At 35.2% G+C, this 57,671-nt stretch carries 54 protein-coding genes and 1 riboswitch (2 of these 55 cut by a window edge); of the genes, 21 read left to right on the top strand and 33 right to left on the bottom strand.

Annotation, left to right across the window (positions count from 1 at the left end):
* From MHH69_RS00515 to MHH69_RS00505, 3 genes are all read right to left on the bottom strand, one after another.
* A protein-coding gene (locus tag MHH69_RS00515; RefSeq protein WP_341361470.1) for a CoA transferase subunit A crosses the window boundary here: on the bottom strand, positions 1-113 show its start. It extends 574 nt beyond the left edge of the window; only the first 113 of its 687 coding nucleotides appear in the window; its start codon is at positions 111-113; its stop codon lies beyond the left edge, outside the window.
* Between the two features lie 16 nt (positions 114-129).
* Positions 130-846 carry a carboxymuconolactone decarboxylase family protein gene (locus MHH69_RS00510; protein WP_341361469.1) on the bottom strand — a complete coding sequence of 239 codons (717 nt, stop codon included), beginning with the start codon at positions 844-846 and terminating at the stop codon, positions 130-132.
* Between the two features lie 195 nt (positions 847-1,041).
* Positions 1,042-1,875: an alpha/beta hydrolase gene (locus tag MHH69_RS00505; RefSeq protein ID WP_341361468.1), complete on the bottom strand. Its 834-nt coding sequence runs from the start codon at positions 1,873-1,875 to the stop codon at positions 1,042-1,044.
* 327 nt (positions 1,876-2,202) lie between these two features.
* Between MHH69_RS00505 and istA the strand changes: the two genes are divergently transcribed.
* Positions 2,203-3,747: an IS21 family transposase gene (gene istA, locus MHH69_RS00500; RefSeq protein WP_341361467.1), complete on the top strand. Its 1,545-nt coding sequence runs from the start codon at positions 2,203-2,205 to the stop codon at positions 3,745-3,747.
* Entirely contained in the window at positions 3,747-4,499 is a 753-nt protein-coding gene (istB, locus tag MHH69_RS00495; protein WP_341361466.1) for an IS21-like element helper ATPase IstB, read from the top strand. Before istA ends, istB begins: the two co-directional genes overlap by 1 nt.
* 66 nt (positions 4,500-4,565) lie before the next feature.
* On the opposite strand, the gene MHH69_RS00490 is transcribed toward istB, so the two are convergent.
* Together MHH69_RS00490 and MHH69_RS00485 are read right to left on the bottom strand one after the other, a co-directional pair.
* On the bottom strand, positions 4,566-5,057 hold the full coding sequence (locus MHH69_RS00490; protein ID WP_158599697.1) for a DinB family protein: 492 nt from the start codon (positions 5,055-5,057) through the stop codon (positions 4,566-4,568).
* A 159-nt stretch (positions 5,058-5,216) separates the two neighbouring features.
* Positions 5,217-5,651 carry a hypothetical protein gene (locus MHH69_RS00485; RefSeq protein ID WP_338322897.1) on the bottom strand — a complete coding sequence of 145 codons (435 nt, stop codon included), beginning with the start codon at positions 5,649-5,651 and terminating at the stop codon, positions 5,217-5,219.
* Positions 5,652-5,970: 319 nt separating this feature from the next.
* Here MHH69_RS00485 and MHH69_RS00480 point away from each other — a divergent pair, with 319 nt between their 5' ends.
* The 5 genes from MHH69_RS00480 (at position 5,971) to MHH69_RS00460 (ending at position 10,938) form a co-directional block, all read left to right on the top strand.
* Positions 5,971-6,633 carry a hypothetical protein gene (locus tag MHH69_RS00480; RefSeq protein WP_341361465.1) on the top strand — a complete coding sequence of 221 codons (663 nt, stop codon included), beginning with the start codon at positions 5,971-5,973 and terminating at the stop codon, positions 6,631-6,633.
* A gap of 627 nt (positions 6,634-7,260) precedes the next feature.
* Positions 7,261-7,563, top strand: a complete 303-nt coding sequence (locus MHH69_RS00475) for a DUF4212 domain-containing protein (RefSeq protein WP_341361464.1) — start codon at positions 7,261-7,263, stop codon at positions 7,561-7,563.
* A gap of 31 nt (positions 7,564-7,594) precedes the next feature.
* Positions 7,595-9,247, top strand: a complete 1,653-nt coding sequence (locus MHH69_RS00470; RefSeq protein ID WP_341361463.1) for a sodium:solute symporter family protein — start codon at positions 7,595-7,597, stop codon at positions 9,245-9,247.
* Positions 9,248-9,623: 376 nt separating this feature from the next.
* Entirely contained in the window at positions 9,624-10,409 is a 786-nt protein-coding gene (locus tag MHH69_RS00465; protein ID WP_341361462.1) for a serine/threonine protein kinase, read from the top strand.
* A gap of 118 nt (positions 10,410-10,527) precedes the next feature.
* Entirely contained in the window at positions 10,528-10,938 is a 411-nt protein-coding gene (locus MHH69_RS00460) for a YugN family protein (protein WP_122971999.1), read from the top strand.
* Between the two features lie 57 nt (positions 10,939-10,995).
* Here the strand turns inward: MHH69_RS00460 and MHH69_RS00455 are convergent, their stop codons facing one another.
* The 8 genes from MHH69_RS00455 to MHH69_RS00420 form a co-directional block, all read right to left on the bottom strand.
* The gene (locus MHH69_RS00455; protein WP_341361461.1) at positions 10,996-11,751 is read right to left on the bottom strand and encodes an alpha/beta hydrolase; all 756 of its coding nucleotides are present in this window, start codon (positions 11,749-11,751) and stop codon (positions 10,996-10,998) included.
* A 33-nt stretch (positions 11,752-11,784) separates the two neighbouring features.
* Positions 11,785-12,570 carry an ABC transporter ATP-binding protein gene (locus MHH69_RS00450; protein ID WP_341361460.1) on the bottom strand — a complete coding sequence of 262 codons (786 nt, stop codon included), beginning with the start codon at positions 12,568-12,570 and terminating at the stop codon, positions 11,785-11,787.
* Between the two features lie 11 nt (positions 12,571-12,581).
* On the bottom strand, positions 12,582-13,613 hold the full coding sequence (locus MHH69_RS00445) for a FecCD family ABC transporter permease (protein WP_341361459.1): 1,032 nt from the start codon (positions 13,611-13,613) through the stop codon (positions 12,582-12,584).
* Positions 13,606-14,613: a FecCD family ABC transporter permease gene (locus MHH69_RS00440; RefSeq protein ID WP_341361458.1), complete on the bottom strand. Its 1,008-nt coding sequence runs from the start codon at positions 14,611-14,613 to the stop codon at positions 13,606-13,608. The genes MHH69_RS00445 and MHH69_RS00440 overlap by 8 nt, the downstream gene beginning before the upstream one ends.
* Before the next feature lie 77 nt (positions 14,614-14,690).
* A complete protein-coding gene (locus MHH69_RS00435; RefSeq protein WP_341361457.1) occupies positions 14,691-15,671 on the bottom strand; it encodes an iron-hydroxamate ABC transporter substrate-binding protein in 981 nt (326 codons plus the stop codon).
* A gap of 219 nt (positions 15,672-15,890) precedes the next feature.
* A complete protein-coding gene (locus tag MHH69_RS00430; protein ID WP_341361456.1) occupies positions 15,891-16,700 on the bottom strand; it encodes a helix-turn-helix transcriptional regulator in 810 nt (269 codons plus the stop codon).
* Positions 16,701-16,799: 99 nt separating this feature from the next.
* The gene (locus MHH69_RS00425; protein WP_341361455.1) at positions 16,800-18,512 is read right to left on the bottom strand and encodes an ABC transporter ATP-binding protein; all 1,713 of its coding nucleotides are present in this window, start codon (positions 18,510-18,512) and stop codon (positions 16,800-16,802) included.
* Between the two features lie 84 nt (positions 18,513-18,596).
* A complete protein-coding gene (locus MHH69_RS00420) occupies positions 18,597-19,160 on the bottom strand; it encodes a TetR-like C-terminal domain-containing protein (RefSeq protein ID WP_341361454.1) in 564 nt (187 codons plus the stop codon).
* A gap of 144 nt (positions 19,161-19,304) precedes the next feature.
* Between MHH69_RS00420 and MHH69_RS00415 the strand changes: the two genes are divergently transcribed.
* On the top strand, positions 19,305-20,063 hold the full coding sequence (locus MHH69_RS00415) for an SDR family oxidoreductase (protein WP_341361453.1): 759 nt from the start codon (positions 19,305-19,307) through the stop codon (positions 20,061-20,063).
* A gap of 66 nt (positions 20,064-20,129) precedes the next feature.
* On the opposite strand, the gene MHH69_RS00410 is transcribed toward MHH69_RS00415, so the two are convergent.
* Complete coding sequence (locus MHH69_RS00410; RefSeq protein ID WP_341361452.1) at positions 20,130-20,678, bottom strand: recombinase family protein; 549 nt, start codon at positions 20,676-20,678, stop codon at positions 20,130-20,132.
* A gap of 120 nt (positions 20,679-20,798) precedes the next feature.
* Here MHH69_RS00410 and MHH69_RS00405 point away from each other — a divergent pair, with 120 nt between their 5' ends.
* Together MHH69_RS00405 and MHH69_RS00400 are read left to right on the top strand one after the other, a co-directional pair.
* Positions 20,799-22,232: a SulP family inorganic anion transporter gene (locus MHH69_RS00405; protein ID WP_341361451.1), complete on the top strand. Its 1,434-nt coding sequence runs from the start codon at positions 20,799-20,801 to the stop codon at positions 22,230-22,232.
* A 12-nt stretch (positions 22,233-22,244) separates the two neighbouring features.
* Entirely contained in the window at positions 22,245-22,664 is a 420-nt protein-coding gene (locus MHH69_RS00400) for a universal stress protein (protein ID WP_122971992.1), read from the top strand.
* Positions 22,665-22,705: 41 nt separating this feature from the next.
* Here the strand turns inward: MHH69_RS00400 and MHH69_RS00395 are convergent, their stop codons facing one another.
* From MHH69_RS00395 to MHH69_RS00355, 9 genes are all read right to left on the bottom strand, one after another.
* The gene (locus MHH69_RS00395; protein ID WP_341361450.1) at positions 22,706-23,719 is read right to left on the bottom strand and encodes a S66 family peptidase; all 1,014 of its coding nucleotides are present in this window, start codon (positions 23,717-23,719) and stop codon (positions 22,706-22,708) included.
* Positions 23,720-23,858: 139 nt separating this feature from the next.
* Positions 23,859-24,224 carry a hypothetical protein gene (locus MHH69_RS00390; protein ID WP_122971990.1) on the bottom strand — a complete coding sequence of 122 codons (366 nt, stop codon included), beginning with the start codon at positions 24,222-24,224 and terminating at the stop codon, positions 23,859-23,861.
* Between the two features lie 73 nt (positions 24,225-24,297).
* Positions 24,298-25,044 carry a hypothetical protein gene (locus tag MHH69_RS00385; RefSeq protein ID WP_122971989.1) on the bottom strand — a complete coding sequence of 249 codons (747 nt, stop codon included), beginning with the start codon at positions 25,042-25,044 and terminating at the stop codon, positions 24,298-24,300.
* Positions 25,045-25,195: 151 nt separating this feature from the next.
* Complete coding sequence (locus tag MHH69_RS00380; protein WP_122971988.1) at positions 25,196-26,236, bottom strand: YkvI family membrane protein; 1,041 nt, start codon at positions 26,234-26,236, stop codon at positions 25,196-25,198.
* 187 nt (positions 26,237-26,423) lie between these two features.
* Positions 26,424-27,530 carry an o-succinylbenzoate synthase gene (gene menC / locus MHH69_RS00375; protein ID WP_122971987.1) on the bottom strand — a complete coding sequence of 369 codons (1,107 nt, stop codon included), beginning with the start codon at positions 27,528-27,530 and terminating at the stop codon, positions 26,424-26,426.
* Between the two features lie 201 nt (positions 27,531-27,731).
* On the bottom strand, positions 27,732-28,514 hold the full coding sequence (locus MHH69_RS00370; protein WP_122971986.1) for an SDR family oxidoreductase: 783 nt from the start codon (positions 28,512-28,514) through the stop codon (positions 27,732-27,734).
* Between the two features lie 303 nt (positions 28,515-28,817).
* Positions 28,818-29,489, bottom strand: a complete 672-nt coding sequence (locus MHH69_RS00365) for a hypothetical protein (RefSeq protein WP_122971985.1) — start codon at positions 29,487-29,489, stop codon at positions 28,818-28,820.
* The gene (locus tag MHH69_RS00360) at positions 29,482-30,357 is read right to left on the bottom strand and encodes an ABC transporter ATP-binding protein (RefSeq protein ID WP_122971984.1); all 876 of its coding nucleotides are present in this window, start codon (positions 30,355-30,357) and stop codon (positions 29,482-29,484) included. The genes MHH69_RS00365 and MHH69_RS00360 overlap by 8 nt, the downstream gene beginning before the upstream one ends.
* A 4-nt stretch (positions 30,358-30,361) precedes the next feature.
* The gene (locus MHH69_RS00355; protein WP_122971983.1) at positions 30,362-32,389 is read right to left on the bottom strand and encodes a hypothetical protein; all 2,028 of its coding nucleotides are present in this window, start codon (positions 32,387-32,389) and stop codon (positions 30,362-30,364) included.
* Positions 32,390-32,539: 150 nt separating this feature from the next.
* Between MHH69_RS00355 and MHH69_RS00350 the strand changes: the two genes are divergently transcribed.
* The gene (locus MHH69_RS00350) at positions 32,540-32,941 is read left to right on the top strand and encodes a hypothetical protein (RefSeq protein ID WP_341361449.1); all 402 of its coding nucleotides are present in this window, start codon (positions 32,540-32,542) and stop codon (positions 32,939-32,941) included.
* 1,786 nt (positions 32,942-34,727) lie between these two features.
* The gene (locus MHH69_RS00345; RefSeq protein WP_341361448.1) at positions 34,728-35,897 is read left to right on the top strand and encodes an MFS transporter; all 1,170 of its coding nucleotides are present in this window, start codon (positions 34,728-34,730) and stop codon (positions 35,895-35,897) included.
* Between the two features lie 44 nt (positions 35,898-35,941).
* On the opposite strand, the gene MHH69_RS00340 is transcribed toward MHH69_RS00345, so the two are convergent.
* Positions 35,942-39,052 carry an MMPL family transporter gene (locus MHH69_RS00340; protein WP_341361447.1) on the bottom strand — a complete coding sequence of 1,037 codons (3,111 nt, stop codon included), beginning with the start codon at positions 39,050-39,052 and terminating at the stop codon, positions 35,942-35,944.
* Positions 39,053-39,191: 139 nt separating this feature from the next.
* Here MHH69_RS00340 and MHH69_RS00335 point away from each other — a divergent pair, with 139 nt between their 5' ends.
* From MHH69_RS00335 to MHH69_RS00320, 4 genes are all read left to right on the top strand, one after another.
* Positions 39,192-39,767, top strand: a complete 576-nt coding sequence (locus tag MHH69_RS00335) for a TetR/AcrR family transcriptional regulator (RefSeq protein WP_122971980.1) — start codon at positions 39,192-39,194, stop codon at positions 39,765-39,767.
* Positions 39,768-39,952: 185 nt separating this feature from the next.
* Positions 39,953-41,146, top strand: a complete 1,194-nt coding sequence (locus MHH69_RS00330; RefSeq protein WP_122971979.1) for an ornithine--oxo-acid transaminase — start codon at positions 39,953-39,955, stop codon at positions 41,144-41,146.
* 96 nt (positions 41,147-41,242) lie between these two features.
* Positions 41,243-41,797: a DUF1273 domain-containing protein gene (locus tag MHH69_RS00325; RefSeq protein ID WP_341361446.1), complete on the top strand. Its 555-nt coding sequence runs from the start codon at positions 41,243-41,245 to the stop codon at positions 41,795-41,797.
* Positions 41,798-41,875: 78 nt separating this feature from the next.
* The gene (locus MHH69_RS00320; protein WP_122971977.1) at positions 41,876-42,187 is read left to right on the top strand and encodes a hypothetical protein; all 312 of its coding nucleotides are present in this window, start codon (positions 41,876-41,878) and stop codon (positions 42,185-42,187) included.
* A gap of 95 nt (positions 42,188-42,282) precedes the next feature.
* On the opposite strand, the gene MHH69_RS00315 is transcribed toward MHH69_RS00320, so the two are convergent.
* Positions 42,283-42,507, bottom strand: a complete 225-nt coding sequence (locus tag MHH69_RS00315) for a sulfurtransferase TusA family protein (RefSeq protein ID WP_122971976.1) — start codon at positions 42,505-42,507, stop codon at positions 42,283-42,285.
* 24 nt (positions 42,508-42,531) lie between these two features.
* The gene (locus tag MHH69_RS00310; protein ID WP_341361445.1) at positions 42,532-43,605 is read right to left on the bottom strand and encodes a YeeE/YedE family protein; all 1,074 of its coding nucleotides are present in this window, start codon (positions 43,603-43,605) and stop codon (positions 42,532-42,534) included.
* 350 nt (positions 43,606-43,955) lie between these two features.
* Here MHH69_RS00310 and fumC point away from each other — a divergent pair, with 350 nt between their 5' ends.
* Complete coding sequence (fumC, locus tag MHH69_RS00305; protein ID WP_122971974.1) at positions 43,956-45,347, top strand: class II fumarate hydratase; 1,392 nt, start codon at positions 43,956-43,958, stop codon at positions 45,345-45,347.
* 129 nt (positions 45,348-45,476) lie between these two features.
* Entirely contained in the window at positions 45,477-46,427 is a 951-nt protein-coding gene (locus tag MHH69_RS00300; protein WP_341361444.1) for a carbohydrate kinase family protein, read from the top strand.
* A gap of 45 nt (positions 46,428-46,472) precedes the next feature.
* On the opposite strand, the gene MHH69_RS00295 is transcribed toward MHH69_RS00300, so the two are convergent.
* From MHH69_RS00295 to MHH69_RS00280, 4 genes are all read right to left on the bottom strand, one after another.
* Positions 46,473-47,774, bottom strand: a complete 1,302-nt coding sequence (locus MHH69_RS00295) for a nucleobase:cation symporter-2 family protein (protein WP_341361443.1) — start codon at positions 47,772-47,774, stop codon at positions 46,473-46,475.
* A gap of 35 nt (positions 47,775-47,809) precedes the next feature.
* Positions 47,810-48,382 (bottom strand): xanthine phosphoribosyltransferase, encoded by a 573-nt coding sequence (locus tag MHH69_RS00290; protein ID WP_341361442.1) that lies wholly within the window; start codon positions 48,380-48,382, stop codon positions 47,810-47,812.
* A gap of 136 nt (positions 48,383-48,518) precedes the next feature.
* Positions 48,519-48,620: riboswitch (purine riboswitch) on the bottom strand.
* 180 nt (positions 48,621-48,800) lie between these two features.
* Positions 48,801-49,481: a hypothetical protein gene (locus tag MHH69_RS00285; RefSeq protein WP_341361441.1), complete on the bottom strand. Its 681-nt coding sequence runs from the start codon at positions 49,479-49,481 to the stop codon at positions 48,801-48,803.
* A gap of 131 nt (positions 49,482-49,612) precedes the next feature.
* Positions 49,613-51,061 (bottom strand): amino acid permease, encoded by a 1,449-nt coding sequence (locus MHH69_RS00280; RefSeq protein WP_122973699.1) that lies wholly within the window; start codon positions 51,059-51,061, stop codon positions 49,613-49,615.
* A gap of 235 nt (positions 51,062-51,296) precedes the next feature.
* On the opposite strand from MHH69_RS00280, the gene MHH69_RS00275 reads away from it, so the two are divergent.
* Both MHH69_RS00275 and MHH69_RS00270 read left to right on the top strand, forming a co-directional pair.
* Positions 51,297-52,508, top strand: a complete 1,212-nt coding sequence (locus MHH69_RS00275; protein ID WP_341361440.1) for a CynX/NimT family MFS transporter — start codon at positions 51,297-51,299, stop codon at positions 52,506-52,508.
* Positions 52,509-52,581: 73 nt separating this feature from the next.
* The gene (locus tag MHH69_RS00270) at positions 52,582-53,136 is read left to right on the top strand and encodes a restriction endonuclease (RefSeq protein WP_341361439.1); all 555 of its coding nucleotides are present in this window, start codon (positions 52,582-52,584) and stop codon (positions 53,134-53,136) included.
* A 95-nt stretch (positions 53,137-53,231) separates the two neighbouring features.
* Here the strand turns inward: MHH69_RS00270 and MHH69_RS00265 are convergent, their stop codons facing one another.
* Together MHH69_RS00265 and MHH69_RS00260 are read right to left on the bottom strand one after the other, a co-directional pair.
* The gene (locus tag MHH69_RS00265; protein WP_122973393.1) at positions 53,232-53,954 is read right to left on the bottom strand and encodes a cytochrome c biogenesis CcdA family protein; all 723 of its coding nucleotides are present in this window, start codon (positions 53,952-53,954) and stop codon (positions 53,232-53,234) included.
* 218 nt (positions 53,955-54,172) lie between these two features.
* On the bottom strand, positions 54,173-55,246 hold the full coding sequence (locus MHH69_RS00260) for a nitric oxide synthase oxygenase (RefSeq protein WP_341361438.1): 1,074 nt from the start codon (positions 55,244-55,246) through the stop codon (positions 54,173-54,175).
* A 586-nt stretch (positions 55,247-55,832) separates the two neighbouring features.
* Between MHH69_RS00260 and MHH69_RS00255 the strand changes: the two genes are divergently transcribed.
* Positions 55,833-57,329 carry a catalase gene (locus tag MHH69_RS00255; protein ID WP_341361437.1) on the top strand — a complete coding sequence of 499 codons (1,497 nt, stop codon included), beginning with the start codon at positions 55,833-55,835 and terminating at the stop codon, positions 57,327-57,329.
* 90 nt (positions 57,330-57,419) lie between these two features.
* Here MHH69_RS00255 and MHH69_RS00250 read toward each other — a convergent pair whose 3' ends face one another.
* On the bottom strand, positions 57,420-57,671 hold the final stretch of the coding sequence (locus MHH69_RS00250) for an AEC family transporter (RefSeq protein WP_341361436.1). It continues 678 nt past the right edge of the window; 252 of the gene's 930 nt are visible here — the last part of the coding sequence; its start codon lies off the right edge, out of view — the gene reads right to left on this strand; its stop codon occupies positions 57,420-57,422.

The raw sequence follows: 57,671 nt of genomic DNA, 5'->3' as shown, positions 1-57,671 counted from the left end.
AATGCATCGATTAACGTAAGGGGCGCCCCAACAAGTCCAAAACCGCCAACCATGATCGTCTGGTTGCTTTGAACAGTAGCCAACGCCTCTTTTTCTGTCTTGAAAATTTTCATTGTTGTCATCACCCCGTTATTTCTCTATTAACGCATCACTAATTTCAAACCAAGATGGTATTCCTGCAGTTAATAAGCAGGCATATCCTAATTCAGCTAATTGGGCTTCTTGTACTCCTACCTTTCTTGCCTTTTTAGCCCAAACATCTGTTTCTTCGTTATTTAAAGTAGTTGTATATATCCCTGTCATTAAAATATGTTTCATCTGTGTTGTAACAGAATTTGTTTCGAGCAACTTTGCTTTTAAAGCGTTTACATCTCCACGGTCAAATAGAATTGCCAACTGTTCAAAATAGCTTCTACTTTGGTCTGAAGTTGCAAACTGTCCATAAAAACGAATAATCTCTGAACCATTACTTTCATGGGATATTTTGATAGATTTCGCTCCCGTTAACTCTAGGGCATATTCAAAGGATTGCAATCCGATTTGCAACGCTTTTTCACCTCCGTAGTGATATGCCACTACTAAATATTCCGCAAGCTCTTCTAACGTAGCTCCTCCGTCTATCGAACCTTTTGTATGATAAACCATACTTCGTGCATATAATCTTGCGGCATTCATTCCAACTAATAAAATATCTTTCTCTTTAACTGATAAAGCCCCCGCAGACATTGCAGCACCCCGTAAAGCAGTATAATGTTGTAACATTTCCGGATTGTAGTCGTACATTTTTTGAACCCATCCAGGAATTACACCATAAACTTTTTTAAAGTAATCAAGTCCTAGTGACACGTATATTCCCCCTTAGAAAATAAAAAATGGCTACACTCCTCCCGACATCATAAAACCTTTGTCGTTTTGAGGAATGCAGCCAACTATTCGAATCGGTTATGAAAGGAAAGTTCGTTTCCTTACGCCTCTTCGATAGGCCATTCAATATGATTTGATATAATGTTTGCATAATTTTCGCTAAATTTCAACTCTTTTTTACAAATTTTTTAAAAATTGAACAATCGCTTTATTAACTTCAGGTCGATTAGAAAATACTAATGTATAATGGTTACTCGGAGATGTGAACTTATGAATATTTTTAGCAAATTGTAAAGTTTTACTGTAATGCTCTGCTAAAAATAAGGCAGGATTTGTTCCGATATTACCTTCCGAGTGAATTAATAAAATCGGACAATATATGTTCGAAAAGACTTGGGATGGTTCATAGTCAAAGAAACTTTCTAAGTCTTGACGAATTTTTGCTTCATCAGATTTATTTTTCCAGTATCCATCTACCTTTCCAATTTCATAATGACCAACACTTTCAAGATGATCTGTCCATTCCACACCGAGACGACCATATATCCCTTTAATCTCATCTATGTAACTTTGCGCACTTTCATATAACTTACTAATGCGTCCTAATGAAGGTTCAATAATGTTTCGTTGATGGTCAGTAGCAGTTGCTGCACCATCCAATAAGATTACACCTTTTACGTCTGAGCGTTTACTTGCAACGTTTGCCATTATAAAAGCCCCCATTGAATAACCCATCAAAATTGGATTTTCAATTTCCAACTGTTCTAAAAGAACAAGAATATCCTTTGTATGTTGTTCAATACTTGTATTTTCGGGAGCTTGCCCACTATTTCCGCGCCCTTTTAAATCGACCGAAATAAAACGATAATCCCCTTTTAACAATTGTGCATAATAATGCATTTGTTTGTGATTACCCGTTAAACCATGTACGGCTACAATTGTTCCTTGAGTTCCAGGATAATCTGCATAAAATAATTCTCCCCCGTTCACATTCACTACATTTGTTTCCACATCTACCCCTCCTCAACATTTAGAATCATTTTTACACCCAATGTTTTTAATTGTCAAATTTCATATTTATCAACTTTTTGTTATATTGATATAATTATAAACCGGATTATAAATCGTTCACATTCACCCTTCAGCAGAAAATGTCATATATCAAAAAAATACTATTTTAAGTTATTTCGAAAAAAGTAGGAATCCAGACGATGTCGAATTCCTACCTATGTATTTGATAAGCTAAAACTGAGCCACCATCGCAGTTGAAAAGTGAGCCACTTTTATATGAAAATAATCCTAACTTCATAGAGTTAGGAGCGTATAGAGGTGATTTCTTTGGAGAAGAAACAAAAAGTTTTATTAGCCTTTCATAAAGAAAATAAGAGTCAACGTCAAATTGCGAAGGAGCTTGGGATTTCTCGGAATACTGTAAAAAAGTATATCGAAGAGGATCTTGAAAAAAGAAAGCAAGATATTCGAGAACTACCTATTACAGATAACTATGTAACGCCTCCGTCGTATAAAAAGCGAAAAGGCAATAAACGTGCATTAACACCTACGGTGATGAAACGTATTCGAAAAATGTTAAAAGATAATGAATTTAAACGGCAACATCAGATGCACAAGCAACAACTAAAAATGATTGATATTCATGAAAAGTTATTAGATGAAGGTTTTGAAATTAGTTATACCACTGTTAGAAATTTTGTAAATAGTGAGGAGAAACGTCAAAAAGAAGTGTTTATTCGTCAAAAGGCAACTGCTGGTCATGAGATTGAATTTGACTGGGGTGAAGTAAAATTAATCATTGATCAAACGTTACGTTCTCTTTCGATGGCGGTCTTTACCCTACCATATAGTAATGATCGATTTGCCTATTTGTATGAATCAGAAACAATGGTTTGTGTACAAGATGCACATGTAAAGTGTATTAACTATTTAGGCTTTGTACCAGAGGTATTTACATACGATAATATGCGAACTGTTGTAAAAAACTTTATTGGAACTGAGCGTGAGATTACCGATGGTATGAAAAATCTATCGATGCATTATCATTTTAAAATACGACTATGTGAACCGAGAAAAGGAAATCAGAAGGGGCATGTGGAGCGGAGTGTAGAATACATCCGTCGGAAAGCATTTGCCCATCGAGATACGTTTACAAGTTTAGAAGAAGCTCAGGCCTATCTAACAGAAATCATCATGAGATTAAACTCTCGTAAACATTATAAGAAAAATCAAACCCACCATGAATTAATGCTAGAAGAACGTGCAGCTCGGCAAGTAAGTGCAGATATTATTCCATTTGATGCCTCTGAGTTGTTTGAATTTAGAGTGGACAAATATAGCACGATTACTTATAGACAAAATCGTTATTCTGTTCCAGAAGGACATGTAGGAGAATGGGTGAAAGTAAAAGCGAGTGCGGAAAAAATTCTTATTTTTAGTGATAATGCCTGTATCGCAACACATAAGCGAAGTTGGCAGATCCATCAGTGGATTATGGATATCTATCATTACTTACGTACATTTGAAAAGAAAAAAGGTGCATTGGCTCAAAGTGAATGTTTGAGTCAAGCACCAACAAAAATAAAAAAATTATACAAAGATTATTATATTGGAAATGAGCGAGATTTTCTAGAGTTACTTATCTATCTAAAAGAACATAACAATCTAGAAAAAATCATAGTGGCAGTTGAACAACTTGAGAAGAACCCTATGGTTCAAATATCAACAGATAAGATTATTTTCTTAGCTAATCAATGCGAACACATTCATAAAACTGTACATTCCAAAAATGAGGTCACCACCCAATCTCTCGAAAATCTTTCAGCCATTACGGCATTATTCGAAACTAAAAAGACAGGGGTGCTTCATTAATGGATAAGCGACAAGAAATGATTGAAATGTGTAAAGAACTTCGACTACCAAGCATTCGAGGATTTATACAAGATGATGATATGTGGAAACAATATCAGACAGCAGAAGATTTCTTATATCACGCACTGGTCCAAGAGATGCAAGATCGAGAAGTGCGAGCAAAAGCGAATCGGATTCGTTCAGCGAATTTTCCAGAAAAGAAACTATTAACTGAATTAGAGACTGAGAGATTACCGCAAAATGCGGCCTCTCGTCTCTCTCATTTAAAGAAATTAGATTTTATTCAAGAAAAACAAAACGTTTTATTAATCGGATCACCAGGTACAGGTAAAACACATATAGCAATTGGTTTAGGAATTGAAGCTTGTTTAGCAGGTTATAAGGTGTATTTTACAACGGTGTCATCCCTTGTAAATCAGTTAAAAGAAAGCCGTTCTGAAAGAACGTTACGTTCATTTGAATTGAGGTTTGAAAAGTATGATTTAGTGATTATCGATGAGCTAGGTTACATTTCTTTTGATAAAGAAGGCGCAGAATTATTATTTACTCATCTTTCCCTACGGGCAGGACGAGCGTCAACGATAGTTACAAGTAATTTATCATTTGATCGCTGGGAAGAAGTTTTTCATGATCCAGTTTTAACAGCTGCTTTAACAGACCGATTAACACATAGAGCCTATATGATAGACATGGTTGGACCATCTTATCGAATATTAGATACAAAAGAATGGCTAGAAAATAGTTCGGTTTAAGTGGATCAGTTTTTAATTAATAAATGGCTCAATTTTTACTTGCGAAATACATACCTATTCAAACAATTAAACAGTCTCTACTAACTCTTTTTTTATTTCTTCTATTTGACCAATATGGCGTAGCTCATGGTAACCGACAAGAGATATCCATTGTTTTATAGATAATACTCCAAATCGACGATGTTCCATTGTCCTTTCGTTTAAATCATCTTCACTTAAATTTTGAATCACTTTTTCCAATGAATCTCTAGATTGCGATAGTTTCGTTTTTAATCCCTCTAATGTTTGAAACTTATTCGATGGATTTAAAATTTCCGGAGCAGTTACTTTTTTAGTCCGATCGGCAACCATTTGAACGGGAAATGATCCTGGTTCTTCGAATTCACTTTGGTTCAAAGCATGATGAATTAATCTAATGACATTTTCCTCCATCAAATGTAAATGTTCTAGTACTTGTGCAATACTCCATTTTCCTTCTTCCACTACTTCGTTTAATTGTGCATCTGTTAAACCTACTACACTATTCCAAACTTCTTCTCGAGCTTTTTTTATTTCCATTTCCATCCTCCTCAAGTACAAACGGTCTCTTATTCACTTATTCTATTTATCTCTCATTTAGAACCTTATAGTCAAATTAAAAAGTGAGACGTGTGAACATCTCACTTTTGAAATGGGGTATTCTGTTCTTTTAGGAGGTGGGTGAATAGAGAATGTTAATTAAAAGCATTGGAAGAATAATATTCGATTTCGGTTGATAGAATCATACACCCAACCTCTCGTTCCTCTCCATCGGAATCCAATTATTTGGTTTCCAAAGGCAATCATAGGGAAGAACCAAAAACTATTACCGTTTCTTAGCCAAATAAAAGTATTTCGGAAGAAACACCGTCTAATTCCACCTATTCCACCTCTGCTAGCGAATTCTTGTTGTTGGAATGAAGTCATTTGTGGTGTAAAACTTGGTGGTGGTGCCGTTGGAGCTTGAAGTTGGCCTGGACCTCCTCCTGGGAATCCACCTCCCGGGAACCCTGGAAATTCTCCTGGGCCACCGCCACCTGGGAATCCCGGAAATCCTCCTCCCGGAATTCCTGGGAAACCTCCTGGAAATGATTGACGTTGTGGGGACTCATCATTAAAATCAATAGGACGCACTGCAAAATCCTCCCTTCTTTTATGAGCTAACATTAATTTATGTAGGAATAAAAGGTAGGCTTAGGTTGAGTATCATGAGTCAACAATTTTCTTTGAAAACTTTTTCCAATTAGCTTGTCTAATTTCTATATAGTCAATCACCTATCCTTTAAAAAATCCCCTTTTGTATACTTACGAATATTATCCATTTTCTTGAATATGTTTTAACGACATGCTTTTTCTTTCCCTTACGCTAAACTATTTTGGCTGAACAACTTAGAAGGAGCTGAATTTTATTCTTCAATTTGTCATTCCAAAAGAAAAATATAGCCTATGTCTCGTGAATCCAAGTAAAAAGGATGTTCATGACGTCTATTTAAAGTATTTTGGGCATGTAGTAAAGGGGTCTATTTACTATGACTTTCAACCAACCTATATGCAAACGGAAATTCTTTTTGGAGAAAGTTACGCAATTCTCGAAAAATATAACCAACGGGATTTGGATTTAGATACTACCTTTCACTACGAGGTGCTCTATGTATCCGATGAAGGCCTTATTCTAAAGAAGTTTTATCGAAAAAAATTAGAAAATATAAAATCCCTCGAATCTCATCCATTATTCCAATCTGCTATTTGGATGATAGAGGAGAGAACAAGTGAGTATATTAATACGGAGAATATAATCCAGATTGTTTCAAAAGATGTTTATGCAGCAAAAGTACCTACCAACAACAGTACTTATCACTATTTAATGAAAAAAAGCGAGCTATTTGAACCGTTTTTTAAAGACTTATATAACGAAATGGAAAGCTATTATAATGGAGATAAACGTCACTCTATCGAAAAATGGGATTTCGCAGAATTTTTACAAACAGAACATGGTGTTCAATTTGAACACTCTGAAGGGGTTGACATCATTCTATCCAACTGTTTAGGAATGATGCGTAAATTGAATATAACGAAAGAAGCAATGGCTGAGTATTTTTGTAAATATATTTTGTAACCTACCAACAATGCTAAAGTAGTATTAGAAAGGTGTTCTAATACTACTTTTTTGATATCCTTTTTTAATCCCTCTAGCTTTTTACTCCTGAAAAATCGGAACTCTTTTTTTATTTCCCACTACTTTTTATTTGAAATTGAATAATAATGTGACCTTTTTCCTCATAAATTAAATAAGAAAAAGAAACTATGATAAAAAAGGAGGATATAGAAATTTTTTACATCTTACTATTCATAACAGGAATTTGTTTAATACTGGCATTAAAAAAGAAGCAATTTAAGCTATTAACCATTCCTTTTATTGCAATTGCTCTCTACATAGTAGCGGAAATTATTATGATCCCCCTCCCACTTTTAGACACTGTTAAATTTATATTCAGCCTTCAATAACTATGCAAATTTGACTATTCCTCTTTAAAATTTACCTACAACAAATCATCCCTTATTTTTAAAAATACCCTTTCTAAACGAATAAAGTTTAATTATTTTTCCTTTGTCTTTTACGGCGAAGTGAAAATAAAATTCTCCAATAAAAAGGAAGTGGGAACGTAATTATATAGAAACTTTTAAATCCGTAAATTATCCTTGCAACAATTATTTGGGGAATTTAATCCACAGGGGTGAAAAGGTGAAAAAAATTGATAAAAACATTGCAGATGCCTATTTTCGTGAAAAAAATATTTATATGGTGATCTATTTCTTCATTTGGGCTTTTGTTTCTTATGGCATCGTGTTAATAGCAGAGCCATTAAGTAATATTTACTTTAACGGTTTTCCATTTCACTATTTTATGGGGGCACAAGGAGCTCTAGCAGTATTTATTATTTTATTGTTTGTGAATGCCATCGTTGGGGATAAAATTGACAAAAAATATGGAATAGATCATAGGAAAAACGAAGAGATTGGGAGCAATAGTACAGTAAATCATTAATGAAAGTAGTTCATTTAAAGGGGGATAGTTATTGGATACACAATTTATTGTATCGCTTGCGATTATTTTAGCAACCTTTGCCTTGTATATATACATTGCTGTTTATAACAAAGCAAAAGCAACATCAGATTTCTATGTGGCGAGCCGCGGTGTGCCTCCCATTTGGAATGGGATGGCAATTGGTGCCGATTGGATGAGTGCAGCTTCTTTCATTGGTATGGCTGGTACGATTATGGTACTTGGCTATGATGGTTTAGCTTATATTATGGGGTGGACTGGTGGCTACTTATTATTAACCTTCTTACTCGCTCCCCAATTACGAAAGTCTGGTAGTTACACCGTTCCTGAATTTATTGGAGATCGATTTAAAAGTAATATAGCCCTTGTAATAGCAGCAATTTGTACGATGATTATCAGTTTTACTTATTCTATCGGTCAACTTTCAGGTTCAGGTGTGGTCATTGGAAGGCTTTTTGAAATTGATGCGAAGCTTGGTACTATGATTGGCGTTGTTTTAATTGCAGTTTATGCAGCCTTCGGGGGTATGAAAGGGATTACATGGACTCAAGTAGCTCAATATCTTGTATTAATTATTGCCTATTTAGTACCTGTTATCTTTATGTCCCTACAAATTACTGGCAATCCACTCCCTTGGTTATCGTACGGTGAAATTGTTGGAAAGTTAGGCGAATTGGATCGGGAACTCGGTCTTTCCGAATATTTTGCCCCCTTTGAAAAAGGAACGAAATGGCAATTTCTTGCTCTAATGTTTACATTAATGGCTGGTACAGCTGGTCTTCCACACGTTATCGCTCGTTTCTACACTGTATCAACGATGAAAGCGGCACGATGGTCAGGAGCTTGGGCGCTATTATTTATCGGATTATTATACTTCTCTGCACCTGCCTATGCTGCATTTTCTCGTTTTATTCTTATGACACAGGTCGCTGGAAGTAAAATTTCAGAACTTCCTGCTTGGACAAAAACATGGGTGGATACGGGTTTATTAAAAGTAGCTGATACTAGCGGCAACGGTATACTTGAATGGACCGAATTAGTGATTGCAAACGATATCGTCGTAATGGCAACACCCGAAATTGCAAATCTAGGTGCTTTTGTTATTGGTTTAGTAGCCGCTGGTGCAATGGCTGCAGCATTATCTACAGCTGGTGGATTATTAATTGCTATTTCATCTGCCTTTGCCCACGATATTTATTATCGGATTTTAAAACCGACGGCAACAGATCAACAACGTTTAAAAGTCGGACGTATTACAATTGTTGTGGCTACTCTTTTGGCTGGCTTAATCGCCTTAAATCCACCAGGGGCTATAACTCAAATTGTGGCTTGGGCATTTGCACTCGCTACAGGAACATTCTTCCCAGCATTAGTACTAGGCGTTTGGTGGAAACGTTCAAATGCTCAAGGTTTAATAGCCGGATTACTTGTCGGACTTGGTGTTACACTAGCTTACATCTTCGCTGCCAAGTATGGTGGATTTACAATTCTAGGCATTATTGATACTGGTGCCGGTATTTTCGGAGCCATTGCTGCCTTTGCTACGAACATCATCGTTTCCCTTGCTACAAAGCCACCTTCCCAAGAAATACAAGATTCAGTTATTAACCTTCGCTATCCAGAGCAAATGACTTATAAAGACGGTGAAGTATTCATGGAAGAATAAACTATAATAGCCAAGTATCACACCATTTTGTGAATGCTTGGCTATTTTTTAATTGTCCAGTTTGTGTCTAATCTTTTTTTAATTATTTTTTTCTTCTTATAAAAACGAAACTTACGAATATGGAATTCGTATAATAAATATCAGTACATTTTTCTAGCTTAAATTTCTATTTAGAAAGGAATGATTCGATGTTAGATAAAATTTTAAAAGGTTTATTAGGCGGAAATCATGGCCACGGTCATCGTCGTCGTTATTCAAGTAGTAGTCGCAAACATTATTCTCATAAACATAATTATTATGGTCATAAACACTATAAAAAAGGTTACAAACGTAGTTCAAGAAGTTTCTTCAGTTCCCGTAGCTTTTTCAGTAGCTAATGTTCGATTACTTTTCTGAAAAGAAATATGACCAAATTGTAAAAGACTATATCAATCAACAAACAGCATACCATTTTATCGAAATGATTGGCTTAGGTTCTTATGGTGTTGCCTATTTAATTGAAGACGCTGTTACAAGGGAGAAATTTGTTCTAAAAAGAATGAAGGCAAAGCATATTCGTAAGGAAAAACTACGAAATAAGTTTTTCCAAGAAATTAATATGTTAAAAGATATCGATTTCTTTAACGTCCCTTCCGTTTTATTTCACGGAGAAATTCAAAAGTTACCTTACTATATAATGGAGTATGTAGATGGGCAAACCTTTGAACAAGCAATTTTTAAAAATGGTATGCGCTTTTCTATAGAACAATCACTTCAAATAACAAAGAAACTTCTTGAAATTGTTATTAAATTTCATAAAAAAGGAATCGTTCATCGAGATTTACGTATTCCTAATATTTTGTTAAAAGATAATCAAATATATATTATTGATTTCGGCTTGGCTACTTACGTGAAAGAAGATGTAAATCTAAAGGAAATTAATAATCCTAAGCGTGCCGAAAATTATATTAGTGATCTTTACTTTATTGGTCATTTTCTTCTGTTCTTACTATATTCAACCTATACTCCGATGAAAAAAAAGGAACGTAGTTGGCAAGAAGAATTAGAGCTACCCCCACAAGTAACAGAATATATTGAACGATTGCTTTTAATTCGTTCACCATTTAGTAGTACCGAAGATGCATTAGTATCCATTCCTTTAATAGCCCAACTACAAAGCTAACTAAGTTTTGAAAAGTACTACCTTTTTATTTCAAAAATTTTCAAAAACTTGTATTCATAAGTATTTGCTCCTCATTTTTTGTCTATCCTTTTAGGAGAAACAAAGGAGGAAACCACAAATGCTAAAATTTGAATCCGAACTTGAAGGGAAACAAGTAGAATTTGGCTCTTTGCGGGATAATATTAAACGCTACGGATTTTGTTTAGGTAGCTATTGGGATTATGATCAAGGTTTTTTTGATACAATTTTATACAAAAAAGATGAAGAAACAATATACTTGCGTCTTCCCTTTGTAGTAACAAGCGGGATGCTTGATTCAAGTAAGGCACGTATTCAATTTCAAACTCCCTATGTTATTAAACACGTTGTAAACCTTGGTTTAGATTTTGATGAAAGTTCTTTACTGGAGGCAACTGGTTTTAGTCAATTCCAAGATCCAGTAGATAAAGATGCTGAAATTCAACATAAACATAAATGGGTTGAAGCTGGAGAACAGGTTGTTAACAAAGTCCTTCAATATATTAATTAAAAAACACTCTATAAGAAAAATGAGCAATCATTTTTCCTATAGAGTGTTTTGGGTTTCTTATCCATTATTCACTTCAAAACAAAACCTAAAGGCTCTACTCATTGTAGTAGGAACGACAGACGCATGATTTTCATCCATTGCGATAAATAACTGTTGATATATACTAGTGGGTAGCTCCTTATAAAAACGTACAGCATCCTCCACCATAAATCCTTCCCTCTCCCCTACTATCATGTAAAGAGAACCTAGTTTATTGACATCACAATTTTGAAGATAACAGAATAACTCTCGATTATTCCACCAAATCGATGGGCTAACGGCTATAGAAGTTTGGAACTCGTTTGGTTTCGTTAAATAACTCCAAAGGACATAATATCCCGATAGAGAATGTCCATAGATGGATTGTTTTGACTTATTAATTTTAAATTGGGATTCAATAATTGGTTTTAATTCTTTTGTTATAAAGGAACTGAAGTTTTCTGCTCCACCGACTTCCTTAATATGATTTAGCTTTCCTTTCGTATGGGCTGGAAAGTGGACTTTTTCTGCAGGTGCTGTAAAGTCATAAAATCGGCGGCTATGCATCGTTTCTTCCCGATGACATATTCCAACAACAATAGCATTTTCTATTTTTGTTTTTGCTGAATTGCGAGATTGTAAATGGATAATCTGCTTTGCCAACGGAAAGTAGCTCAGTCCGTCTAACACATAAATAATAGGAAAACCTTCAGTCGGTACTTCAATAGATGGTACATATACAGAGATATCATATTTATAATTTGTATAGTTTGAATCAATGGAGAAATGAGTCAACTTTAAACCTCCTAACAGATGATGACACCATTCCTATAAAATATCATACGAAAAACATACAGGTCTGTTTGTCTCATCATCCCGCAAAATTTTAGCTTGAATTTGGAACACTTCTTTTAACACTTCTGCATTGATAATCTCTTCAGGCGTCCCACATTTTATGATTTCACCTTGCTTCATCGCAATTAGTTCATCTGAATAACGGGCAGCATGGTTAATATCATGTAACACCATAACGATTGTGCAGCCATGCTTTTCATTTAAATCTTTAATAATATTTAATACTTCCAATTGATGGGACATATCTAAATATGTAGTTGGTTCATCCAATAATAAAATATTCGTTTCTTGAGCTAAAGCCATCGCTAGCCAAACTCGTTGCCTTTGCCCTCCGGATAATTGAGCTAACTCCCGCTGTCTATACTCAACTGTATTGGTAACCTCCATCGCCCACTCAATAATCTCCATATCCTTTTTTGATAGGCGATTAATATTTTTTCGATGAGGATAACGACCATAGGAGACCAATTCTTCTACTTTTAATTGAATTGGCGCACTAGGTGATTGGGGTAGTATCGCTAACTGTTTCGCAATTTCCTTTGTAGATAAGTCATCCATATTTTGATTGTGTAAATAAATTTCCCCATGCTCTTTTTTTAAAATTCGACCGATTGTTTTTAGTAAGGTCGATTTGCCACACCCATTTGGTCCTATGATTGTTGTAATCTTCCCCTTTGGAATGACCACATTAAGTCTATTAAAGATTAACGATTTTTCATATCCCGAACTTAAATTGTCAATTTGAAATGCAGTAACCATCCTTGAACCTCCTAATCTTTCGCCTTTACAAGTAAATATAAAAAGTAAGGAATCCCTATTATGGAAACGACTATACCAACGGCTAGTTCTGCCGGTGCAAAAACTGTCTTACCAATAAAATCAGCTAAAATAAGCAGAGCTGCACCGATTAGGGCACTTGCTGGAATGATATACCGATGATGAATGCCCAAAAGTTGTTTAGCAATATGGGGTGCCATTAATCCAATAAATCCGATGCTTCCTGAAACCGAAACACAAGCACTTACTAAAGCAACACTTGCTAGAAGCAATTTTACTTTCTCTTTTTCTAGTTCAATCCCTAAACTTATAATCTGGCTTTCTTCCAATTGAAAATAATCAAGTAAGTGGGCTTTCTTATAAACATAAAGGCCGAATAGTAGGAGCCATGGGAGCATTGAAAGAACAAAAATCCAATTCCCGTTATAAATTGATCCTGTCATCCAAAGGGCTGCCGATTCATAATCAGATGCATTCATTTTTAATGAAATATACATTGTTAGAGCACCAAATCCACTATTGATGGCAATTCCTGTTAATATAAGTCGCTGCATATCAAGTTGTCGCTTTTTCGCTGCAAATAGAAAAATTAGGGCTGCTGCAATGACGCCACCTACAAATCCAAATATCGGCATCATTAAAATAGAGACCCAGCTACTCAAGCTAGCATCCATTAATCTTACTTGCAAGAAGAACATAAAAATAACAACTGCCGCACTTGCACCAGCATTAATTCCTATAATCCCCGGGTCAGCTAGACTATTTCTTGTGATCCCTTGCAATACGACTCCCGCTAATGCCAATCCAACACCAACAAGGCCGGCTATCACTAATCGTGGCAATCGAAATTCAAAAATAACTAGATCAAATTGTTCATTCTTTTCGATTCGAAAAATTGTTTTGACGACATCAAGTACGGACATATCAAAGACACCATTCGCCATATGTAAATAACTAGCTCCTAAAATGACAACACCAAAAACAACGATTGTTATGTAAAACTTACGGGATGATTGTTTAACCACGGTTCTCACCCCCAAATTTTCTAATTAAAAATAAGAAAAACGGAATACCAACGAGCGACGTGACGACTCCGATTGGCGTTTCGTAAGGAAAATTAATATACCTACTAATCAAATCGCATAACGCTAAGAAAAAGGCCCCCATTACCGCTGAACAAGGAATAATAAAACGGTAGTCCACACCAACAAGAAACCTTGTAATATGCGGAATGACAAGACCAACAAAGGCAATTTTCCCTACTAAAGCAACGGCAGTACCCGTTAAACAAACTACTGATAACATACTGATTATTTTAATTATCTTTGTCTTTTGTCCGAGACTAATTGCCGTTTCTTCGCCTAAAGATGTAATGGTAATCGCTCGTGCTGATATAATGGCTAACAATAACCCGACTAAGCCAAAGGGGATTGAAAGGAACAGCATATTTAAATCAACCATATGTATTTTTGTGTTATACCAAGCACTAACAGTTTGAGATACTTGAAAATACATAGCAACGGCAGATGCAACGCTACTTAAAAACATACCAATTACTGTCCCTATAATGGCTAATCTTACAGGAGAAAGTCCATTTCGTATGAAGGAACCAAACCCAAATACAAGACCCGCACCTAGAGCTGAACCTAACATCGATAATAAAATCATTTGATAATTAGGTAATCCTGGTAAAAATACCATTGCTAACGTAATAACAAAGGCGGAGCCATCATTTACGCCCATTAAAGAAGGAGAAGCTAAATAGTTTCGGGTAATACCTTGCATAACAGCGCCAGCTACCGCTAGAAACGCCCCAACTAAAATAACAGCAATAGCTCTCGGTAAGCGACTTGTTCGAATAATTTGATGATCGATATTAGTGGCATCAAAATGAAAAACAGCATCCCATACGATGATTGCACTAATATCTTTTGTGCCATATAAAATAGAAATTAACGCAACTACACAGATGAAAATGGGAGAACATATTAAAATCGTATATGGTCGAGTAAAAGTAGATTTCAATGGTTACACACCTTTTTTATTAAAATCAGAAAACTGGCAGTAGAGTCGACTTAACACACTCTACTGCCTCTATCTAATTATTGAAGAAGTTTTTCCACAGCGATATCCAAAAATTTCACCTTCGACCAAGCCGTTCCCCCTTGCGCTAATGGTTCAATTGCATTGACAAATACTTGGTTGTTTTGTGATGCCTTAAGACTTTTAAAAATAGGATTGCTTTGTAACTCTTCTAATGTTTGTGGAGCGTCTGCATTTTCAGATGTCTCAAATTGCAGGAAAATTGCATCCGGATTTACTTGCGCCAATGTTTCTAAAGAAATTTCAGCCTGCGCTTTAACTTGTGCAATTACTTCAGGTACCGGAACTCCTAAATCCTCATATAATACGGGGTTTAAGTAGACATCTGCTGGGTAAATATACATTACCCCTCCTCGAATACGAATTACTAATACCGTTTGATCTGCCAATTGTTCTTGAACCTTTGCTTTCGATTGTGTTGCTTTCTCTTCGTAATCAGCAATAATTTGTTCAGCTTCTGCTTCCTTACCACCTAATTGGGCAAGAACCGTTAAGTTTTCTTTCCAATTAGTTGAAATATGGGAGTATGGAATCGTTGTTTGGATTTTCTTCATTTTCTCAACAACATCTTCTTTCCATTTTGAAGACCCTACAATGACATCCGGATTTAGAGCTAAAATAGCCTCTGCATTCGGCTCCATTTTGTCACCAATTAACTGTGCCCCTTCTAGTTCCTCAGCTAAATAGGAAGGGATTTTTCCTCCAACTTGTAAAACACCGACTGGTTTTATACCTAACATCGCAGCATCTTCCATTGATTCCAAACTTGCTGCTACAATGTTATTTACTTCTGTTGAGACTGTATATTCTTCATTTAAATAGTTTATCGTTTGAGTACTAGCCTCTGCCGTTTTCTCTGATATTGTTGCCTCTGTCGTACTAGATTTGCTTGCTGATGAAGATTCTTCTGCTGATGATCCACAACCTGCTAAAACGATTGATAATAGTGCTGCTGCACCAAATAGCCACCTTTTTTTCACTTTATAACACTCCTATTTTTTATATCATTTCAATTTTTATTGTGATCATGATAAACCGAGAAGCTTTCCTATTAATCGAAATGCAATTGATTATCATTCTCATTAAGTGTAATTCTAGCAAAGCAAGTATAAATTAGGAATGGACATATTTACAAAAAATATGGACTTTTGCAGAAGTGAAGAGAGAATAAAAAAACTGCTTCAAATAATGAAACAGTTTTAACGAATGCTATTTTTAAATTTTGATGGTGACATACCCGTTTGTTTTTTAAAAACTCTACTAAAATAAAAATGATCGACATACCCTACTTTTTCGGCTACCTCTGCTACGGAATATCCACTTTGTAATAATACTTTAGCTCTTCTTATTCGAATTTCAGTTAAATATTGAATAGGTGACAAACCTGTATGTCGTTCAAATAAATAAGCAAATCTCCTCCGTTCAATTCCTAACTGAGAAGCGATTTCTTGTATCGTAATAGGCTCAACATATTGGTCGTGCAATAGCCTTACCGCCTGATCCATCAAGCTACCATTATCATTCTTTTTAATGGAACTTAGTAAAATTGCCTCTACTATTTTAAGAAATAATTGTTTACAAGTTATTTGAGAAATATTGGTCGGTTTTATGTAATTTTTCATTAATTGATGGGTAAGATCCGAAAGGAGAACACTATCATCGATTGGTAAAGAAAAGTGCTGATTAAAATATGGAAATTTGCCAACATCATCATCCAAAACTTGATAGTGTATCACTGCATATTGCCATATATCTTCACCTATTACTTCTATATCAATTGCCATCTGTGGTCCTGCATGTACAATCGTTCCCGCAGATATGTAGTAAGGTGTACCATTCAAACTAAACTTCGCACTACCGTTTAATGGGATGATAATTCCTGCTCGATTAGCTCCTGTGTAACGCCCTCTATCTCTGCTCCCTTTCGGCATTGAATTGATGAACATATCCGTAAATATAATGGATGCTTGGGCATAGTACTCTGTGATGAATTGAATTGGATAATGCATTGTTCAAACACCTTCTGTTTCTATACATTACTCTTTTCACTTTAAGTATAATCCTTTTAAAAAAAGAATCCACCTAAAAAGGCGGATTCTTCTAACCATTTAACTATATTGATGCTGATGTAAACGGGCAAAAATTCCATTGTCCGCTATTAATTCATTGTAGGATCCATCTTCTTCAATGCCATTAGGCGTAACAACAATTACCCGGTCCGCATCTTTAATTGTAGCAAGACGGTGGGCAATGACAAGGGTAGTACGATTTTCAGCCAGTTCTGCCAAAGATTCTTGAATAATTTTTTCCGTTTCAGTATCCAGTGCAGAAGTCGCTTCATCTAAAATTAGTATCGGTGGATTTTTTAAAAACATTCGTGCAATGGCAAGACGTTGTTTTTGTCCTCCTGAAAGTTTTAAACCGCGTTCTCCAATTTGTGTTTCAAGACCTTCTGATAAACCTTGAACAAACTCTTCTAAATGGGCTTTTTTCAAGGCATTTTGAATTTCTTCCTCGGTCGCTTCCCGTTTTCCATATGCGATATTTTCTCGAATCGTCCCTGTAAATAGGAATACATCTTGCTGTACAATCCCAATTTGTTCGCGTAATGAACGTTTTGTCATATCTCGAATATCAATGCCATCTATCGATATAGAACCACTCTGCACATCATAAAAACGTGGTATTAACGAACAAATCGTTGTTTTTCCTGCCCCCGATGGGCCGACAAATGCCGTCATTTCACCTGCTTTTAACTCAAATGATATATTGTCTAAAATCGTTTTATCCTCTTCATAACCAAATGTAACATTTTCAAACTTAATGTCACCGTGTAAATAAGGTACGTCTATAGCACCAGCTCTATCTTGTACTTCAGGTTGTTCACTTAACAATTCTTGGAATCGTTTAAAACCAGCCATCCCCTTCGGATATAATTCGAGTAACGCACTAATTTTATCGATTGGCTTAATTAATACATTTGTGTAAAGAACAAAGCTTACCAATTCCCCATAGGATAACTGATTATTGAAGCTTAACCATGCCCCTACAACTAATACGACTAAAGTTAATAGTCGAGTCATCATGTAAATACCAGAATGGGTACCTGCCATCACTTTATAGCCAAATAACTTTGCTTTTTTAAATAATCCATTTTGTTCACGGAAACGTTCCATTTCAAAAGCTTCGTTCGTAAAGGATTGTACTACTCGAATACCGGAGACACTGTCTTCCACACGCCCATTTACTTCAGCGATTTTTCCATACATTTCCTTCCAAGCTGCATTCATTTTCTTATTGCTAAAGGTTACGATCCAAACTAAAAATGGTACGGCAACTAATGCTACTAGTGCTAAAGTCGAATTAACATTGAACATAATAGCAAACGCCCCGATAAACGTCATAACGGCGATGAAAAAATCTTCTGGACCATGGTGAGCAAATTCTCCAATATCGAACAAGTCGTTTGTAATTCGGCTCATTAGATGGCCAGTTTTATGATTATCAAAGAAACGGAATGATTGTTTTTGGAGGTGATTGAATAAATCTTGACGCATGTCCGTTTCAATATTGATACCTAATTTATGACCTAAATAGTTTACGATAAAGTTTAAAACTGTACTTAATACATAAACAAGTAATAATAAAACACTTACTTTAACAATTGTCCCCCACTCATTCGTAGGTAATAATGTATCGATAAACCACTGAACAGCAATTGGGAAAGCTAATTCCAAAATCGCTACAATGATTGCACTCGTAAAGTCGACGATAAATAAACGCCTATGTGGTTTGTAATACGAAAAAAACTTTGAAAGCATAGATGTCTCCTCTCATTTCGGTTTGCGAAGTATTTTCCCACTATTTTATCTTATATGCAGTTGAAATGTTAGACTTAATTTAAATTATTTTAAGTTCAATATTTTCACTAACTGCTCATTTAAAACGTTAGCCTTTTGTTGAAACCCTTCGTTATACCATTGAATGATCATTCCTAAAATAGCATTTGCTTGATAGGATGCGTAAAAATTCGGATCAATCCCCTCATTTACTTGAAAATGTTCTTTAGCATCTTCTGTAAATAACCGTTTTGTCTCTTCGAATAGTAAATAGTAATAAGTTAAAGGCACATTTTTAGAAAAGACAATGCGATAAAACTCTTTATATTTTTCAATATGATGGAAAATTCGTATCGTCGATGGATCCAATTCACTTGTCTTTATTTTTACTACATGACGATATGGTTCTTGATAGGAGTTAGCCAAATCCTCCATCATTTCTCTAAAATATTCTTCAAATAAATCGCCAACTTGAGAATAGTGCAAATAAAATGTTCCCCTATTAACTTTTGCATTTCTACATATTTCAGAAATCGAAATAGATTCTAACGGTTTATTTTTTAATAAAGTAAGCAATGCTGTATGAAGAGCTTCCTTTGTTTTTATAATACGTAAATCGACTTGTGCCAAAAATTTCACCTCTTTATAAACAAAAAATTTAATATGTGTTCATTAATGAACAGTATACATGTTTTTGCTTATTGAAAGCGTTTACTTAATACATTTATAATATTTATTGTACAGATGTTCAATAAAATTCAGGGAGGTTTTACTATGAGATTACAAGACAAAGTAGCGATTGTAACTGGTGCAGCATCAGGTATGGGAAAAGCAATTGCAGAAGGTTATGCAAAAGAAGGTGCTAAAGTCGTTGTATCGGATTACAATTTCGAAGGCGCTAAAGCTGTTGCGGACGCAATTAACGCAAATGGTGGCGTTGCTATCGCTAATCGTACAAACGTTGCTGAATTAGCAGATTTGGAAAATTTATTTAAAGAAACAAAAGACGCCTTTGGTAAATTAGATATTTTAGTAAATAATGCAGGAATCATGGATGGTATGGAGCCTGTTGGTGAAATCTCTGATGAAAAATGGGATCGAGTATTTGCGGTTAATACTACCGGTGTTATGCGTGCAATGCGTATTGCAACAAATATTTTCTTAGAGCAAGGTCACGGTGTGATTGTTAATAATATTTCTGCAGGTGGTTTACGAGGAGCTCGTGCTGGTGCAGCTTATACTGCTTCTAAACACGCTGTAACTGGTTTAACAAAAAATACTGCCTATATGTATGCTAATTCTGGGATCCGTTGCAACGGGATTGCTCCAGGAGGAGTGGCTACAAATATTAGCGCTTCCATGACAAATGTCTCTGAATTTGGTGCTGGTCGTCAAATGACTGGTAATGCGACAATGCCACGAGTTGGCCAACCAGAAGAAATTGCTCAATTAGCGATCTTCTTAGGTTCTGATGAATCAAGTTTCGTCAACGGCCAAGTAATTGCTGCCGATGCTGGTTGGCTTGCTTACTAAGCACCACAAAATAAAGCTTTTGAGTGTAGAAAAGGTGATTTCCACTTTATCTACACTCTTTTTATTTTACTTATTATCCAACGACTCTAAATACCGATATAGGGTTGATTTACTGATTCCAGTTTCATTTTTAATATCGTGCAATGAATATTTCCCTGAATGATACATTGAAATTGCTTTTTGAATGCTTTCATCCGACTTTTTAGGACGACCAATTATTTTTCCTTGTTCTTTAGCATGGGCTAGTCCAATCGTTGTTGACTGTTTTACAATATCTTGCTGAAATTCTAGTATAACATCCATTATTTCTTGCAAAGAAAAGTCCAATTTCCCTTTACTTTCAATACCCTCTTTTAAAAAACGAATTGTTACCTTGTCTTTTTCACATATTTTTAATAGTTCCATCAAATGCCGTGTTGTATCAGCCAATGCAAACATTCGTTCAACAATAATCGTATCTCCTTCTTGAAGTAACATAAGCATTTGCTCAAGGGCAATCCGTTTTTTGGGGGATCCATGTTGTTCACGGAAAATTTCATTACAACCTTTTAGTACATGTAACTGATTTTCACATTGGATATCATTATAAAGGGGTCTAATATAACCGTAGATCATTTTATCGCTCCTAAATAAATTCCCAAAAAGGTCCCCTTTTAGGAATAGACGTGTTATGATAATCAAAGATTTTTTTCTAAAACTTCAAACAAAGCAAATTGTTATGTAAAGGAGAATACCATGCAAAGTTTAAAACAACAATGGTTTGGTAACGTGCGTGGCGATAGTTTATCAGGAATTGTCGTAGCACTCGCACTCATTCCAGAAGCAATCGCCTTTTCAATTATAGCAGGAGTGGATCCTATGGTAGGGCTTTATGCATCGTTTACGATGGCTGTTACGATTGCATTCGCCGGTGGACGACCGGGAATGATTTCTGCAGCAACAGGCGCTATGGCCCTTGTTATGGTTCCATTAGTTCGGGACTACGGATTACAGTATTTATTTGCAGCAGCAATTTTAACCGGATTAATTCAAATACTTTTTGGTGTTTTCAAAATTGCTAAGTTAATGAAATTTATTCCGAATGCTGTCATGATTGGCTTCGTCAATTCATTAGCCTTATTAATTTTTATGGCCCAAGTACCGCATTTTATCGGCATTTCAACAATGACATATGTATTCGTCGGTATAACACTTCTTCTTGTCTATACGTTACCACGTTTCATAAAAGTTATTCCAGCTCCGCTTATTGCAATCGTTCTATTAACGTTCATTGCGATTTTTGGAGGTGTTGAACTAAGAACAATCGGGGATTTAGGATCCATTACGCAAACTTTACCATCCTTCCTCATACCTAATGTTCCTTTTAATTTTGAAACATTACAGATTATTTTCCCGTTCTCATTATCCCTTGCTATTGTAGGATTAGTAGAGTCATTATTAACTTCCCAAATTGTCGATGATATGACTGGTACGGAAAGTAATAAAAATAGAGAAGCTCGTGGTCAAGGTATTGCCAATATCGTCACTGGGTTCTTTGGAGGCATGGCAGGTTGTGCTATGATCGGTCAATCCGTCATTAATGTCAAGTCCGGTGGTCGCGGTCGTCTATCCACACTAGTAGCGGGCTTATTTTTAATCTTCTTAATTATCGTTCTCGGAGATTTAGTAGTTAAAATTCCAATGCCAGTACTTGTTGGAATTATGATTATGGTAAGTATCGGAACCTTTGACTGGAGCTCCTTTAAATATTTAGTAAAAGCTCCTAGAACGGATGTTATTGTCATGCTAACAACTGTCGTCATTGTTGTTTGGACTCATGATTTATCAAAAGGTGTTATAGCAGGGGTCATTTTAAGTGCGATTTTCTTCGTTGTAAAAATTTCTACAGTAAAAATTAAACAAGAAGGTAATCAATTCATTGTATATGGTCAGCTATTCTTCGCCTCAACCGAATCTTTTATTGACTACTTTAAAAAGGTCGAAATTACAAATAACCAGATTCAACTTGATTTCTCAAATAGTCGAATTTGGGATGATTCTGGTGTTGGTGCATTATTGAAAGTGGAAGATTTATTAAGAGAAAAAGGGATTCAAGTTGAAGTGATCGAATTAGATGCTTCAAGTAAAAAAGTCATCTCAAAATTACAAGGAATGTCATCATCTCATTAAAGGGGGATTCGCATGTATAAACAGATTTTATTAGCAGCGGATGGTTCTGAAAATGCTGTCCGCGCAACAAAAGAGGCGATAAAAATTGCTTCTTTTCATAAAGATTCTATCATTGATGTAGTTTATGTTGTAGACTTCGAAAAGACGAAGGTAGAAGTATTACATTCCTCATCTAGCGAAGCATTAAACCTAGAACGACGTAAAAAATTATCCAAAATAGAACATCTGTTACGCGAATCAAATATTTCTTATAAGGTGATTATTCTACATGGCACACCAGGACTTGAGATTGTAAAATATGCCAACGAGCAACAAGTTGATTTAGTCGTTATTGGTAGCCGAGGCTTAAACAGCTTACAAGAGATGGTACTAGGTAGTGTTAGTCATAAAGTAATGAAACGAGTAAATTGCCCAGCATTAATAGTAAAATAAATTTCAAAAGGGCGTCTCTAATAGGAGAGGCGCCCTTTTTGTTATATAAATTGTTGTTTTATAATACTACCACTATTATAAACCCTCACTTCTGCGTGGGCCCCATTCACGAAAGTTAGCTGCGGAGGCATATGTCCACAGTCAATGTCATACGCAATTGGTATCGCCAACTCTTCCGCTAGTTCCATATAAACATCTAAAACATGGTAATCATAAATCGTATCATTTGCTTCACTTCTTCCAAACAAAATACCACTACAATTATTAAACCATCCTGCCAATTTCATTTGCACTAATGATCTTCTTAAATCCGTTACATTCAATTGACAGTTTTCTAAATACCAAATGATCGGTTCATTTTGGATAATTTCTTTTTGAAAATGTTGAACATCTCCATATTCTGTTCCAATCAAATGACGTATCACATCGATACAACCTCCAAGTAACCTTCCCTTTATAAACATCGGGGAATTAGAAATCGTTTTCCACTTTGTCGGTTCCGTTAAATGGAAAATCCACTCCGTCGGATAATCATGCTGCCAACGTTCTTGATATTTTTCGGATGGATATTGAATGACCTCTTCTCCCTTTTTTGTAAAAAGCACCTTTTCCCACATGGCCGTCGTTGGGTCTGACATTGGACCGCGCAAATCGATTAAGTTTGTCCCATGGGCCGTTGCAATCCCCGTCTTTAATGTAATCGCAAGGAGCAATACACTTATATCAGAATACCCTAACAACCATTTCGGTTTTATTTGATCAAATTCTATATGCTCCAATATTTCAATTAACAATTCCCCTCCCCATGGGGGAAAAATAAGTTGAATAGAGTCAGCCTGTAACATCGTATTTAGTTCCATTGCTCGAATTTTAGCAGGAGCCGACTTCGCTTTATATTCTGTCCAGCAGGTTTGTCCAATCACAACTTCATATCCCTTTTGTTCCATACGATAAATAGCTTCTTCCAACAATGAATGTTGTTCCATATGTAAACCAGACGAAGGAGCAGTTACTCCCATTTTAACCGGTTCTGTCAGAGATGGATAAATAATCATAATGAAATCCCCATTTCCCCTATCAAAATTTTTCTTGTTTCTTCAACATATTAATTTTCTCCTTTATTTAGGAGTACTTTTTAACAATAAAAAAAGTAGTATTAGAATACCTAACACTACTTTTTAATGTTATTTTCAATTATTGTTCTTCGTCTTCTTCTCCAGGCAATTCATGTCCATTTCCATTCGTTCCATTACCATTCATATCTGCACCGTTTGTTGTACCATTCGTTGTGCCATTTGTATTTCCTTCATTGTTTGTTCCCATGCCATCTTCTGTTTCAAGAGCTTCATCAGCATTATCGTTACCATTACCATCTAATGGTTCATCACCAACTGTGTTGTCATTGTTACCTGTACCATTGTCATTTGCTTCGTCATTTACATCTTCGTTGATGATTTCCTCTTCTTCAACTGCATCATTTTCCTCGGCATTATCATTTCCACAACCAACTAGCACACCTGCTAATAATAATGAAAAAGGAATTAATAAGAATTTTTTCACAGAAATTTCCTCCTTATACTTGATGTATATAGGATGTGTAGTTTTTTGGAGTTTATTCATATTTTTTTACTTTTTATAAAATATTTTCTCCTTGTATTGAAACCGTTTGTCGGACAATGGAAAATTGACGTCCATCCCAAAGTAAAAGGTTTTCAACAATTCCTAATCCATCGGCATGATATTGTCCAGCAATTAATTGCATTGTAAGTAAATAGTATTTACCTGTTCGCGCCAAATCAATTGGGTAAATCCCACTGATTGGATCTACCCAACCTTCTATAGGCTGTTTCAAAGTACCGTCTGCATTATAAATCTCTTCTAAATATTCTTTCCCTTTATATTGCAAATCTAAAATATATTTTTTCTTCGGATTTTCACTTACTACACTTACTTTATATTGATTTTCATATTGTACCGTATAGTTGTGTTGTTCATTAAATTGAATCGAGTCAAAAATTTTCGTCATTCTTCCTTGGATAGAAGTAAAGACATAACTATATAAAATACCACCACTACCACCGGAATCAATCGTTATTAATATATCCTTTACTCCGTTACCTGTTAAATCCCCTAACCATATAGTTGGGTTATAACCAGCATTTTCTGGAAGCGCTATATGCTGAAATTGGTTAGTATGGCCATTTCTTATTGTCAGCGTTATATTCCTTAAAAAAGGACTATCGGGCTCTTTCGTACCTGTCAGGTATACCCAATCAGGAAATCTGTCCCCGGTTACATCGCCGAATTCACTTGCTACTATTTGTTGATTAGAAGCAGTTGGCACATATTGTACCGCTCTTCTCCACTGAAAATTATTCATCCTCATTCTCCCTTACTTAGTTGGAATAAACAATAATCCAAAGAACATTCATTATTCTCTCTCTTATTTAATGTTCAACAGTAAGGAAAAGTACCATTCCAAATAATCCGGTTGCCATAATTTCAGTGAAGTATTCAATACGTTTAAAACGCTACTCTTTACTCGCCCTTGAAAAAAGAATGGCTAAAATAAGAGCAAACCCTAAATAGCCCATTAACGAATAGACTTTTCCTACCAATGTTGTAAAACCAACAAAACTTGCCATAAAGCCAATGGCACCTATTAATATGACAGACGGCTTATAAATAGGATCCTTTGGCGGAATGAAACGAATAATAAAGGAATAGAGAAGACCTACTGCTGTATTGTAAATCATCCCTAACAAAGCAAATGCCATTAAGAACCCTAATAACGGATGTATGTTTTTAGCAATTTCTAATATAGGCATTTCTGTACCGGACACGATATCCATTTTTGCAAACATAGCTACATTAATAAGTAAAATTAACATTCCAAGCATTAGCCCACCAATGATTCCCCCTGCTCCAGCCACTCTTCTTGTTGATGCTGTACGACCAATAACTGTTAGCATCGCGACGCTGGTAGCGATATTATAAGATACATAAAGCAAAGCACCCATCAGCCAGTTTGGGGCTGCTATTGGTTGATGTTGGGCTAATATATTTTGTTCAGCAAAGGATAAATCCATTGTAAGGATGGAATAGATTGCAATAATCAACATGATTGCCATTAAATATGGGGTTGCTACTGCTATGACACTAATAATACTTTTCACATTGAGCATTAACGTCAAAACGGTTAACGCTACCATGAGCAAACTTCCTATAAAGGGGTCAAACCCTAACATTTGCTTTACCGTTGAAGCAGCACCGGCGAACATAGCCACAACTAACGCAAATAAAAAGAACGTGATGAGAAAGTCCAAAATCGTACCGAAAGTCCGACCCGCTATATGATATACAACCTCTTTATGGGAAGTAGTTTGTAACTCATATCCTAATTGTGCTATACACATTCCTAAATAAGAAAATCCAATTGTGGCAACAATTGCTCCAACAATACCGTATATCCCAAACCCCGTGAAAAATTGCATGATTTCTTGTCCAGAAGCGAAACCCCCACCAACAACTAGTCCAACAAAAGCTCCACCTATTTGAAAACTTTTTTTCACCAATTCCCTCATTTCTAAAATTGGACAATTACCTAGGATATAGGTAATCTTATATTTCTATGAACAAGCTCTCAATATATGGATATGATTTCTTTTCTTATTCATACGTCTTTATACTCGTTTTATGTTATTCAAAATTCGACGAAAAAAATCCGAAAACAACTCATGAATTGTTTTCGGACGAAGATTACCGATATATTTTTGTCGCAATTGTATATTGATTAATTATATCTATATTTGGCTCATAACCTATTCCTACCTTTTGAGGTACTAGAATGCAACCATCTTCTACTACGACTTCCGGATTTATAATATCTTGCTCCCAATAATGGTTGGAGCCTGCTGTATCACCTGGCATTACAAAGTTAGAAAGGGATGTGAGTGCGATATTATGCGCACGACCAATACCGGATTCTAACATTCCTCCGCACCAAACTGGAATATTTTTTTCTTCACAATAATCGTGAATTTTTTTCGCTTCAGTAATACCTCCAACACGCCCAATTTTAATATTGATGACGCCACAACTGCCTAACTCGATAGCTTTTTTCGCATCTTCTAATGAATTGATACTTTCATCTAAACAAATAGGTGTTTTAATTTGTTTTTGAAGTTTCGCATGGTCAATAATGTCATCATATGCAAGGGGTTGTTCAATCATTGTTAAGTTAAATTCATCCAGTTGCTTTAGTAACTTTACATCTTTTAAGCTATAAGCTGAGTTGGCATCTGCCATCAATGGTACATCGGGGAAATGTTCCCGTAATGAGCGGATTATCTCGATATCCCTGCCAGGTTTAATTTTCACTTTAATTCGTTTATAACCATCTTTAATCGCACGATCTACTACTTCGATTTGTTTTTCAATCGTTTCTTGAATTCCTATACTAATTCCCACTTCAATTTTATCTTTTTTACCACCTAATGCCTGAGCCAATGACTGATTCGTCTGTTGTGTATAAATATCCCAAATTGCCCCTTCTATAGCTGATTTAGCCATATTATTTTTTCTAATTCCTTTAAGCAAATCCGTTATATTATCTGGATGGTGTATTTCTTTATTTAAAAGAAGAGGGATGATGAAATCCTCTAACATATGCCAATTTGTTTTCAAAGTTTCTTCTGTATACCAAGGTGCATCAAATGCTACTGATTCGCCCCATCCAATTGTTCCCTTTTCTTCTTTTACTTCTAACAATAAAAACTCTTTGTCATGAAACGTTCCAAAACTCGTTGAGAATGGATTTTTTAATCTCATTTTTAGATGACGTATAATAACTTCCTTAATTTTCAATGGAATCCTCTTCTCTTTCATTGTCTTTTATCTATAAACTCCCTAAAATGGTTATCTCTCAACTATCATACCACCGCTTTTTATGCTCTTTAAAGTTTCAACTATTTAAGAATCTCTTTAAGTATTATAAAAATAAAAACGTCCCATTCATGCAAAGTTGCAATCGAATGGGACGATTCATTCATTGATTAATAATCCATATTAATATTTATAAGATTGACCACCATCAATAGGTATAACAGCAGCATTAATGAAGTTAGCTTGATCAGATAGTAGGAACGCTACTAAGTAACCAACTTCTTCAGGTTTTCCAAAACGTTTCATTGGATTCGGTTGAACAAATTGTTTTCCTACTTCTTCCCAGTTTTCTGGATCGATTTGTTTCAATGACCCTTCTACCATAGGCGTCATAATCGCACCTGGAGCAATAGCTTTAATCGATACACCAAATTGACCGTATTCTATACCAGAGTTACGAGTTAACCCAACGACACCATGTTTACTAGCAGCATAACCCGATTGGTTACCTACTCCACGAATACCACCAACAGATGCAGTATTCACTACTGAACCATAACCTTGTTCTTTCATAACTTTTAAAACATATTTTAATCCGTAGAATACACCGTTTAAGTTAATGCTTACTACTTTTTCAAATTCATCACTACCGAAGTCTTCTGTTAAGTTTTGTTTTCCTTCTATACCTGCATTATTAAAGAAACCGTCAATTTTACCAAAGGTTTCAACCGTTTTATTTACATAGTTTTGCACTGCTTGTTCATCAGCCACATTCGCAGTAATAAGTAATATTTCTGCCTTTGGTGCTACTTCTAAAATTTTTGCTTTTGTATCTTCAAGACCTTTTTCATTTAAGTCAACTAAAGATAATTTTGCCCCTTCTTTAGCGACTTGAAGAGCCGCTGCTTGCCCTAATCCAGAACCTGCTCCAGTAATAAGTACAACTTTTTCTTCAAATCGATTCATATGAAAGACTCCCTTATGCTTTTTAAATTTAATATCTCGAATTCGAAATATTATAATTCTAATTTATACCTCATTTTTTTATCTGTCAAAACATAGGCTCTGTTTTTATACTTTCAATAACTAGTATAGAGCCTATTAAAAAATTTATACAAGTAGATATGTAACATTACATTTTTTATTAGAAGATATCTTCTACTACAATAAGCAAGCCCTGACCTTTTACTACTCGTAAAAAATCAGGGCATTTTATTTTAAGTTTTCCAATCTAAATTTAGAACTACCCATTATTAGGAAATTCTACTCCTATATGTAAAACTTATTATTTTTAAAGACTTTTAATTGAGATTGCTTTGCTAGTAGCAAATGTCCAATAACCGTACATACAATACTTAGCACTAAATTTATAGTTGAAGAAAGGATTACTTCATCAAATGCTAAAGGACTATCATTAAAGAACATGACATGAAATAAAGGGATAATTTGTCCCCCAGTTAAATATTCGGTGGAAACATATGATCCGATAATCACAATCGGAATAGTAACTTTTTTAAAACAAATGATAAACAAGAATGCTACTGAAATATAAAATATCGATTCAGATAAATATTGCAACAAAAGTACAAAGAAGTTAGCATCAGGAAATCTAAATGTCAAGGCAGCACAACAAATTAATATGAATAAGAAATAAATAAAGCAGAAGATACTAACCCTAAATAAACCATGCTCTAATGCAGTAACTGGATAGCTGTAAAACAAATCCCTTCCATCCTCTTCAAAATAATCAAAGTATAAAAAAATAACCCACCAGGCTGAAAAAGGAGCAATTAAAAACTCCATTTGCGTAAGAAGGAAGAAAGACAGTTCTTTTTCTCCCATCACATATTGGATAAAGAAAACGATAAAAAAGACTAAAGGGAAATAAAATGCATAACCCATTGCTTTTACTTCAAAAAATAAATCTATTTTCCTAAACATGAGTTAAGTTCCTTTTAGTTATATATAGATAGGTATCTTCGAGACAAGTATCGACAGTTCTAGCATTATTAATAGAAGCTTCAGAAAAGAAACGTACCAAATAACGGTTGTTAAGTTGTTTAATGGATATAATATCTTCTTCTTTTATAGGGATAGGTGAATCAAATGGAACATCCATTTCAAAAACAAGTCCCTTTGTCATTTCAGCAAGTTTATTCCTTGTACCCGTTTGTAATATCTTTCCTTCCTTCATAATAGCAATATGGTCACATGTTGACTCTAAGTCCTCAACAATATGGGTTGAAATAATGATAATTCTGTTTTCACCAATTTTCCGAAGGAGTCTGCAGAAACGAACTCTTTCCTCAATATCAAGTCCGGCTGTTGGTTCATCTACTATAATAATCTGGGGATTACCTAATAAGGCTTGTGCAATCCCAAGCCTCCGAAGCATACCACCTGAAAGGTTCTTTACCTTTTTCGTTTTTTGTTCAGATAAATTAACTGATTGAAGGATAGAATTTATTGCCTCACTTCTAACTTTTTTTCCCCTAATACCTTTCAAAATGGCAAAATGGTTCATTACTTCCTCCACTTTAAGAGATCTGTAAATTGAAAAATGTTGAGGAAGATAACCTAACCGTTCACGAACTTCAGATGGTTCGTTCCAAGAAAGGTCATCTTCATCAATTCTTATGATGCCACTATCAGGTATGTCTAGAGTTGCCAACAACTTCATTAAAGTTGTCTTCCCAGCCCCATTAGGACCTAAAAGTCCGAAGGTTCCACGAATTTCAAGAGAAACATGATCTAGAGCACGCTTGGATCCAAAACTTTTAGTAATATCCTTTACAATAATTGATTTCAATTTTCTATACTCCCTTGTATTTTTCTAATAATTTATAAACATTTTCCCAAGAAGAATTATTATTTTTCATTAAATTATACCAATCTTTAACAAATAGTTGTTTCTCCTCTATAGCATCATTTTCCATCAACCAGTCTGATAAAGCATATAAAACTTCTTTTTTCTGTCCTTGTGATGAAACATTTTTATACCAATCTAAAAAATTCCCTTCATCTTTTATATTGTGAATCTGATTATATAAATAACAATACATTAAGTCGAATGCGCGAAATACATCCCTATCTTCTACTTCAATATCTTCATATTTCCATGAAATAGCTGGAAATAGCCAATAAGTAAAATAGGCAGGGGAATCAATATACCAAGATGAATTGGAATAACTAAAAATTAGTGTTTCAGGTGTATACCAGACCATTTCCTCCATTGAATTGTCTGAAGTAGATAGTGTAGGAGCCTTCCAAACCTGCTTTGGATAAGTTAGGTTTTCGATTCCTAAATTATTTGATACATAATTCAAAAGCATTATTGTAGAATCTTTCATTTCGTTATAATGGTTACCTTTAATATCACTTGGATATACAAGTTGCACGTCTTCAACACTACGCTCTTGAAGTTCACCAGAAAGGAGAGAAAGTCCTGTCGAGGAAGTTCCCTTGAACTGTCCTGGCTTTACTTCAGGTATATTTGTATAAAGGGGCTCTCTTCCTTCATAATTTAAGACAAATTCAGTCGGATATTTTAACTGGTGGTTGTTTCTTACAAGAGTTCCGTATGAATCTACTTCAAAAGAAGGAGAGGCATCTACAGATGGCAACCAATTAAAGTAATAAGGAAGATAGATTGCCCGATTATTAGCGTAAAACAAAGACGAACTAGTTCCTTCATAAGTAATAGTAAGTTTAATTGATTCATCTTGGCCCCACTTTTCTGTTAAGGGTATTGTTACTAAATCCTTATCTCTTTTAATCTGAACTATTTTTCCGTTAACTAACAATTCTTTAACCTTAAAATCATGATACAGAGATAGCGTCAATTCATTCAGCTCGCCTTGATTGTTTATAAGTTCCATATTCACAGTTGTTTTAAGCAAACGGTTAATCTCTAAATTAATTTCGTAGGACAAGGCGTGTATATCTAGCGATTTGGCCTCTGGCTGTTCCTTCTGATAATACAAAAATTCTACTAGCTCTCTTGAAATCTCTTCGTCCTGTGCCGTTATATATAGTTGTCTATCAAGCGAAAGCCCATAGCAAATGACTAAAAGTAGAATAAAAGAAAATGCAATCAATTTAGAAAAGGTTTTTCTTTTAATGATTGAATAAGTTTTATAAAGTGCAATTAGTAGAAAGACTATCAAAGTAACAATCCAAACAAAATGTTTTAACCAATAAAACCAATCAATCGAAAGTCCATATAATCCATTGTATACACCACTTGGATTTGGTTCTCCTAAATTAAGCCAACGTGCCAATGTTGTAAGGTGAATTCCTAAAAAGGATGTATTAATTGGACCTATAAGTCCCCATGCAATTAGTGCTAACGGGAATGCCAATCTTCCCTTTATCCAAATGGCAATTAATATCCCAATAAAATAGGAAATGAAAAAAGTAATACAAAAATAGAGGAGCATATAAAAAATGGCACTAATAAAGATATGATTAAATGCGAACCCTTGAACTAGATAATAAATTAAATAGAAAACGTAGAATATTATTGTAAAGAATAAAGACAATAATAGTCCAAATAACAGTTTTCCAATTAGGTTGAAGAGCATTCCTCTTTCAATCGTTGAATATAGGTCCTCTAAATGATGCCGATGATCTAGTTGTACTAATATTATCCCAAATAAAATAAAAGCTAATATCCCAGCCTGGACTAAAAAGCTAGTTGACGTTAAAACATCACCAGGTGAAGAAATATCAGACAAGGCTAAATATTCGTAAGCTAAAAATCCAACTAACAGTAACCAAAAAATGGGCTGCCTGCTAAATTGTAAAAAAATTATGTAAATAAAGTTTAATAATTTCCCCAAGATAATACCTCCTACATTTCCTAAAATTATTTTATATTACAAATTTACAAATTACTACAAGATATTGTAAAATTATGTTATATTTTATTTGTAATAATTACCAATAAAGTTTTTTTTTAAGATTTTATAGGGTAAATAGGAGGAGATTGTATGGAAAAGAGAAAAAATTTAAAAAGAAAAAAAGTAGCTGGTAGTATTCTCACTTTTGGTACATTAATGTTTTTTTCGTTTAATGCCTATGCAGCATCATCAACCGCAGTAGTGTCTAGCAGCGATTCAGATCATTCTGGAAGTCAGGTTTGGTGTGGAGATAACATAATGGACTTATTTTGGGCTGAAAATAATAGTTATATTAACTATTATGCTTATATAATGCAAGAGGTTACAGGTATAAACAAATCTGTACATACACGGACAATCGGTGACTATCAACAAGTAGAATCGCAAGATATTTATATAAATGAAGATGATTACTATTATGCTAGAGCCAAATGGACAGGTGAAGCAGGGCTTAAGTATTTACAAGGAAGAGCAGGAATAATAAGTGAATAATATGGTTCCATATATTGTTTCTTAATTTCTAAAACAAATTTACATGTCTGTCTAATGCCAAGTCACCTTTAAAATATAGTGAACTTGGCATTATTTATTATGTTATGATTAAAGGATATTAAAAAACAATCTTTAAACTCCATATAATTAAAGTTGAATCAGTATTTTGATTTCCTACATCAGATACTTCCAACATTTAAAAATCATAATCATTTGCTAATTATTAGTAAGTGTCCATACTACCCTTAGTTATCTTGGTCATAATTGCTATTTTATTTCCCTAAAAACTAAATGCCTAATGATAGTCAAAAAATTATTGTAGTCCTATTGAGGAATTATAAAGCTTGGCTTAATCACCCTGTAAAATTACTTCCTTGTCTTCCTTTTAGTAAAATCTAAAATATGGCTAAAGAGATTGTATTACTCATTTGGTTATTGATTTCGGTCACAAAATTTTAGTCTTATTTTTTCCATAACTAAAATAAGTTGTTCAAGTAATCATCATCTGTTATAAGTAAAAATGCTTAATATGTATAGTGATCGGAGACAACTATCTCATATCTCCAAAATGTCAAATTAAAATGCATCAAAGAAATGTCAACAGGCAGCTACTCTTTTAATAAAAGAATAACTGCCTTTTTAAACTAAAAATCTATTCTTTTATTTTCAGGTCACTTACCTAACTACTTATTCTATCCTTCCTAGACACTCTCCCAATTTTCTATAAAATAGACTTTCTCCTCCCAATCTCATATTTATTTTGAAGCATATTTTCCCTCTAATGGCTATATGTCCATTAACAAAATCTATTAAGCGAATATTATGTTAAAGAAAAGGAGGTGAAGAAATAAGTTGTAATTTTAATTAGCTTCCATCATTTTCAGTTCATTGATTTTCTAAACAAACCCAATTTCAAAACTAGACTTAAGTTAATAAATGTAATGGAATCTCTTTAAAAAATATTAGAAAATAAAACTGAAAAAGTAAAAAGCTAAAATAAACCTTTTACACGTTAAGCTACATTAGGTAGATTCATTTTTAATAGCAAAAAACGTTTTGCATCATCTTTCCCCTCAATTATGGAATTTGTCATTTAAATCGGACTTCGAAATGTGTTTATAGCACACTGCTTTATGAAGGGTGTTTTTAATAGAAAATGTCTTTGCTAGAATCCTCGCAGATGCAATTCAAAATTACTTGGTCGAGATCAAGGGTAAAAAAATTGTCTAGGTGGGAAGGCAATGATTTGAAAGTATCATTGTAACGTAATTGCAAATGCTAGTATTTTTAAGTAAAGAACATTTACTAATGTGAAAAGTAATGGAATCCGAATTCCATTCGTACCCAAAACTATTCCGATGAGTCATTCTGAGAAAATTTGTCTTTTGATCTCTCATTTAATTAAAACTCACTGCTTTACTTTCATATAATTGCTTCTTCAATCCATTTGTAATAGCTACTTCTGATGAGATAAGGAAGACTAATATGTTTTGAATGGATGCTTTCCTAAAGTCACCATAAACTACTTACATCTCGGTAAGTACTTAATTTTAAATTTTATGTCTATGAAAATAGGCACTGCTCTATTTAATATTTCGCTTAATGTTTCTTCCACTAATCCATTATTACACCGATCATTTAATGCCTATTAGAACGGAACTAGTAGGCATTCTTTTTATTTTCATCATATTTTGAACATAGAACTGAAATAGTTGACTTCCTTACATAGATAAGGTTTATTTTTTGTATGTACAAATTTCCGGTTTTAGTTTAAAGGAGTTTCTTTATGAATCCAGGAGTATCAAAGATGACTTTAGTCATATTATTAAGCAATTTATTCATTTCTTTCATTGGTATAGGACTAGTAATCCCTGTTATGCCAACGATTATGAATGAGATGGCACTGAGTGGTTCTATTATGGGTTATATGGTGGCTGCCTTTGCCCTAGCTCAGCTTATTGTATCTCCTATTACTGGCAAATGGACAGACCAGTTCGGTCGGAAAAAGGTTCTTATGATTGGCCTTATCCTATTCAGTATTTCAGAACTACTATTCGGCTTAGGAAAGACCGTTGAAATGTTATTTCTCTCCCGTATACTAGGTGGGATAAGTGGGGCCTTTATTATGCCTGCAGTTACAGCTTTTATAGCGGATATTACGACAGAAAGAGCGCGTCCAAAGGCACTTGGATATATGTCAGCTGCGATAAATACAGGGTTTATTATCGGACCTGGTATTGGTGGATTTTTAACAGAATTCGGTACACGGACGCCCTTTTTCATTGCTGCCCTTTTAGCATGTATCGCTGCCACTATCTCTTTCCTCTTTTTGAAGGAACCAACAACGAGGGAATCTATTGAGGCAACTGGGGATAAGATCCCGACTGGAATAAAACGAATTTTTGTTCCAATGTATTTTTTCGCTTTCCTGTTACTATTTTTTAGTTCCTTTAGTTTAGCATCATTCGAATCTTTATTTAGCTTATTTGTCGACCATAAATTTAACTTTACACCTAAAGATATAGCGATTCTCGTAACGGGGGGCGGACTTTTCGGTGCCCTTGCCCAAGTAATCTTATTCGATCCACTTACGAAAAAGTTAGGTGAAATAGGATTAGTAACATACAGTTTAATTGTCTCAGCACTATTGGTTTTTAGTATGACTGTTGTAAATACTTATTGGTCCGTAATGCTCACATCATGTATTGTTTTTATCGGTTTTGATTTAATTCGCCCTGCTATTACGTCCTACTTATCCAAACACGCTGGTAATGAACAAGGCTTTGTCGGTGGTATGAATTCGATGTTTACTAGTCTTGGAAATATAATGGGACCGATGATTGGTGGAATGTTGTTCGATATTAATTTTAACTATCCCTATTACTTTGCTACGATCGTTTTAGTAATCGGCATTATCTTTTCCCTTTTCTGGAAAAGTCCATTATCTTCTAAATGAAAAATGACTCCATTTCGGTTTTTTCCGAATAGGAGTCATCTTTTTTATTGTTTTTTTCTTGTAAACAAATTTTTTGTTTTTTCAGTAAGCCCCATTACTGCCGGCATAAAGACCGGTAGCATGATAAAGCTTAGTAACACAAGACCAACTAACACTAAAATGGCTACTTGCATTAATGTCACAATACCAGAAGGAATTAACGCTGCAAAAGTCCCACCTAAAATAAGTGCGGCAGATAAAACTACTCCACCTATATGTTTTGCCGCATCAATAATTGCTACACTACCCTTATCTTCTAACTCATGATATCTCATCATAAGAAAAATACTATAGTCAACACCTAGGGTTACGATCATGATAAAACTAAAGAATGGTACATTCCAACTTAATATACTTTGACCTAGAATCGTTTCGCTCAATAATTCAGAAAGGCCAAGGGAAGTATAGTAAGCTAATATAAGTGACGCAATAATAATCAAAGGTTGCCAAATTGAGCGGGTAATCACGAATAAGACAATGGCAATACCAATCATCATAATTGCGATTGTACGAGTAAAGTCGCCACTTGAGACTTGTTGTAAATCTACATTCGCTGCTGATTTACCACCAAGGGCAATTTCTGCATCACTAAAGCTTAAGCTTTTCGATGTCGCTTTAATTTGTTCATCAATATCTTCAATTACTTTCATTGCTTCTTTTGAATATGGATTAACATCTAAAATAATCATCATTTTCGTTGTTTTTTGATCATCTGACATATACATATTCAAACTTTCTTTGAACTCTTCTCCATCTAACACTTCCTGTGGAATGTAAAATACGCTATTTGAATCTGAGCTACTAACTTCTCTTAAATATTCCCGGGCATCTAATAAGCCATCTCCAATTTCAGATAATCCGTCAGTACTTTGAGCTAATCCATCTTGCAATAATTTCATTTTGTCTTGAAGTTCAGTTAAACCATCTTGTAATTGTTTTTGACCTTCATTAACAGTTGATAATCCAGTTTGTAATTCACTTGTTTGAGAATTAATTGTATTAACTCCATCTACACCTGATTCAAGACCTGTAGCTAAAGTATTGGCACCAGATTGTAATTGTCCTACTCCAGACTCCACCTGTTCCAAGCCACCTGTAATTTGAGCAAACGAAGCATTTGCCTCTTTAAAAGATTCTACCGCTAAATTATATTGAGGTGTTAGCTCTTGTAGCTTAACTTCCAATTGAGATAGTTGATCTTTTGCAGCTTTTGCTGTTCCTATAACGGTTTGTACATTGACATCTGAAGCCAATTCCGGCTTTGAAGCAACTAATGCATTCATGGATTGTTCAATTGCCGCATAGCCTTGTTTTGCACTTGTTATTGCACTATTCATCGAAGTAAACAACTCATTGAATTGACTAAATCCTTGCGCAAGCTCTCCATAACCCGTTTGTAACTGGGAAGCACCTGTTCTTAGTTCACTAACACTTTGCTTCAACGTATTTAAACCATTTGCTAAATCCGTTGCGCCTTTAGCACCCTTTTCATATCCACCAGCTACTTGGTTTAAAGCATCAGAAAGTTGACCTACCCCTTGTTCCATTTGAGCCGTTCCGTCAATTAACTGCTGTACACTATCAAAGCTATTCTCATCGACTTTGCCAAGTTCAGATTCTGCATCTGAAAGGCCGTCATGAATTGTACCTAGCCCTTCCTGTGCAGTTCCTAAGCCTTCATTTAATGTATTTGTTTGTTCTTTAATATATAAATCTTCTATCTTTTCTCCTGCTGGGCGAGTAACTGAATAAACTTGTGAAACACCATCTACTTTTGAAATCACTTCCGCCAACTGATCTATATCTTGCAATCCTGTTTGGGTTGCAAGCGAATCTTTCGATTGTATCACTAAATTAGTCGGTGATGAAAATCCAGAAGGAAAATGATCTTCGATTACAGAAATTGCTTGTTTCGATTCATACTCATCACTAATTTCTACTAAATCATCATAATTTAGTTCCCCTGTATATTTAATAATAAATGGTAAACATAAAACTGCGATAATCACTAATGCTGCAATCGGTCTGAAATAGGAATGCTTCGATAAAAACTGCCATAACTTGTTTTCACTATGACCATTAACGTTTTTTGCTGGCCAAAACATTTTAATGCCAAATAGCGCCATAAAGAATGGATTTAATGTGATTAAAACGAACAATAAAACAGCTACTCCAATGGCTACCGCTGATGTCGCTTGATACAATTTAAATTCCGCTAAATATAGAGCCATAAAACCGATGAATACCGCAATACCACTATAAACGACAGTTCTACCGGCTGTTTTATAAGTTTCCGTAATAGCTTTTAAAACCGGGAGACCTTTCCCCAGTTCTTCTTTAAAACGTGTATATAAAAGAATGTTGTAATCCGTTCCAATTCCAAACAAAATGACAATTAAAAATACTTGGGTAAAGTTTGAAAATGGAAAGTTGAATTTATCAACTAATTGCGCAACAATACCTAACGATACAATATAGGAAACTCCTACTGTTATAAGAGAAATTAACGGTACAACTGGTGATCGGAAAACTAATATTAATACAGCTAAAATGAACACAATCGCGATAACTTCGGTTTTCTTAATTCCTGCTTGTGATGATTTAGCAAAGTCATCCAGTACGATGTCTGTACCTGTATAATAGGAATCTACTGATTGTACTTCCGTTTTATCACGTAAAGCTTGTGCTACCTCTTCCACTGTTCCCTGATTATGATTAACATAAATTTGGGTTAAAATCGTCGTACCATCTTCAGAAACGAGTTGTTTTTTAGTTTCTTCACTATCGGAATGGGTCAACATATCGGTAATACCTAGTTCATCACGATCGGCCTTTAACGACTGTATAACTTCTTCAATTTCGTTAAGCTGGGTATCATTTAAAGCTTTATCACTTCCACTAGTAAAAACAGCGATAAACTGATATGTTTCCGTTCCTCCATCCTCCATTTCGGTTAATAGTTCTGATGCTATTTTACTTTGCGTATAAGCTGGAATATCAGTTTGACCTTTTTCCCGTACTAGTAAATCCAAATTCGGCATCGTTACAATCATTATAGTGGAAATAATTACCCAAATAACGAACGATACAGTACGTACATTCAGCCATTTTTTCAAAATAGATCACCTTTCTTTTATCATTCATTTCTTATTCTCTTTATTCAAAAACCTATCTATTACCCTACCATGGCAATATGGATTACAATATAGACAATTAGGGGCAAACTGTTTAAAAAAATGAAAATGAGGTTGGATAATGAGACATAGTGATGAAACGAAAAGAATACTTGCTAATTCATTAAAAGAAATGATGAAATCAAAAGCCATTGAGAAAATTTCCATCCGTGAAATTACGGATAATGCCAATGTCAATCGACAAACATTCTATTATCATTTTGAGGATATTTATGACTTATTGAAGTGGACTTTTCAACAAGAGGCTGTTCAATTGTTAGCAGTTCATAATAGCGCCAAAATTTGGCAAGAAGGTTTACTTCAACTTTTCCACTATCTAGATGATAACCGTACCATTTGCTTAAATGCGCTCCAGTCATTAGGAAGAGGAGATTTAAAACGTTTCTTTTATGCTGACATTCACAACATTTTAGAGCGTGTCGTAAAAGAGCATTGTAATAATTTACAAGCATCTGAACAATATTTATCATTCATTATCCATTTCTATACCATCTCATTAGGTGGTCTTGTGGAAAGCTGGTTAGCAGGAGAAATGGAACAAACCCCTGAAGAAATTATTGAAATGATTGATACATTTATTCAAGATCAACTACGAGGAGCACAAGAACGTATCAAAGGACAAGCTAGTATTTCTTAAGCGACACATTTCCCCCACCTAACCTATATTGAATGACTTCATAGGAAATGTTATATTAATCGCAAGATACTGAAAATTCCAATCTACTAATTTCAAATGAAAAGGAATAGTAGAGCCGAATTTGTATTGATTCTTATAAGGAATATCAATGGTATTTTTACAATTCGATTCAAGGGGGAATAGAAATGACTTCAAAATCAACGAGCGTTATTGAATTAACAGAGAATCTGGGTGCTCACAATTACCACCCACTTCCAATTGTTATTTCAGAAGCTGAAGGGGTTTGGGTGAAAGACCCTGAAGGACATCAATATATGGATATGCTTTCCGCTTATTCAGCATTAAATCAAGGTCACCGTCACCCTAAAATTATAAAAGCATTAATTGATCAAGCAAACCGCGTAACGTTAACATCTCGAGCATTCCACAACGATCAACTTGGTCCTTGGTATGAGAAATTAACGAAAATGACTGGTAAAAACATGGTTTTACCTATGAATACCGGTGCAGAAGCGGTTGAATCTGCCATTAAAGTCGCTCGTCGTTGGGCATATGATATAAAAGGCGTAGAAGCAAATAAAGCAGAAATTATCGGCTGTAATGGGAATTTCCACGGACGTACAATGGGGGCTGTTTCCTTATCTTCTGACAAAGAATATCAACGTGGTTTCGGTCCAATGTTAGAAGGATTTAAACTTATTCCTTATGGTGATGCGGATGCCCTTAAAGCTGCGATTACTCCAAACACAGCAGCTTTCATCGTTGAACCTATTCAAGGAGAAGCTGGTATTGTAATGCCTCCAAAAGGCTTCTTAAAAGCAGCTGAACAAATATGTAAAGAAAAAAATGTTTTATTCGTTACGGATGAAATTCAAACAGGTCTTGCCCGTACTGGGAAAATGTTTGCGCATCAATGGGAAGAAGTAACTCCAGATATTATCATTCTAGGTAAAGCCCTCGGTGGCGGTGTTATGCCTATATCTGCTGTGGTAGCAAATAGTGATATACTTGGTGTTTTAAATCCAGGTTCCCACGGTTCAACATTCGGAGGTAACCCACTTGCTTGCGCCGTGTCTCTCGCTTCTTTAGAAGTACTTGAAGAAGAAAAATTAACGGAACGGTCATTAGAATTAGGTAACTACTTCCAAGAACAATTACGTTCCATCAACCATCCAACAATTAAAGAAGTTCGTGGTAGTGGTTTATTTATCGGTGTGGAACTAACAGAACCTGCCCGTAAATATTGTGAGCAATTAATGGGGTTAGGACTATTATGTAAGGAAACCCATGACTATGTCATTCGATTTGCCCCACCTTTAGTCATTACAAAAGAAGAAATTGATTGGGCACTTGAAAAAATTAGAGCTGTATTTGCTTAAAATAAATAGAATGTAAAGAAGGTATTCGGATTATTTCCGAATACCCTCTTTTTTAAGTTAAGATACATAGTATATAAATTTTTAGGAGAGAGTAAAATGCAAACGATTTATGTTACTGGATATCGCCCCCACGAACTTGGAATTTTTAACGATCGTCATCCTGGAATACCGATTATTAAAAAGGCAATTGAAAATGAACTAAGAATATTACTAGAGGATGGTCTTGAATGGGTGGTCATTAGCGGCCAACAAGGTGTAGAAACATGGACAGCTGAAGTCATAATCGAACTAAAAAAGGAATATGATAATATAAAATACTCGATTATTACCCCATTTTTAGAACAAGAGAAAAATTGGAACGAACAAAAGCAACTGAAATATCAATATATTGTTAGCCACGCTGATTTTGTGACAAGCGTAACGAAACGTCCCTATGAAGCACCTTGGCAATTCATTGAAAAGGACAAGTTTATTATTCAAAATACAGACAGCTTACTATTAATTTACGATGAAGAAAATGAAGGCTCTCCTAAATACGTAAAAAACCTAGCACAAAAGTACGCCGATTTGCATAACTATAACATAATAGAAATAAATGCTTATGATCTTCAAGTAATTGCTGAGGAAATGCAGAGGGAAGATTGGCAATAAATAATTTACTTAATTTTCAGATATTTGTAAGCATTTTTTGCTATAATAAAAATGATTATTTGTAAAGGAGCTGTTGCTATGGAAAAAATCAGACTGGTAAATGAACCAAAACCAATCAATGTACCCCACCATACTTATAAAAGAGAATGTTGTTACACGCGGGGTGTTCATATTCCCCATGAAGACTTTGTAGAAATATTGGATCATATGTCCCACGACATAAAACTTTATTTTGATTTCCATAATCCTGGAAAACAAATTGCCCCTGGTACGTATTTAAATGGCTACTCTGGCCTTGCAAGAAGCATTATAAATTACTACCAAAATATTAAAAAATTAAGTGTAGATGGTTTAAATAACGGCAAAGATTTTTATGTGAAAATTATTTAATACTTTTTGAGGTGACAAAAAAGTGAATATCAATTAAAAACACCGCCTGTTGTGAGCTAAGAAGCTTCGCTGACAAGCGGTGTTTAAATTTATCTTTATTTCTTTTGAATTGAAATGGACCAAGCAGCTTCATCAATTTGTTCAAAATTTGTTACTGTGTGACCTGCTTCAGCAGCCCAGCGTGGAATCGATTCCGTACCTTGTGTACAATCGAACTCTACCACTAATTCGTCCCCAGAGTTAATTTCTTCAATCGCTTGTTGTGCTTCGATTAAAGGGAATGGGCAAACCATACCTTTTACTTCTAATTTCTTTTGCATGTAAAAGTCCTCCTTAATATAAGATTATGCAGGTGTAACTTGTTCTTTTAATTTTGCAGCCATCGCTTTTTGGCGTGGACGGACAAAGACGAAATATGATGCAGTCCATGTACCTAAAATCATAAAGACAAGTCCAATCCAACCTTGCCATGTCATCATAGCAGTCATTACTAAACCGTTCCCGATGGAGCATCCACCAGCAAGACTTGCACCGACACCCATCAAATTACCACCGATAAAACTATTAATACCTGTTTTTACATCAGGCATTCTGAAACGGAACTCTTTACTTGCTTTAGCAGCAATAAATGAACCCGCGAAGATTCCTAACACTAAAAATACGCCCCAGTTAAGGAAACCTTCATCTCCTGTTGTTAAGTATTGTAAAATGTTAGCAGAAGGTGTAGTAATCCCTAATCCAAATACGCGTCCTGTTGCTGCACTTAATGGCCATGCGATGAATGCAATAATACCGATTAAAGTAGCAGTAACGAAGGGATTCCAACGTTTTTCAAATAATATATGTGCTAATCCAGTACGTTTTGGTTTCAATGATGGAATAGCTACTTTTGGTTTCGTTAATTGTTTATATAAAATAAACGCTACGATTAAAACAAATGGAACAATAATAAACCAATGATTAATGCCAAATGTTTCAGCAATTGAGTTTTTAGGTAATACAGTACTTTGTTGCATTTGTTGATTAAACGGACCAAATACACCTGTACGCATCATTGTACTCATTAACATATATCCAGCTAATGCGATCCAACTTCCTATTAATCCTTCGCCTGCACGATACCAAGTTCCAGTTGCACATCCGCCGGCTAAAATAATACCAATCCCAAAAATAAAGGACCCAATAATGACTGATAAAATTGGTAAAGAACCTGCTGAATATTCAAATACACCTAGATCGATTAATAAAAATACGCCTACGCTTTGTACTGCGATTGCAACTAATAACGCATAAAACATACGATTATCTTTTGCTATATACATATCACGGAATCCACCTGTTAAGCAAAAGCGGCCCCTTTGCATTACAAAACCTAACAATGCTCCACAAAGTAATCCGGTAATAATTAAGTATGTCATTTTTCTCACCTCTCACATTTAATTCTTAGTAAATCACTATGATTATAATACATTCCCTATTCATATGTTACAAGATTTATTTTTTTCCAGTCCACGAAAATAGGTCTATTTTAATATTTTTATAGTTATTACTTACAAACAAATAATTTGATAATTCCGAATGAAAAATATTGACATTCCCGTTGATAATGATTATCATTATCGTAGTAATACTACTTTTCGAGATGAACCCCTCAGAATTCTCGAATATTTCTTTTGAGTAATGGCAAATCTATTAAAGGTTTGCCATTTTGTGTTCTGTATACTATCTGATGTACACTGTACATATAATGAATAAAGGAGTTGATAGAATGGATTATCGTATTGAAAAAGACACTCTTGGAGAAGTACGAGTACCAGCGGATAAAATTTGGGGTGCTCAAACTCAACGAAGTAAAGAAAATTTCCAAATCGGGCAAGAAACAATGCCGATTGAAATTATCCGTGCCTTCGCAACATTAAAAAAAGCTGCCGCTATTACAAATGAAAAATTAGGAAAATTATCAAAAGCTAAAACCGAAGCAATTGTTACTGCTGCTGATGAAATCCTTTCAGGTAAATGGGACGATCAATTCCCCCTTGTCGTATGGCAAACTGGTAGTGGTACACAATCCAATATGAATGTAAATGAAGTAATCGCTTACCGTGCAAATCAATTGTTGGAAGCACAAGGCGTTACGGAACGGGTTCATCCAAATGATGATGTAAATAAATCCCAAAGTTCAAACGATACATTCCCAACTGCCTTACATATCGCTGCAGTGGAAATGGTTGAAAACTATTTAATGCCTCGACTTCAATTATTAAAGGCCACTTTCAAAGAAAAGTCAGAGCAATTTAAAGATATTATAAAAATCGGTCGTACCCATTTACAAGATGCGACACCATTAACATTAGGTCAAGAAATTAGCGGATGGCACCACATGCTTGTGAAATCAGAAAAAATGATTATGGTTAACACACAATTTTTAAAAGACCTTGCAATTGGTGGTACTGCAGTAGGGACTGGAATCAATGCTCACCCTAAATTTGGTGATATGGTTGCCGAGGAAATTAGCCATTTAACTGGTATAACATTTGCTTCCTCTGAAAATAAATTCCATGCGTTAACATCCCATGATGAAATTGTTTCTGCCCATGGCGCATTAAAAGCACTAGCAGCAGACTTAATGAAAATCGCCAATGATGTTCGTTGGCTTGCTAGCGGACCTCGAAGTGGTATTGGTGAGATTACGATACCGGAAAATGAACCAGGAAGCTCTATTATGCCTGGTAAAGTGAATCCTACCCAAAGCGAAGCCATGACCATGGTTGTCACTCAAGTAATAGGTAACGATGCTACTATCGCCTTTGCTGCTTCCCAAGGGAACTTTGAGCTAAACGTATTTAAACCGGTTATTATTTATAATTTCTTGCAATCTGCTCGCCTTCTTGCTGATGCGATGAAATCATTCAATGATAACTGTGCAATTGGCATCGAACCAAATATAGAAGTTCTTGAGCGCAATTTAGAAAATTCATTGATGCTAGTCACTGCATTAAACCCATATATCGGTTATGAGAATGCGGCGAAAATTGCAAAGAAAGCCCATAAAGAAGGAACTACTTTAAAAGAAGCAGCTATTTCTTTAGGTCTTTTAACTGAAGAACAATTTGAAGAATATATCGATCCAAAGAAAATGATTTATCCTAACGCAGAATAAGTTTATATTTCTCATTAGTGTCCCAGGTAGTTTTGGGACACTTTTTAATTAATTGAAGAATATAACTTATCGATTTACTAAAGATAACTTTATAATGAAATAAAACTACTAAAAGTTAGGAGCTTTACAATGAATCAACCTATCTTATGTATAGGCGAATTGCTTATCGATTTTTTTAGTAACGAAGTGAATACAACATTAGTAGAAACTCAAACATTTACGAAAAAAGCCGGTGGAGCTCCAGCAAATGTCTGTGTAGCTATTGCAAAGTTAGGTGGAGAAGCTTTCTTTTGTGGTAAAGTTGGTGATGATCCCTTTGGAGAATTTTTATCGGAGACCCTCGTTCGTGAAAACGTCCATACGGATCTATTAGTAAAAGACCCTTCCCACTCTACTACCCTTGCCTTTGTTTCGTTACAAAAGGATGGCCAACGAGACTTTGTTTTCAATCGGGGAGCCGATGCTTATTTAACTACAGAAGATGTGCCAAATAAATTCTTTAAAGAAATGAACATTGTTCACTTTGGTTCAGCTACTGCCCTCCTTCCAGGACAATTACAGGAAACTTATAAAAAGATACTAGTAGATTCAAAGGAAAACAACAGCTATATTTCCTTTGATCCTAATTTTAGATCTGACTTATGGAGCGGACAAGAAAAGCAATTTATCCAATTAGCCAATGAATTCATTTCCAACTGTGATTTTTTAAAGGTTAGTGATGAGGAACTTTATCTATTAACAAATGAACAAGAAATAGCAAAAGCCGTTACCGTACTTCATCAGTTTGGCGCGAAAAGTATTGCTGTTACTTTAGGAAAAGAAGGTACATATTTTTCCTATAACGGTAAATCAACAACAATTCCTAGCATACCCGTTCAAGCTATTGATACGACTGGTGCTGGCGATGCATTTGTTGGGGCAGTATTATACCAATTAGGTAAAGTAAATAACCCTCATAACTTAACCTTTGACGAATGGCATACGATTATTTCTTTCGCCAATAAAGTCGGCGCGAAAGTTTGTGAAAAAGTAGGTGCCATCGAAGCATTACCAACTTTGGATGAACTAGAAAAATTTTAAGCAAAAAAGAGGGTCGACCCAATATTTTAGGGTCGCCCTCTTCTACTAATCTACTTTTATTGTTTGCGTATGCATTGGATCCTCTTTTTTTATGCCAATCATGTTAAACACAATGTTCAAAATAATAGCTGTAATCGATCCGCAAACAATTCCGTTGGATGTTAAAACGGAAATACTAGATGGTAATACCGCAAAGATTTCAGGTACCATAATTACTCCCCCACCAAGACCGATGGAAATAGCAGCTACCATTGCATTCTCTGGTGAGCGCATAATTTCAGGAGCTAACATCGTAATCCCTTGCGTTACTACCATACCGAACATCGCCAGCATCGCACCACCTAAAACAGCTGTTGGAATAATTGTAGTCAGTGCAGCTACTTTTGGTAAGAATCCTAATAATACGAGTAAAATTCCTGTTACAAAAATAACTCTTCGTTCTTTTACCCCTGTCATTTTGATTAACCCGACATTTTGGGAAAACGTTGTATATGGAAATGCATTAAAAATTCCTCCAATAATGGAAGCTAAACCTTCAGAACGGTATCCGCGAGATAAATCCTTAGAATTAATTGGTATTTTCGTAATATCGCTTAACGCAAAGTATACTCCCGATGACTCTACTAAAGAAACCATTGCAACAAGGGTCATCGTAATAATAGCACTTACATCAAAGGTTGGTGTTCCAAAATAGAACGGTTCGACCATATGTAACCAAGATGCCTCATTTACTGGAGAGAAATCAACTTTCCCTAAAAAGGCAGCAATAATTGTACCAACTACTAAACCTAATAGAATGGAAATAGAACGGATGAATCCAGTAGTGAAACGATAAATGAGTAAAATAATAATTAACGTAAGGATAGCCAAAGTAATGTTTGATGCAGAACCGAAATCAGCCGCTCCTTGCCCACCACCCATATTGTTCGTCGCCACTGGAATTAAGGAGATCCCGATAATTGTAACAACAGAACCTGTAACGATTGGCGGGAAAAACTTCACAAGCTTTCCGAATATCCCAGAAATTAATATAACGATAATTCCCGAAGCAATAATCGCTCCATAAATAGCTCCCACACCTTTGTCCGAACCAATGGCAATAATGGGACTTACTGCAGTAAAGGTACAACCTAACACGACTGGTAAGCCAATTCCGAAAAGTTTACCGCGCATTACTTGTACTATCGTTGCGATACCGCACATTAAAATATCGATTGCAACTAAATATGTCATCTGTTCCGTACTAAATTTTAATGCCCCACCGATAATAATTGGTACTAAAATGGCACCGGCATACATAGCAAGTAAATGTTGAATCCCTAGCGTTACAACTTTTGCTTTGTTCATTTGAACAAAATCCTCCTTAGTTTCTAATAGTTTTATTAATCAAAAAACTCAACTTGTCCATTTGCTAACGATTTAATATTGGCTAATGATTCAACACGAATGCCTTGTTCGCGTAAAAGTTGTCCACCTTGTTGGAATCCTTTTTCAATAACAATCCCTACTCCGATTACATTGGCCTCTGCCTGTTGTGCAATATCTAATAATCCTTTTACCGCTTCACCGTTTGCTAAAAAATCATCGATAATTAGCACATTATCATCTGGTGATAAGAAGTCTCTAGAAACCGAAATTTCATTCGTTTCATTTTTTGTAAAGGAATGTACTTTAGAAGAATAAAGATTGTCTGCTAAAGTTAGTGATTTTCTTTTACGGGCAAAAACAACAGGTGCCCCAATGACTAAACCTAACATAGTAGCTGGCGCAATACCTGAAGATTCAATCGTTAAAATTTTTGTAATGACATCATCTGAATAACGATTGGCAAATTCTTCACCAATTTCTTTCATCAATAAAGGATCAATTTGATGATTTAAAAAGGAGTCAACCTTTAAAACCGTCTCTGATAAAACTCGTCCTTCTTTAAGGATTTTATCTTTTAGTAATTGCATAAATGAAATTCCTTCCTTGTTTGTTTTTGAGCAAATAAAAAACTCGAAAAACTTATCCCGCTATGAGTGGAACAAGTCTTTCGAGTAAAATGTCGAAAGTTAATAGAATACGAAATTCCCCCTATAAGGGTACCGTAATCTAAACATTGCCTCTCATAGTCGACTTATTTACGGTAAGTCGGTAGAAACTTGCGAGCCATATCCTCGCCATTATATGAGTGAAAATATTAATAGCTTAATAGAAAAGCTAATTGTAAAGATTGTTAAGAATGTCCCAATTATAAACACGGATAAAATGAAATGCAATAACCCGCAAAATAATAAAACGATTCTAATTATTCGGAAATTAGACAAATTAGAAGGTATTTTCTAAACAATGTTCGCCTTTTAACCTTTTATTTCCTTCTTTAGATATAAATTAATGTAATAGCTGAGTAAGTGTAGATTTAATCTGTCTAAAGGAGTTTCCTTCTTTTCCAAAATACCCCATACTTCGACACACTAGAACATCTACAATGCCTCCATTGTTCAGCTGTAGCTTTGCTATTACACCCTTTCGCTCTAGATTAGCAACTGTTTCATTTATATCCTGTTCTCTCAACTCGACTAGTTGATGTTGGAATTGTTCAAAAAACAACTTATAAGCAGAGGCACCTTGAAGTACTAAAATGTTTGGTTCAAATTCATTGAGCACTTGTTGAAATACTTCAAACCCTTGAATATAAAGTGGGTGTTTGCTTTTTTTCAATTGCTTCAAATTATCCGGGTCCGAAATAAAACAGTTTACGCTAGATAAAGTAACTGACGCATTCAAATGTTCCTCTACCCATTTCGCAAAGTTTATAGACCCTTTATATTCACGGGACATCTCGTCATGGAATACATCATGAAATAATTTGCTATCGACTAAAGAATCTGCATAGATTTCGATATCACCTGCATCTAAATGAAAATGAAGTTCTGGTTTTGCCCCTACTAAAAAAACCTTTGATTTGTATGGGTTTCCATCTCCTTGAAAAGGTAAAAACGCAATACTATCGGACTTTTTGTCCACTGCCCAACTTTGTATTTTTTTTAAAAATCCTTTCGACACTGACATATCTCAACATCCTTTACTTAGCGCTACTTTAGTTTATTATGTCCATTATAACAAGGAAAGTCTTTCCCTAAAGATGTAATTTTTAATTCCTTAAACAATAAAAAATCGGCAAATTATTTTGCCGATTTTTCTTATTTATCGAAATCGTAATCCTTTAATGAGACAACCTTCGTTTTATGTTTGATTTTATATCCTATCCATAATGCTAAAAATAAAGGTATCCCAATATAGGAAACTGCTACGCCATACCAATCAATGGATCCACCGATAAATGCAGTGTAATTTTGTCCAACTATAACGATTATACAAACGACAAGTGCAAATAAAGGTCCGAATGGGTATAACTTCGCTTTATATGGCAATAAACTTAAATCACGACCTTGTAATTGGTACGCCTTACGGAAACGATAATGACTAATCGCAATCCCAATCCAAGCAAGAAAACCGGAAAGACCTGAAGCATTTAATAACCACATGTATACGGCACCATCGCCAAAGAAAGAAGATAAAAAGGCTAAACAACCGACTGCTAACGTAGCTAACAACGCATAAACCGGAATACCACGCTTACTTAACTTTGCAAAAATTTTCGGCGCTTTTCCATCCACTGCAAGCTGCCATAGCATACGTGAAGATGCATAAAGACCTGAATTACCCGCAGATAGCATGGCAGTTAATATAATCGCATTCATCACTGAAGCAGCGAAGGCAATTCCTAATTTATCGAACACTAACGTAAATGGTGACACAGCCACATCTTCAGAAAGTAAGCGTGAATCTGTATAAGGAATTAATAATCCGATTGCAAGAATAGCTAAAATATAAAAAAGTAAAATACGCCAGAAAACTGAACGAACAGCTATCGGAATGTTTTTTCCAGGGTCATCTGTTTCCCCAGCAGTAATTCCTAAAAGTTCAGTTCCTTGGAATGAGAATCCTGCCGCTAAAAAGATACCGAAAATAGCAAGGAATCCACCATTAAAAGGCGCATCTCCAACAAAAAAGTTTTCAAATCCTAATGGATCATGACCACCTAAAATGCCAAAAATCATTAAAAACGAAACAACGATAAAGACAATAACCGTTGCCACTTTGATCATGGCAAACCAATATTCACTTTCACCATAGGCTCTAACGGATAATAAGTTAAAAGTTAAAATGATAATTATAAATAGTACCGTCCAAAGAGCGGAAGAACTATTTGGAAACCAAAATTTCATAATGAGGGTTACGGCGGAGATTTCCGCTGCAATTGTTATCGCCCAGTTATACCAATAATTCCAACCCATGGCAAATCCGAAGGCCGGATCTACAAATTCCGTTGCATATGTACTAAATGAACCAGATGTCGGCATGTACGCGGCCATCTCCCCTAGACTTGTCATAAGGAAATAAACCATTATACCAATAAGAGCATATGCAATTAGCGCTCCACCTGGACCAGCTTGAGCTATGGAAGCTCCACTTGCTAAAAACAAGCCAGTCCCGATAGTTCCCCCAAGGGAAATCATGGTTATATGACGACTTTTCAAAGCCCTTTTTAGTTCAGGCTGATTTTGTTTTGATTCTTTGTCACTCATGTTGAAAATCTCCTTTAATATACGCATACATACAGTATGTACAATAATTCGATTACAAACTTACATGTTTAAAAAATAACAGCCATCACTTAAGGATGGCATTTTTAACTTTCATCACACTACCATAAACCTGGTAGAAGTTGTATGATAAAAATTAGCTCGTTTCATAGTTTAACATAAAAATTTATATTTTCTAATTTGTAGAATTTTCACATACATATTGGAGGGTCCAAAAATGACTACAAATAAAATTTCCCATCGAGAAAAAAAACTACATACCAATACGATACTTTTTGTCGTCGCAATTATTTTTTTCGCAAGTACATTAAGAACACCTTTAACTGGGGTTGGCCCTATTATTTCATTTATTCGGGATAGTCTTGGGATATCCAATGTATTGGCCGGCTTTTTGACAACTATTCCCCTTTTAGCCTTTGCCTTTGTTTCACCCTTTGTTCCACGCATTTCCCGTAAATTCGGCATGGAATGGACTTTATTTTACTCCATCATATTACTAACCATTGGTATTATTTTACGTTCCGTTGGAAGTACATCCCTTTTAATTATCGGAACCGTTTTAATCGGTGTTGCAATCGCTTTTGGAAATGTATTATTTCCAAGTTTTTTTAAAATGAAATTTCCTTTTCACATCGGTTTATTAACGGGTATCTACACTGTTTCAATGAATATTTCGGCAGCTGTAGCCCTAGGCATTAGCAATCCAATTGCGGCAAATTCAAACGTCGGTTGGCAAGGTGCATTAGCTGGTCCCATCGTCTTAACATTGATCACTTTAATCACTTGGATTCCCCTTCTCCGTGGAGAAAAAGTTGATTTAAATAACATTTCTAAAAATGGTACAACAAAGAGTGAATCTACCAAACTTTGGAAATCTCTATTGGCATGGGCTATTGCTGTTTCCATGGGTTTACAGTCCCTTATTTTTTACTGTTCTGCTGCTTGGTTACCAGAAATTTTAATCTCCCAAGGCTTTAGTGCAGACAAAGCCGGATGGATGACTTCTGTAATGCAAATGTCTCAAATTCCAATGACATTCCTTATTCCTATCATTGCTGAGAAATTACGCTCTCAACGGCCCATCGTTATCCTTTTCACTTTGTTTTATATTGTAGGCTTTTTCGGCGTATTTTTTGAATTTACTAATTTCACTATACTATGGATGATCTTAATTGGACTAGGTGGAGGCGCGTCCTTTGGTACCGTCGTCATGTTATTTACATTACGTACAAAAACCGCTTATGAGGCTGCCCAAATATCCGGATTTGCCCAATCAATTGGCTATTTACTTGCAGCTATAGGACCAGTATTATTCGGATTTTTACATGATATGGCCAATAGTTGGTATGTACCGAATGGTTTATTTATTATCGTTTCCATCGTTTTATGTATTTCTGCTTATATTAGTGCAAAAGATCGCTATTTATAGCACACTATACAAACATACGTACCCCTTTTATGTTACAATGATATAAATTGTTACATAAAAGGGGTTAACCATTTTGCGAAAGCGCAAAGAAAAAAAGAAAAAACAAATTAGAATATTTCCCATTATCATCCTTGCGATTATTGGATATTTAGGATGGTACTATACAAATACGTTTAATGGAGCAATTTTTGCGATAATCCTTTTTCTTCTCTTAATTATTAGTTTTAAAATTTGGCGGAAGACACGGGGTTATGCCAGATTAAGAAAAGCTGGTATTAAGGAAATCGATGAAATGACCGGTGAAGAATTTGAGGAATTTTTAGGTCACCTCTTCCAAAAGCGTGGATATAAAGTTTCCTATACAAAGGCTTCAAGTGATTACGGTGCAGATTTAATTCTTGAAGATCGAGATGATATTATCGCCGTCCAAGCTAAACGCTATTCCGGTTCTGTTGGTGTAAAGGCTGTACAAGAAATTATCGGTTCATTGAAAATGTATGATGCGACCGAAGCATGGGTTGTAACGAACAGCTATTTTACAAGACAAGCAGAGAAATTAGCCGAAACAAACGACGTGTATTTAATCGATCGAGACGAACTAATTGAAATGATTTTAAAGAAAAGATAAACAGTATACAAATCCAATAAATAAAAAAATCTGCTCTCTTAGCATTTTAAGGCAAGCAGATTTTTTTATTAGGTTCGAAAAAAGTTAAACAAATTTTAAAAACCTTGGAAATCACCAAATATAGGTTGAAGTAAAGCATTTATCATTGTGAATTTATCAAAATAAAGAATTACACCCATTAGGATCATGATTGCTCCACCTATTCGCATGATTGTCCCTGTATATTTTTTGATCCAAGTAAATTTTGTTGAGTAAAAAGCCATGAAAAGAAAAGGTACACTAAACCCTAAAATATATGCCGCCATATACCATAGGCCTTGGGAAGGATTTGTTCCAACAAGGGTTAAAGTGGCAGCTAAAATAGGACCTGTACAAGGTGTCCAACCGACAGCAAAGGCTAACCCAATGATTAATGAACCGAAATATCCTGCAGGCTTATGTTGAATATGAACTTTTCGTTCTTTCATAAAAAATTTCGGTTGTAAAATTCCAACTGTAATAAGACCAAAGATAATCATTAAAATGGCTCCGATTTGCCGAACTAAATCCCCATACTGAAAATACCAAGATTCAATAAAAGTAGCTCCTTCTGCAGTGCCAAAGCCTAAAACTAAATATATTATTGAAAAACCAAGTAAAAAACAAATTGTATGGAAGATCGCTTTCCTCTGCCCACTCATTTCTCCCTTTTGTATTTTATCCACACTTAAACCTGTTATATAAGATAAAAAGACAGGATATAGAGGAAATACACAGGGAGAAAGGAAAGTTAAAAGTCCTGCTCCAAAACATAGAAAAATGGATATATCCGCTTGCATTAGAAACCTCCACTAAGGGTGTTTTATTTATCAGAATGGCAAATTTTGTTACCACTAGTCATTATATCATCATTTCCTATATCTTTTTTATTTAATTCTATTAAGGTCCATTTACCGATCTCTTACTACCGTTTTCAGGAGGATTCAAATATCGAATGTTCACTATTGAAATAAGGCTAGAAAACATTGTCAAGCCCCTACATTTTAGATTCGTTAAACTAAAATGGCCTATTTTGATAAAAGTAATTTGGCTTCTTAATGAGGTTTTCTATTGGCTTATGGAAAATGTGTGTTGTAGCAGGAGACATCGGTGGAATTAACCATGACCAGTTGCCTGTTACCTTTCGATTCGCCTGTTCTTCTTGTTGCTCAAATAATTGAAATTGTTGGGCTGCTGTATGATGATCTACTATGCTGACACCATCCTCCTTAAAGGAATGAAGGACAGCCGTATTTAACTCAACAAGGGCCCGGTCTTTCCACAATGTCATATTGGAGTTCGTATCCAGCCCAATTGCTTCTGCAACTTTCGGCAACAAATGATAGCGATTAACATCCGCAAAATTCCGCGCCCCAATTTCCGTTCCCATATACCATCCATTAAAAGGTGCTGCTTTAAATTCTATTCCACCAATACTTAACTTCATATTAGAAACAATCGGCACAGCATACCATTTTAAATTTAACTTAGAAATTTGTTCATATTGGGGATGGCGTATTTCAACTTCTAGCACAGCTTCTTTCGGAATTTCAAATAGTGCTGGCTTATTATTTCCAACTTGAATGACGAGGGGCAATATATCAAAGGGTGTTCCCGCTCCCCTCCAGCCTAAGTCCATACAAACTTTCGTAAATGGAATCGAATCTGGATCTCCTACTGTCCCTCCGGATATTTCGTATCCGGCATAGCGAATTAATTGGTAATTCCATATTCTTACTTTATTTTCGTTAAAAATTGTTATAGTCGGTCTAATTTTCCCTTTATTTGTGGCAAATTGTATATGGCGGATAAGGGCAAAAAAGATTTCTTCAGCCGTTTCTAAATGCCGTTCATCAAAAACATGTAACGACTTCCAAAACAAACGCCCGATACAACGATTGCTATTTCTCCACGCGACCTTAGCACCGAAAAATAATTCCTCCGTAGTAGGGTTATAACTTCCGGCACGCTTTATATCATCCAATCGTTCATGCAACCAATCTTCTGATAAATCCGTTTCCTGTATATATAAACTTAAAAACTCTTCGGCGTCTTTTAGTTTTTTTCCTTTATGTTCATATGATGATGTCATGATTATGCTCCTCCATATCGTTATTTTAGAGGAACGAGTTTTAAAATCTCAATCAAGGTAAACTACCTTAAAAGATGTATTTTTTATATATGACTAACAATAGACATACTTTATAAAGAAAAGCTTTATCTACTAAATAAAGTTTCATTATCGTCCTTTCCATTTAAAGTTGCTATTTTCTTTCCAATTTACCTACTAATCTTATATAATGGAATTAAGAATGATAATGGAAAATCATCCTTTTAATTTTCAATTAGAACACCTTATTTTCAATAAGGGATGCCCTATTTTTTATTTTTTTGTAAATTCCGTATTATTTTTTATATAAGATTATTTACATTTTAATATAAATACCTCATAAATCAGATCCTTCAACCATACTAAAAACCCATACAAAGCAACATTTTCATTAATTAATCCAAACTTATATACAAATTTATCTTTACATATTAGGTTCATCATTCGTGCGAATTATTCGTTAAATAGACAAATTTCTTAAAAAGAATTATTATAATTTAGTAGCAATTATGATGTAGATTTGTTATAGTTACTATTGTAAAAGTTATAAAATTTAGGAGGTTTAAACATGACAAATAAAAACGATCAACGTTTAACTACTACTACTGGTGCTCCAGTTGTAAGTAATGACGATGTATTAACAGCAGGTCGTCGTGGCCCAATTCTTTTACAAGATGTTTTTCTAATCGAAAAATTAGCTAACTTTAACCGTGAAGTTATTCCAGAACGTCGTATGCACGCAAAAGGTTCAGGTGCATTTGGTACTTTCACTGTAACTCATGACATTACGAAATATACAAAAGCAAAAATCTTCTCTGAAGTTGGTAAGAAAACTGAAATGTTCGCTCGTTTCTCTACAGTAGCTGGTGAACGTGGTGCAGCAGATGCAGAACGCGATATCCGTGGTTTCGCTCTTAAATTCTACACTGAAGAAGGTAACTGGGATTTAGTTGGTAACAACACACCTGTATTCTTCTTCCGCGACCCATTACACTTCCCAGATTTAAACCACGTTGTAAAACGTGATCCAAAAACTAACATGCACAACGCTAATAGCAACTGGGATTTCTGGACTAGCCTACCAGAAGCATTACACCAAGTAACAATCGTAATGTCTGACCGTGGTATTCCAGATGGTTACCGTCACATGCACGGATTCGGTTCTCACACATACTCTATGATCAATGAAGCTGGTGAGCGAGTATATGTGAAATTCCATTTCCGCACAGAACAAGGTATTAAAAACTTAACAGATGAAGAAGCTGCAAAAGTAATCGGTCAAGACCGTGAGTCTGCTCAACGCGACTTATTCGAAGCGATCGAGCGCGGCGATTTCCCTAAATGGAAAATGTACATCCAAGTGATGACAGAAGAACAAGCTCGTAATCACAAAGATAACCCATTCGATTTAACAAAAGTTTGGTATAAATCTGAATATCCATTAATTCCTGTTGGTGAATTCGAATTAAACCGTAACCCAGAAAACTACTTCGCTGATGTAGAGCAAGCGGCATTCGCTCCATCTAACGTAGTTCCTGGTATTTCATTCTCACCTGACCGTATGTTACAAGCTCGTCTATTCGCTTATGCAGACGCAACTCGTTACCGTTTAGGTGTAAACCATTACCAAATTCCAGTAAACAAACCACGTTGCCCATTCATGGCTTACCACCGCGATGGTGCAATGCGTGTTGACGGCAATAACGGTAGTGCAATTTCTTACTACCCTAACAGCTACGGTGCACTACAAGCTCAACCACAATACAAAGATCCAGCTTTAGCTTTAGATGGTCCAGCTGATGTATATGATTTCCGTGAAGATGATAACAACTACTTCGAACAACCAGGTAAATTATTCAACTTAATGACAGCAGAAGAGCAACAACGTTTATTCGAAACAACTGCTGCAAACATGGAAGGCGTAGAAGAATTCATTAAACGTCGCCACATCCTACACTGCTACTTAGCTGATCCAGCTTATGGTGAAGGTGTAGCAAAAGCTATGGGTCTAACTTTAGATGGTATGGATCTTTCAAACCCATATTTAACTAAAGTAGGTCAATAATATAGTCAACTCCTTATAACAACTTTTCATTGATATCCAATCCAACAAACAAAGCTTCGTAATTCGGTACCGAATTACGAAGCTTTTATTTTAACCAAATAGAATTGTAGAAAGATAAATGACAAAGGTTACTGTTAAACAGCTGACGATTGTGGAGAATAAAACGGTTTGTGCTGCCGTATTTGACTCAATATCGTATTCAAGAGCAAGACTCGAACTGTTCCGAGATGTCGGGAATGAACTTGCAATTAACAATGATTGGGCCACTACCCCATCTAATTTCAGAAGGAAAATAATCAACAGTGCCACCGCTGGGCCAATTATTAATCTCGTAAAACAGCT

Source organism: Ureibacillus sp. FSL E2-3493 (assembly GCF_038077515.1).
Classification (GTDB): Bacteria; Bacillota; Bacilli; order Bacillales_A; family Planococcaceae; genus Ureibacillus; species Ureibacillus halotolerans.
Note: the sequence above shows the minus strand (reverse complement) of the source record. Positions and strands in the feature narration are given on the sequence as shown.

Coding starts and splice junctions, on each gene's coding strand:
- MHH69_RS00345 (WP_341361448.1), top strand. CDS start 34,728: ATGAATCCAGGAGTATCAAAGATGACTTTAGTCATATTATTAAGCAAT.
- MHH69_RS00265 (WP_122973393.1), bottom strand. CDS start 53,954: ATGCAAGCGGATATATCCATTTTTCTATGTTTTGGAGCAGGACTTTTA.
- MHH69_RS00365 (WP_122971985.1), bottom strand. CDS start 29,489: ATGTTTAGGAAAATAGATTTATTTTTTGAAGTAAAAGCAATGGGTTAT.
- MHH69_RS00405 (WP_341361451.1), top strand. CDS start 20,799: ATGCAAAGTTTAAAACAACAATGGTTTGGTAACGTGCGTGGCGATAGT.
- MHH69_RS00430 (WP_341361456.1), bottom strand. CDS start 16,700: ATGCATTATCCAATTCAATTCATCACAGAGTACTATGCCCAAGCATCC.
- MHH69_RS00410 (WP_341361452.1), bottom strand. CDS start 20,678: ATGATCTACGGTTATATTAGACCCCTTTATAATGATATCCAATGTGAA.
- MHH69_RS00325 (WP_341361446.1), top strand. CDS start 41,243: ATGCAAACGATTTATGTTACTGGATATCGCCCCCACGAACTTGGAATT.
- MHH69_RS00425 (WP_341361455.1), bottom strand. CDS start 18,512: ATGCTTTCAAAGTTTTTTTCGTATTACAAACCACATAGGCGTTTATTT.
- MHH69_RS00385 (WP_122971989.1), bottom strand. CDS start 25,044: ATGAATAATTTTCAGTGGAGAAGAGCGGTACAATATGTGCCAACTGCT.
- MHH69_RS00465 (WP_341361462.1), top strand. CDS start 9,624: ATGTTCGATTACTTTTCTGAAAAGAAATATGACCAAATTGTAAAAGAC.
- MHH69_RS00320 (WP_122971977.1), top strand. CDS start 41,876: ATGGAAAAAATCAGACTGGTAAATGAACCAAAACCAATCAATGTACCC.
- MHH69_RS00395 (WP_341361450.1), bottom strand. CDS start 23,719: ATGATTATTTATCCATCTCTGACAGAACCGGTTAAAATGGGAGTAACT.
- MHH69_RS00315 (WP_122971976.1), bottom strand. CDS start 42,507: ATGCAAAAGAAATTAGAAGTAAAAGGTATGGTTTGCCCATTCCCTTTA.
- MHH69_RS00280 (WP_122973699.1), bottom strand. CDS start 51,061: ATGAGTGACAAAGAATCAAAACAAAATCAGCCTGAACTAAAAAGGGCT.
- MHH69_RS00285 (WP_341361441.1), bottom strand. CDS start 49,481: ATGTCAGTGTCGAAAGGATTTTTAAAAAAAATACAAAGTTGGGCAGTG.
- MHH69_RS00490 (WP_158599697.1), bottom strand. CDS start 5,057: ATGGAAATAAAAAAAGCTCGAGAAGAAGTTTGGAATAGTGTAGTAGGT.
- MHH69_RS00260 (WP_341361438.1), bottom strand. CDS start 55,246: ATGACATCATCATATGAACATAAAGGAAAAAAACTAAAAGACGCCGAA.
- MHH69_RS00335 (WP_122971980.1), top strand. CDS start 39,192: ATGAGACATAGTGATGAAACGAAAAGAATACTTGCTAATTCATTAAAA.
- MHH69_RS00415 (WP_341361453.1), top strand. CDS start 19,305: ATGAGATTACAAGACAAAGTAGCGATTGTAACTGGTGCAGCATCAGGT.
- MHH69_RS00275 (WP_341361440.1), top strand. CDS start 51,297: ATGACTACAAATAAAATTTCCCATCGAGAAAAAAAACTACATACCAAT.
- MHH69_RS00295 (WP_341361443.1), bottom strand. CDS start 47,774: ATGAACAAAGCAAAAGTTGTAACGCTAGGGATTCAACATTTACTTGCT.
- MHH69_RS00330 (WP_122971979.1), top strand. CDS start 39,953: ATGACTTCAAAATCAACGAGCGTTATTGAATTAACAGAGAATCTGGGT.
- MHH69_RS00350 (WP_341361449.1), top strand. CDS start 32,540: ATGGAAAAGAGAAAAAATTTAAAAAGAAAAAAAGTAGCTGGTAGTATT.
- MHH69_RS00460 (WP_122971999.1), top strand. CDS start 10,528: ATGCTAAAATTTGAATCCGAACTTGAAGGGAAACAAGTAGAATTTGGC.
- MHH69_RS00400 (WP_122971992.1), top strand. CDS start 22,245: ATGTATAAACAGATTTTATTAGCAGCGGATGGTTCTGAAAATGCTGTC.
- MHH69_RS00370 (WP_122971986.1), bottom strand. CDS start 28,514: ATGAATCGATTTGAAGAAAAAGTTGTACTTATTACTGGAGCAGGTTCT.
- istB (WP_341361466.1), top strand. CDS start 3,747: ATGGATAAGCGACAAGAAATGATTGAAATGTGTAAAGAACTTCGACTA.
- MHH69_RS00290 (WP_341361442.1), bottom strand. CDS start 48,382: ATGCAATTACTAAAAGATAAAATCCTTAAAGAAGGACGAGTTTTATCA.
- MHH69_RS00300 (WP_341361444.1), top strand. CDS start 45,477: ATGAATCAACCTATCTTATGTATAGGCGAATTGCTTATCGATTTTTTT.
- MHH69_RS00450 (WP_341361460.1), bottom strand. CDS start 12,570: ATGGTTACTGCATTTCAAATTGACAATTTAAGTTCGGGATATGAAAAA.
- MHH69_RS00255 (WP_341361437.1), top strand. CDS start 55,833: ATGACAAATAAAAACGATCAACGTTTAACTACTACTACTGGTGCTCCA.
- MHH69_RS00310 (WP_341361445.1), bottom strand. CDS start 43,605: ATGACATACTTAATTATTACCGGATTACTTTGTGGAGCATTGTTAGGT.
- fumC (WP_122971974.1), top strand. CDS start 43,956: ATGGATTATCGTATTGAAAAAGACACTCTTGGAGAAGTACGAGTACCA.